Source organism: Bartonella sp. EBT8 (genome assembly GCF_055796165.1).
Map to the genome: position 1 here is coordinate 57,504 of NZ_JBTTDJ010000005.1, position 57,671 is coordinate 115,174.

The window sequence follows — 57,671 nt, forward strand, 5'->3', positions numbered from 1 at the left end:
TAGGAAATTTCAAGTCATGGAGTATGGAGAATGCAATACAAATTGATGCTGAGTTTTTTAGCATTGATGATCAGTAGTTTTCTTATAAAAGTTGAGGGTAAAACTGCTCCAAGAAAAAGACCATTGACCTCGGTAAATATAAATAAACATCTAGAAAGAACAGGAAATTTTTTATCGAAAGTGAAGGGGATAAAAGAAAAAGGAGAAAGTGCGAAAAGCATACAAAATGCACAGAGAACAAAAGGGGATGTGTTGCCTGAAGAAGAGGGAAGGAAAAGAGACAGTCTTTTTTTTAAGCTCCTAACAAATTCAACAATCAGTGATGCTACTTCTGTTTATATTACTGACCATGATTCTGAGGAAACTGGTAAAAAAATAAAGAGCTTCAACTATAAGGATGCAGGCTATTCCATTAATAACACGGTTCAGGATGGTGGGCGGCTCTATATTAATGAAGCGAGTGTTAGTAGAGATACGATGATTAAGAATGGTGGTATTGAGTTCGTCCAAAGTTTGAGTAATTCAGAATATACACTTATTAAAAAAGGGGGAAAACAAATTGTTACAAATGGTGCAAATGCTGAGGGGGCTAAAATCTATGGTGGTCAACAAGTTGTTATTGGTAAGGGGGCTTTTGAAGATAGTCTTAGAGAAAGCAGCGCTTATTACACTGAGATATATGGTGAAGGTGGTACGCTAGGATTACAGAATATATATGATGGTGGAATAGTTTTTGACACAAAAATTATGAAAGGAGGAGTACAGAATGTTGGTGCTACAAAAGGTGAGGATTCTACATCAAGTAGTGGTGCTTTTGCAATTTATACCGAAGTTTTTAAGGATGGCATACAGAACATCTTTGCAGAAGGAAATGCTAGTGAGGTTATGCTCTATGATAGAGCTACTCAACAAGTATACGGTAATGGATATGTAGATACTCTAACAATTAACCATCAAGCAAAATCATGGGTCTATTGGGGGGCAATATTACATAAAGATACCATAGTTAATGATTTTGGTAGTATCTACATTTTTGCTGGTAATAATAAAGACATTACGGAAGTAGAAAGAGTTATTTTAAATGGAGAGGATGCAAGATTATACATTATTGCTACTGAGGGCAACGGTAATAGATCAAAAATTAATATTGAGAATTTAAGTGGAAGTGGCAGAGTTATTTTTACCTCTATGGGAGGTGATAATGACTACTACTCTCAGCTTAATATTGATGATCTTTCAGGGAATTTACATTTTAATTTCAATGTTAACTTTGCCAATCATCTTAGTGATTATCTTCTTATTAAAAAAAATAGCTCAGGTCATCACACAATAAGTGTTGTTGATTCTGGGGTTGAAATTACAAATCCTTCTCACAAAAAGCTTAAATTAATTTCTGATCACAGCGGAAATGCTCATTTTTCTCTGACAAACAGCTTTGGTGAAAAAATCAGCACCATTGATGCCGGAACCTACACATATCGTTTGAAACACAGTAAAAAGAATGATACCGGCAAAATTTGGTATTTAGATGCGAATTACGCTCTTGATCGTACAAACACTCCTTTATTTTTAGATTTTAGCTTAAAATCAACTACTGCTCCATCCTTAGATGTTCTCACAGAGTTCAATATTGAGCAGAATATGGTTATTTCTATTGCGGATCCTAGCTTTGATAGTCGTAGTGAGGGAGTTAATGTTATTGACAGTCATAAAGCAAAAACTTCGATTAGTAACAAAGTCCGCGATGGTGGAATGCTTTATGTTTATAATAGCGGTCTTAATCTCTATACCACAATTGAAAGCGGCGGTATGGAGATTATTGAGACGCATGGTCTCTCACAAGAGAGCACCGTTTATAAAGAGGGGCAACAAAGAATTAAAAATGGAGGAAAAGCTGAAGAGAGTAAAATTTACGGTGGTACACAGTTTGTTTCAGGAGGGATTGATATCAATGGCGAGATGGTGAGGAGTAGCGCCTACAACACTATAATTTCTGGTCAAAATGAAGAGTTAGGATACCAAAACGTTTATGATGGCGGAATGGTTTTTGAAACAAAGATCATGGAAGGAGGAGTACAAAATCTTTACGTCGAAGATGATTTGAAAAATTATAGCAGTTTCGCATTCGATACCGAAGTTTTTTCTGGTGGAGAACAGAATGTTCTAGCGGGAGGTGAAGCTATTGGAGTTGTTTTACATGGGACAGCTGTCCAGAAAATAGAATTAGGTGGATATGTGAAAGATCTGATAATTAAGGATCAAGCAAAATCATGGTTACATCATGGTACAACATTAGAGGGAAGAACAATTGTTAATGATTCTGGACGAATTTATCTTTATGCTGGTGCTGATCAATCTCGTACGGAAGTAGAAGAAATTATTTTAAATGGAAAAGATACCCAATTATACTCCATTGCTTCTCATATTGATGGTGAGAGCTCTTTGATTGAAAATTTAAGTGGTAATGGCAGTGTTATTTTCACTTCTAATGTGTTTGATCCGCATTATTCTCGACTTGAGATCCATGATCTTTCAGGGAATTTACACTTTAGATTTAATACTAATTTTGCAAATCAATCCGGTGATTACCTTCTTATAAGAAAAGGGACAGGTCATCACAAAATAAGCGTTATTGATTCTGGTATTAAAATTACCCATTCTTCTCCAATCAATCAGGATTTAGTTTTTGAGCTTGATTTAATCCATGATCAAGGCGGAAAAGCGCATTTTACTCTGACAGATTTTTCTGGTGAAGAGATTAGCGCTATTGATAATGGGGTTTATATATATGCACTAAAGAAGAAAAATCATAACAATGGGAATGTTTGGTCTTTGTTTGCAGTTTATATTGATGATGTAGCACACAAGGGCAGATTTTCTCGACATTTAAGCCAAGATCAAAAGATTTCTTTTCTTTCAAAAAGTCCATCTCTGATAGATCAAGTGGGTTTCCATCATTCTTCTGAGGAACAACAGCAGGGTGTTGTTTCTGTAGATACTGCATCGCTAACTGATCAGATATTGTTACGCCCAAGTAATCGAGATCAACTTCCTTTGCAATTAATTCAGGAGATTCCAGTTTCTGATTTTTTAACCACTCCCTCTACGGATGCGGTGTTGTCAATGTCTGTGGCTCCTCAACTTGTCTTTCACAATGAGTTACAAACCGTGCGCTCTGGGCGAGAAATTCTAGAGAGAAATAAAAAGAATTCTGCTCTATGGGCATCTGCAATCAAGAGTAAAGAAAGCATTTCCGCAAACCATTTAGATTTTAAGCTGGAGCAGACAGGTGTAGTGCTCGGTATCACTGGTGTTAGTGATCTGACAAATGGAGATTTTTATCTTGGTGGTTTTGGCAGTTATGATCAGGCACATGTTGCTCATGCCCGAGGTGGTACCAGTAGCATAAAGACCTATGGCATTGGAGCTTATGCGACCTATTTTTCTCATAGTGGATGGTATTTAGACAGTGTTTTGAAATATAATCATTATGAAAATACTCTGAAAGCAGTTTCAACGAATGGTTTAGACATTGAAGGGAGTTATAAGCAATGGGCGGTTGGAGCATCCCTTGAAGGTGGATATCGTATGAAGATAGCAAAGAGCAGTTGGATGCAGCCTTATGCACAATTCACATGGTTGCAAGCTGCAGGTAAAGAAATAAAACTTACGAACAAGATGATAGGTGATATAAGCCCTTTCACGTCTTTACGCAGTGAGGTTGGTTTATCTTTAGGGTATGAGTTTGGTTCTGGTATAGAGAGCTCATCGTTGGCGTATATTACTGCTGCATGGTTGCGTGAGAATAAAGATGGTAACCACACGACGATTAATAAACAACATAAATTTAGCACCGATTTATCAGGAAATGCAGGTAAATTAGGAATAGGTTTGAGCAGCTTAGTGAGTGATAAACTAAAGCTTTATGCGGAAGCACATTATGTTAAAGGTAGCAAGGTGAAGCAGTCCCTTCAAGGGATCTTGGGTATGCGCTATAGTTTTTAAATGTGGTTGTTCTTTACTCTTTGATAAAAAATTCTGGAAAGACATTAAAAAGATAATGTGTAGGTATAGCCCCTTATTCTCTTGAGTAAACAAAGACATTTAATGGAATGTAAAAAGCATTTTTTATAATATTAAGAATACGTTAAAGATAATTCTTGCAATCTTAGGTTGAAAAAATATTTTGCAGAGCTAATTACGTTTGATGTCTACTCAGGCGTGAAGGGGAAGGATATAGCTATGCAATATAAGTGGAAACTAAGTTGTTGGATGCTCATGATTAGTAGCTGTTTTGGGCAAGCGGCAGCGGAGGGTGAGACGCATTTTTTTTGTCAGTCTTCAAGCTATGGTGAAAATGAAAAAGTACTCCATGTCCAATATAAGAAGGGTATGAGGACAAGAGCATGTATAAATATTAAAGCATCTAAAAATGATGTTATTTTAGAGAGGAGTGGTGGAACAGACTCTTTTGAAAAGCTTAGTGGTGTTAAAGGTACTGAAATATTAGGAAACAAAGTATGGGGAGGAGATGGCAATGATGAGAGTAATGCCGGGCAGTATGTGCAAGAAAATAATATTGTAGCGCGGAAAAATCCTGAACTTATTTTTATTAAGGATGGAGCAATTTTGGAACATTTTGTCCTTGATAATAATGGTAAAGCTTACATTTCGAATGATGGTCAGACAGATGATCCAGGGCACTCTATCAATAACACCGTTAGGGATGGTGCAGAGATTTATGTTTATGCAGGAGGTCTGAGTGAGAATAGCAAAATTGAATATGGTGGAATGGAAAGTATTTATGCTTCAAAAGGAAAACAAGGCATTTCAAAAAATGCTGTCGTTCAGAAAGGGGGAAAACAAAGTGTTGGGGATGGAGGAAAAGTAGAGGGGACAAAAATTTATGGTGGTAAGCAGCTTGTTTTCGGCGAGGGTGATGTTGAAGGACAAATGAAAGGCAGTAGTGCTTCTAATACTGTAATTTATGACCAAAATGAAGCACAGGGGTGGCAAGAAGTGTATGATGGGGGAACTGTTTGGAACACAGAAGTTATGCACGGGGGCGTACAAGAGATTGCAAAAAAAAATCAAAGTGCAAAAAATGGTGGTTCTGCATTTGATACTAAAGTTTTTGGGGGGGGTGAGCAGCATGTCTTAGCTGGAGGTAGAGCTATTAACGTGACTTTAAGTGAAACGGCTACTCAGGAAGTATATGCGGATGGATATGTAAAAAACTTAACAATTAATGATGCAGCAAAATCATGGGTGCATGCAGGAGCAACATTAGAAGGAAAAACGCTTGTAAATCATTCGGGACAGCTCCGTCTTTATGCTGGAAATGATCAACACCATACTATAGCAGAAGACATTGTTTTAAATGGACAAGATACAGAACTCTATGCCATTACCGAAGGGTTTGACGGAAAAAGTTCTCTCATTCAAAAGTTAAGTGGTAATGGGAGTGTTATTTTTGCGTTTACTGGTTCTGATCCATATTATTCTCAACTTCATGTTAATAATCTCTCAGGAAGTTTACATTTCGAGTTTAATACCACTATTGCTCATAATCGTGGCGATTATCTGTTCGTTGAAAAAGGGACAGGTAAGCACACAATCAGTGTTGCAGACTCTGGAGTTGAAATCACGGATCCTTTTTCAAATAAGCGTGATTTAATTACAGATCAGAGTGGTGGGGCCTCTTTTACTTTGACGGGTCTTACTGGTGAAGAAATTCATGCGATCGATGGTGGAACATATATGTATGGTTTAAAACAGAGAAAGGATGAAAACGGAAAAGTTTGGTTTTTATCTGCGGACCGTATCGCTGGACCAGATCCTTCCTTTCCTGATCCGAAAGATCCATTTGCGCCTATTTGGCAATCAACCACTCCTTCAGTTGATGCCGTACTTTCGACAGCAGTAGCTTCTGGTCTTATTTTTAACAATGAGATGGATATTGTACGTACTGGGAGAGGAATTCTGGACCAAAATAGGAAAAATACAAATCTATGGTCTTATGCGATAAAGAGCAGAGAACGTGTTGCAATAGATCATACACACTTTAAGCTTGAGCAAACAGGTATAGCGCTCGGTGCTGATCATTTAAACGAACTAACCCATGGAGATCTGTATGTTGGTGGTTTTGGTAGTTATGATAAAGCACGTGTGATTCATACACGAGGTGGTGATAGCGACGTAAACAGCTATAGCATTGGAACTTATGCAACTTACTTTGATAATCGCGGATGGTATATGGATGGTATTTTAAAATATAATTATTATCGGGATAATCTGAAAACCATTTCAACGAATGGTTTAGCCATTCAAAGCAACTATAATCAGTCAGCGATAGGTGGGGCATTTGAGGTTGGCTGTCATTTTCAACCAGCACAAAATACTTGGATGCAGCCTTATATAAAACTAACAGGTTTACAGGTTGAGGGTAAAAAAGTTAAGCTTACTAATGGAATGATAGGTGATATAAGCCCATTAACTTCATTCCGTAGTGAAGTCGGATTAACTGCAGGACATAAATTTATTTTTGACGCAGCAACTTCCTTAACAGCTTATATTACAGCAGCTTGGTTACGTGAGAATATAAATAATAATCATACAACAATTAATAATCAGCATAAATTTATCACAGACTTGTCTGGGAATGCAGGAAAATTAGGAATTGGCTTAAACAGTTTTGTCAATGATAAATTAACGCTTTATGCGGAAGCGCATTATCTAAAAGGGCATAAGATTAAGCAGTCACTTCAAGGTATTTTAGGGGCACGCTATAGTTTTTAAGATATATTTTTGCATATTTTATTAAACTTATAAATGTAATGATTAAGAAAGTTAAAAATCAATATTCATATTTATTCAGTTGAGGATCAAATATAGAGGATAAGATTATACTCTATTAAAATCTATTATTTCCTTCTCTATTGTTAAGAGGGTTGCAAATGGTACCTTATATTTAAGGTACAATTTGCTTTTTATAAATCTATATTTTCTTAGATTAAAATATTCATTTTACCGCATTTCAATTATAAGTTGTGTAAAATAAAAAAACGCACTAAAAAATTGTATTTAGACATAAATAAAACACATTATGATACAATCTACAACAGTCCACCTATGAAGTTGTGGAGTGTTTGTCTAATGATTGAGAGTGGAGAGTAGATTATGCGACATAAATGCAAATTAAGTTTTTCAGTATTGATGATCAGTAGTTGTCTTGTGCAAATTACAAGTGCATTTGAAAATAATGATGAGGAGCTACCTCATATGATGAAGGTGATAAGTGGGGAGACAATCTCGAAAGGCTCAACACAGATTACCTCTCTTTTCAGTACTAATCTTACAATTGGTGATGGCGGTGTCGAGATTGTTGATAATGGTGGAATTTCTACGTGGTCTACTGTTGATAAAGGTGGGATGCAAATAGTTACGCGTGGAGGGACTGCCGCAGAGATTAAAATCCTTGGTGGTAAACAGTTGGTTTTCGAAGAAAAGAGTTTTGATCCTAAAACTGTGGCGAAGAAAAGCAGCGCTTATAATGTTACAGTTTCTGGTAAAGATGGAGTTGTAGGACAACAAAACGTGTATGATGAGGCCTGGGTTTCGAATACAAAAGTGGGGAAAGATGGAGAACAAAATCTTTACAAGGGACAAAGAAAAGAGGGGGGAAAGGCAATGAGTACTGTGGTTTCTGAGAACGGTCGACAACATGTTTTAATGGGAGGAGAGGCCTTTGGCACTACCTTGCAAGATAAGGCTGTTCAAGTTGTTTATCCTGGTGGATTTTTGGATAGTCTAACGATTACGAATACTGCTAGTTCATGGTTACATGCTGGTGTAAAGGATATCGTTGGAGATGTAGAGGTTAATGATAGAGGACGCCTTTATTTACTGGCTGGTGATACCACTGATCATCTCACTAAACAAAAACTTTCTGTGGAGGGAAGAGTTGAAGAAATGTTATTTTTGGTGGGTGAGCGGAAACCTAACGAAAAACCTCAAATTTATATTGAGAATTTAACGGGAAATGGAACTGTCATTTTCACTTCTATCCAGTACGATCCACGTCATGTTTTACTCTATGTTGAAAATCTTTCAGGGAATTTACACTTTAAGTTCAATCTTAGTGATATAGGTGACGGTAGTGATTATTTGTTTATTGAGGGAGGTTACGGCAATCACAAAATAAGCGTTACCGATTCTGGGACTGAAATCACAGCTTCTCTCTTACGAAGCGGTAGTCTTGTTACGGGGATTAATTTGATTACCGATAGAAGTCAAAATGGAGGGGCTAATTTTGCTCTGGAAAACCAATCCGGTGAGGCAACTGAAGCTGTTGACATTGGAACTTATACGTATCGTTTGTATAAGACAGAGAGGAATGCCGATTCCAGTGGTGGTTCTACAATCTGGTATTTAGGCCTAGCGAATGGTAGATCAAGTTCCTCGGAGATTTCTTTTCCGCGTAAAAGTAGAAAACCGAAAGTTCCTATTTTTACGGATATGGGAACGAGTACATCTCAGAAGAAGAATAATGGAAGGCACAATAAGTTACCTCCCCAACCAAGACCTCCGCGGCATTTAAGAGATCAGCAGCAGCCTCCGGTATTATCTCTAGGAAATCAAACTCCTGAGGTGATACGTGCTGCAAACCATCATCCTTCTGAGGAACAACAGGAGGGTGTTGTTTCTGTAGATACTGCATCGCTAACTGATCAGATATTATTACGCCCAAGGAATCAAGATCAACTTGCTTCACCATTAAGTGAGGATCTATCAGTCTCTAATTTTTTAACCACTCCCTCTACGGATGCAGTGTTGTCACTGTCTGTGGCTCCTCATCTTGTTTTCCACAATGAGTTACAAACCGTGCGTTCTGGGCGAGGAATTCTAGAGAGAAATAAAAAGAATCCTGCTCTATGGGCATCTGCAATCAAGAGTAAAGAAAGCATTTCCGCAAACCATTTAGACTTTAAGCTGGAGCAGACAGGTGTAGTGCTCGGTATCACTGGTGTTAGTGATCTGACAAATGGAGATTTTTATCTTGGTGGTTTTGGCAGTTATGATCAAGCACGTGTTGCTCATGCTCGAGGTGGTACCAGTAGCATAAAGGCCTATGGCATTGGAGCTTATGCGACCTATTTTTCTCATAGTGGATGGTATTTAGACAGTGTTTTGAAATATAATCATTATGAAAATACTCTGAAAGCAGTTTCAACGAATGGTTTAGACATTGAAGGGAGTTATAAGCAATGGGCGGTTGGAGCATCCCTTGAAGGTGGATATCGTATGAAGATAGCAAAGAGCAGTTGGATGCAGCCTTATGCACAATTCACATGGTTGCAAGCTGCAGGTAAAGAAATAAAACTTACGAACAAGATGATAGGTGATATAAGCCCTTTCACGTCTTTACGCAGTGAGGTTGGTTTATCTTTAGGGTATGAGTTTGGTTCTGGTATAGAGAGTTCATCGCTGGCGTATATTACTGCTGCATGGTTGCGTGAGAATAGAGATGGTAATCACACGACAATTAATAAACAGCATAAATTTAGCACCGATTTATCAGGAGATGCGGGTAAATTAGGAATAGGTTTGAGCAGCTTAGTGAGTGATAAACTAAAGCTTTATGCAGAAGCGCATTATGTCAAAGGGCGCAAAGTTAAGCAGTCACTCCAAGGGACCTTGGGTATGCGCTATAGTTTTTAAATGTGGTTGTCCTTTGTTTTTAGTATATGAGGTCTTGAGGCAGTGAGTTATGTGATATTTAGGCAGCGCTTTGAGAAAAGTTGATCTTTTTGTAAAGACTATATATTCCTACTGGGTGTCGTTTTTCTTGTATTTTTCTTTTTGGTGAATGGTTCTTTTGAAGAAAAATATCTCAGTTTATACAAGGACTTCAATGAGAAGGGTTGTTCTGTTATAAGGAGATCAGGTGTCATAAATATTTCTGTTATTTACTAAGATTTGCACTGATTAGTGCGCCCATTTTTAAAATTTTCTGCGGATTTTTGTACAGTCTCTTGGCAAAAGATGTTCCGCTCGCTATAGAGTGATCCGATAATATTATAAATGTAATAAAGGTGGTTAAATGGCTATAGAGCGTACTTTTTCGATGATTAAACCAGATGCGACGCGTCGTAATTTGACGGGGGCAATTACTAAAATGCTTGAAGATGCGGGCCTGCGTGTCATTGCTTCTAAGCGGGTTTGGATGAGTCAGCGTGAAGCTGAAAAATTTTATGCAGTTCATAAAGAACGTCCATTTTTTGGTGAATTGGTTGAATTTATGTCTTCTGGTCCAACGGTTGTACAGGTTTTGGAAGGTGAAAATGCAATAGCTAAAAACCGCGAAGTGATGGGGGCAACAAATCCCATGGATGCACAGGAGGGAACAATTCGTAAAATACACGCTTTGTCGATTGGCGAAAACTCTGTTCATGGTTCAGATGGTGCTGAAACAGCAAAAACAGAAATTGCTTTTTGGTTTTCTGAAATAGAAATTGTTGGTTAATAAAAAGATGAGTGAAAAGAAAAAACCTCGAAACATCGTGTTTCAGGTTTTTTCTTATGGAGTTATAAATTTCTGAGAAAAACTGTATGAAGCTCATCTTCATGTGATGACGTGTTTTAAACCTGCGCGAAAATAGTCCCATCCTGTCCACAATGTGAGGAGAGCAGAAATCCATAGCATCATGATGCCAAAGTTTGTTATGTGCGGGATAATTTTATTACCAGCTGGTCCCGCCAACAGAAAAACGATAGCTATCATTTGTACAAAAGTTTTCCACTTTGCAAGACGAGAGACAGGAACACTGACTTTTAATTCAGCCAGATATTCACGTAATCCTGATACAAGAATTTCTCGGCAAAGAATGATGATAGCAGCCCATAGGGTCCATCCAGCAATTGTACTATCTGCGGCAAGCAAAAGCAAACAGGCAGAGACGAGGAGCTTATCTGCAATTGGATCTAACATGCGACCAATATTGGAGGTTTGTTCCCAAATACGAGCAAGGTAGCCATCAAGAAAGTCAGTAATTGATGCAATAATAAAAATGGAAGCAGCTGTCCAACGTGCGATATCACTTGATTGCAGTCGTCCCTCTATAAAAAAGCATGCAACAACCATTGGCACTGCGATAATTCGTGCATAAGTGAGAATATTTGGAAAAGAAAAAGTATGATTTTTCATAGAGCTATTTTCAATTCTTTATAAGATATAGTTTATTTTATAAACGTAACAAGGCAAGGATTACGAAACAAGTTTATTTTTCATTAAAATAGTTATGAATTTTTTGTGCAATGGTAATGGAAATTCCTGTAACTTTTGTCAAATCTTCAAGTGAAGCATCGGCAATAGCTTTAGCGCTTCCGAAATGATGAAGTAAAGCGCGCTTTCTTGTTGGGCCAATATTGGTGATTTCATCAAGCGGATTTTTGAATGTTGCTTTTTTCCGTTTTGCTTTGTGTGTTCCAATTGCAAAACGATGAGCCTCATCACGGAGGCGTTGCAAGAAATAAAGGATAGGATCCCGTGGAGAAAGTGTAAATGGTGCTTTGCCTTTTATAAAAAACCGTTCATGTCCTGCGTTACGATCAGGACCTTTAGCTATACCAACCACCGTGATAAAATCATCTAATTTTAATTCAGAAAGTATTGTATGCACACTATTTATTTGTCCTTCACCACCATCAATTAATATGACATCGGGCCACATAGGAAAAGAATCACTATTTTGCCTTTTTATATGTTTACGTTTATTAGGTAGATCATGTTCCTTGATAAGACGTAAAAATCTCCGTCTCATGACTTCTTTCATCATTCCAAAATCGTCACCGGGTGTAATATCGGTCGAGCGAATATTGAATTTGCGATATTGATTTTTAATAAAACCCATTTGGCCTGCGACAATCATCACACCTACTGCGTTCGTCCCCATAATATGGGAATTGTCGTAGACTTCTATACGAGACGGGGGATGAGGGAGTTGGAATATTTCAACAAGACCCTGAAGTAATTTTCTCTGTGTCGTTGTTTCAGCAAGCTTGCGTCCTAGGGCTTCATGCGCATTGATATAGGCGTGATTAACAAGGGTTTTGCGTTCACCTTGTTTAGGTAAAGAAAGAAGTATTTTTCGATTTGCTTTTAAACTGAATGCCTCTGTAAGGAGTGCCTTTTCTTCGATTGTTTCAGATAAAAGGATAAGTTTTGGAAGAGGTTTATCATCATAGAATTGGGCAAGAAAACTTGCTAAAATTTCAGTTCGAGAAAAAGAGGGATCTGCTTTAGGGAAATAAGCTCTGTTTCCCCAATTTTGTCCCATGCGGAAAAAGAATACTTGAATGCAGGTTTCTCCTTCTTTTTGCGCAATGGCAAAGACATCTGCTTCTTGTATCGTTTGCGGGTTAATCCCTTGATGACTTTGTATGTGCGAGAGAGCTGATAAGCGGTCACGATAGGCTGCTGCTCGTTCAAAATCAAGATTTTCTGCAGCTTGATGCATTGCTTGAGCCATATTGTTTTTAACGGATTGGCTTTTTCCTGAAAGAAAAGCTTTTGCTCCTTTCACCAATTCTCTATAATCACTCTCACTAATTTCATCTGTACAGGGTGCAGAACATCGCTTAATTTGATAAAGTAAACAGGGGCGTGTACGGTTTTCAAAAACTGCATCGGTACAGGTTCGTAATAAAAAGGCACGTTGTAAAACATTGATTGTTTGTGTTACAGCACCTGAAGAGGCAAAAGGACCAAAATAGTGGGCTTTCCTTGTTCGAGCACCACGATGTTTGTAAAGGGCAGGTGCGCGATGATCATCAGTGATAATGATATAAGGAAAACTTTTATCGTCACGCAAGAGCACATTAAAACGTGGATGTAATCTTTTTATGAGATTAGCTTCTAAAAGGAGCGCCTCTGTTTCTGTATGAGTTATAACAAATTCCATATGATATGTCGCATGAATCATGCGGGCAATACGGTTATTGTGCCCTTGTTCACGCGTATAGTTTGAAACACGTTTTTTTAGATTACGTGCTTTGCCAACATAGAGAACATCACCTTGTTCATCAATCATTCGATAAACGCCTGGCTTATGCGGGAGGTGTTTAACGAATTCTTGTATGAGTTTGGTACCTTTAAATTGATGTTTATCATTTCCTTTATTGACATTGTCCCATGATATGGGGGAGAGAAAAGGAAGTCTTTCTCTTTCATTGTTAGAACAAGTTGTGTTTTTTTTCAGGATCATTCAGTTCATCCGAAAGTATTGTTTGTTTTTCATATGAAATGTTCTTATCTATTATGGATATAATGATAGTCATTTTTCTTATGAACAACACATTATGATGTGAGATCATTCAATTTTGAATTTGTTTTACTTTTCATAAAAAACATAAGGGTGGTCTCTAAAAAAGTTTTCCGAGTTTTCTAACGTTGTATCTCGTGGATAAAAAGAGTAAATCTATGATGATGAAAGGCTATATTAAAATAGATTTTGTTTAAAAAGACAAATTTGTGCTGCTGACTATGATGTACATTAGGAGTATATTTCAAAAGATCAAGGAAATTGATATTTTAGTCTTGCAATATTTCTGAGCCGTTTTGTATTTTTGATTTTTGTGAAGAAGATTTTGATTTCAGTGCGACATAAAAAAATCTAACATAATGAATGCTCTTTTCGTATCCATTTATGCGTTATTTGTGCATTGTTATCTTGTCCAAAACGATCGAGAAGAAAGGGGCTTAATTTTTTCATTTCTTCTTCAAGAAGATAGGGAGGGTTAATAAGAATCATACCACTTCCATGCATCGTAGGTGGTCTTGAACTTTTTCGAATACGCATTTCAAGTTGTAGAATTTTAGGAATTCCTGTTTTATACAGTCCATGAAGGAAATTTTCAATTTCTTTGTCATATTTAACAGGATACCATAAAGCGTAGATTCCTCCAGGAAAACGACGATATGCTTTCATTAGTCCCTCAATAAGGCGAGAAAACTCACCAGGTTTCTCAAAGGGAGGATCAACAAGGATAAATCCACGTTTTTCCTTTGGTGGCAAATGCGCATTTAAAGAAAGCCAACCATCCAAATGTAGGACTTTTGTTTGATAATCACCAGCAAATTTTTTCGCTAAAATGTGATAATCTTCATCATGTAATTCAATTGCGGTCAGTCGATCTTGTTTACGCAATAATTGGCGAATAAGAACAGGAGAACCAGGATAGAATACTCTTTCTTTTTTTCCTTCATTGAGTGCATTAATAATATCATACCACGGACAAAGAAGTTCTTTTAAATCCTCTGGGATAGGAGCTGAAAAAAAACGTTGAACACCTTCGCGCCCTTCTCCTGTTTTTTGTGCTTCCAAAGAGGAGAGATCATAAATACCGATTCCAGCATGTGTATCGATAACACGAAAAGCTTTTTCTTTACGTTTGAGATATTCTACAATGCGGGTGACAATAATGTGTTTAAAAACATCAGCGAAATTGCCAGCATGATAAACATGTCGATAATTCATGAGTAAATTCTACCATATAGATGATCGTCTTTATTAACATAGAAAATGATTTTTATATCAACAAAAAGCCTGTTGTAGAGTTCAAAAAATATTTTGATCTAAATAAAGAAAATCAATGTTATGAATGAGTAGTTTTTTATTATACTTTTAGAGTAATGCAATTTTTATGAGCTATATTGATGTCTAAAATTAAGATCTTTTACTAAAATATGATCAAAGAGAAAAAATTTCAATTGAGTCATTTTTTATATTTACGAGATAATTTTTGTATTGTCATTCTCTTAAAAGGGAACCAGAGAGTGTATAAATGAACTGGATCATCAGTGGAGGCATTAAAAATTTTAAGATCACTTTTCACATTGATCAATAAATTTATCAATGATCTAAAGTTTTATACATTTTACATATCTGATGAAAATACTCTTAAACTGATAGAATTCTTCTTTAATAAAGCTACTGTGAAAATATGAGTAAAGGCAGTAAAACACATCTGCTGAGGTGTAGGAAGACTTCTAACATGAGCGTTTGAGAAATGATTTTATCAGTTAAAGTACAAGTTTTAAATTTATGCATGGAATGGTTAGGTTGTTATGTACGTATTAAAATATAATTTAAAAAAATTGATATGAAGTATATGAGCTGCTTTAATAAAATTAAGAAGGATTAAGTACAGTTCAGCCTAGAGGTATTATGATAGTATTAGAAATAAAGACTATGAGCTTTGGTATTTCTATTTTTCATTCTAAGAGATAAAGAAAAAGCCTTTTATCATTAAGCATAAGCCTTGAGCTTTTATTTTGTTTGCAGGCAATATAGGATTGGCATATGATATCAAGGTGCTTACCATATCTTTACGTGAGGTAAGTGGATGTTGTGGTATTTTTATTGATCAAGAAGGGGACAGGGTACAATATTTCCTTCTATCTTTAGTGCCTTATTGCTCAGCGGCTACAACATTAGGAAAAGTTTATATAAAGAGGTAAAAATAAGGGAGTTTGTGCTGCATGAATTATATTTCGACTTTATGATTGTGATATTATGGGAATGTGTGCTTATGCTCAGGACAAAGAAACAGATACAGTTTTAGGAGCTGAAACGGTTTAAAGGTTTTTGTATAGGGGCGTTTTGCCAGTGATGAAATATATTCTCGGACAAGCACTCACTGATATAAATTTTAAGTTAACAAGTTTGGATACACCGCTTGATATTTTTGAAAAATACGATTTTATATCTTTTAAAATTTTGGCTAATTTACCAGCTGCCATAATTGCGTATATCGTCTATAAAGCGATTTATGATAAGATGCTAGCAACGTTTTCTAAAAGAGTTATTGAGAATATTATTCGTAAGAAGATGTGTTTTCGTGGGCTTTTAATATCCCATGACGTAACTGAAAGTTCTTTCAGAGGACTATACCTTCAGTAAATTTTTTCAGTGGGTTGTAATACCATTCTTTAATTGTAACTGTAATTTGAAAGAGGTGTTTGCGATTGCGCAGATGATGCCATTTTTAAAAGGTAAAACATTGGAATGCGCATCTAATGTTTTCTGTAAAGTATTGAAACCCGATAGAGCAGACGAAAATTCTTTAAGAGAAGAGTTTTTAGATCTTTTAAATAAAAAAAAAGGCTGAAAAGTTAGTTTACAATAAAAAGCATATGATTGCCTTTAACCTGAAAAAAAATATGCAAGTAAGATATAATTATATTTGATTGCATTTCTTTAGAGTAAGCATGAACAAACGAATTCAAATTTAAAAGCAGTGAGAGAGAGTGATGGGTAATATTTTTTCACCAACGCATTTAATTGTAATTTTACTGATTATTCTTGTGCTATTCCGGCGCGGGAAGGTTTCTGAATTAATGGGCGATATTGCTAAAGGGATTAAAGCTTTTAAAAAGAATATGAAAGAAGAGGAGGATAGCATTGAGGATAAGCTTACAGTAGCTAAGTATTCCAAAATAATGGATGTTGAATCTCAAAAAACTGAGCCATTATCAGTAAAACCTGTAGTTGCACGCAGAAAGGCTTCTTCTTCCACTAAAAGAGACAAGGCGCCTGTTGCTAAAAAACGGCATGTCAAGTAACCAAGATACAATAATAAGTGTACATTTTTTTAATGAGGCAGTTGAGAGTAAGCGATGTTTGGGATTGATGGGCCAGAGTTTCTCGTGATCTTACTTGTTCTTATTGTTGTTGTTGGACCAAAAGATTTACCTAAAATGCTAAAGACCATAGCAAGGGTAATAATTTATGTACGTTCAACAGTGAATGAATTTCGTCACCAATTTGATGATGCAATAAAACAGGTCGAGCTTAATGATTTGCAAAAGACATTCTCTGATATCAATAATTTTAATCTGAGCAAGGAGTTAACAGAGACTTTTGATTCTATTCATGATGCAGTAGGGAGCCCCAGCGATAATTTTGGTATAAAGACAACACACCATAAATCAAAAAAAGACAAAGCAGTTTTGGGACGTGCACAGAGCAAAGCCAATGAAGATTTAACAGAGTCTGTTAATTTTCATAGCCCTGAAAGTGTTTCTATAACTTCTAAAAATGAAGAAGGTGTGTCATGAATGTAAAAAAAGATGAAATTGATGCTAATATGGCACCACTTTTAGAACATTTGATTGAACTGCGTCAGCGAATTATTGCTGCTCTAGTCGCATTTTTGATGGCTTTTATTATGTGTTTTCTTATCAAAGATTATATTTTAAATTTTTTAATATGGCCTTATCAATGGGCGATGAAAATATCGGGTGGTAATCCTGAGAGTATTCGTTTGCAATCAACACAAGTATGGGAAACTTTTTTAACGAAGATGAAACTTGCTGCTTTTGGGGCAGTTATCTTATCTTTTCCCTATACAGCATTTCAGTTTTATAGCTTTATTGCACCAGGACTTTATAAAAATGAGCGTATGGCTTTTTTGCCATTTCTCATTGGTGGACCGATTTTGTTTTGTATTGGGGGAGCATTTGTTTATGTTCTCTTGGCACCAATAATGCTTTGGTTTAGCCTTTCTCAGCAGATTCTTCCAGATGTTCATTTAAGGATAGAGTTTATAGTCCGTATTTCTGATTATTTGAACTTTATGACATCCTTTATCCTGATTTTTGGTTTGATTTTTCAATTACCTCTTATAGTCAGTCTTTTAACAAAAGTTGGTCTTTTATCGTCTCAGAGTCTGGTCTCTAAACGAAAATGGGCTATTCTCCTCTCTTTTATCATAGCGGCGATAGTAACCCCATCGGATTTTTTTACTATGTTTGCAGTAGCTTTACCAACGATAGCTCTTTATGAAATTTCAATTTTAATTGCTTACTGTATAGAAAAGAGAAAAAAATCCTCTTAAGAGAAGTTTATATTTTGTGTGATAGAAAACAAATCGAAACGATGCAAATGAGGAATTTTTATGCTTGATATTAAGTGGATTCGTGAATACCCAGAAAAATTAGATGAAGCGCTAGAAAGGCGAGGTCTTGAGCCACAAGCGGAAAGATTAATAAAACTTGATCTTGAACGTCGCTTACATGTTGCTAAAGTACAATCTGCGCAAGAGCGACGTAATGTTGCTTCAAAAGAAATAGGGCAGGCTTTAGCTGCACATGATCAGAAAATGGTTGAACATCTTAGAGCTGAAGTTGAAGAGATTAAAACCTTTCTTTCTTCTGCCACAGCGGAAGAAAAACGGTTGACGGAGAGTTTTGAGAAGGCTCTTTCAGCACTTCCTAACCTTCCATTGGATGATGTTCCAAAAGGTGCAGATGAAAGTGATAATGTTGTTATCCGACATTTTGGTATACCTCCAACATTTGATTTTTTACCAAAGGAGCATTTTGATCTTGGCCAAGATCTCAAACAGATGGACTTTGAGCGAGCAAGTCGTTTATCGGGGACGCGCTTTACTGTACTTTCAGGAGCATTAGCACGGCTTGAACGTGCACTTGGTCAATTTATGCTTGATGTGCATGTTGATGAGCATGGTTATACAGAGGTTTCTGTACCTCTTTTGGTTCGTGATGAGATTGTTTACGGAGCTGCTCAGTTGCCCAAATTTGCTGATGATCTTTTTCGAACGACAGACGGTCGATGGTTAATTTCTACAGCAGAAGTGCCGTTAACCAATTTGGTAAACAATGAAATTCTTGAGATATCAGATTTACCATTGCGCTTTTCTTCTTTGACTCCCTGTTTTCGTTCAGAAGCTGGAGCAGCAGGTCGTGACACACGTGGTATGTTGCGTCAGCACCAATTTTGGAAGGTAGAAATGGTATCTATAACGACCGAAGAGCAATCTTTAAGAGAACTGGAACGTATGACAGAGTGTGCAGAAGATGTGTTAAAACGTCTTGGTTTGCCTTTTCGCACGGTGGTTCTTTCTACGGGTGATATGGGATTTGCTGCACGTAAAACATATGACATTGAAGTTTGGCTTCCTGGTCAAGGGTGTTATCGTGAAATTTCCAGTTGTTCAGTTTGCGGAGATTTTCAAGGGCGACGCATGAATGCTCGTTATCGTAAAGAAGGAGATAAAGCATTACACTTCGTTCATAGTCTTAATGGTTCTGGTACGGCCATTGGGCGTTGTCTTATAGCTATTCTTGAAAATTATCAGCAAGCTGATGGATCAATTATTGTGCCAGATGTTTTACAACCCTATATGAAGGGTGAGCGTTATATTACTGCTTAATTTTACGAAAGGAGAAACCACTATGCGTTTATTGCTGAAAGAAAATAACATGCAAACGCTGGGGGTTGCCATTTTGAAAAAAATAAGTTGTCTGTATGATAAGGGTGCTACCCCATTGGAGATCGAATGATACTATGGGGCAAAAGGGTATTTTACGATTTCGTGAAGAATTAGCGAGTCTTGTGTTAAAAATGCGTAGCAAAGGGATTGATGATGTTCGCTTTTTTGCGGCATTTGAGAAGATTCCACGTCAGCAGTTTGTTGCTGCACCTTGGTTCAGTAGTGCTTATGAGAATAAAGTTATTCCAATTGAGTGTGGTGAGTATATTGAACGCTTGGAAGAGCAGCTTTTGATTCTTTCTGCGTTATCATTGAAAAAAAAGCATCGTGTCTTAGAAATTGGTACAGGATCTGGTTTTTGTACCGCTCTTATGGCGTGTCTAAGTGATCGTGTGATAACAGTTGATCGTTATAAAACACTTATTAATTTGGCGCGCCAAAAGTTTCAAACTTTGGGACTTGAAAATATTGTTGTAAGGCAAATTGATGGAAGCCGTACTGTTACAGGTTTAGAATCATTTGATCGTATTCTTATTTGGCCGTCACGTTCTGATGAACCAAAGGAATTTTTAGAACTGTTAGCTGAAAATGGGATTCTTATTCAAGCTATAGGGCCTGATGAAGGGGTGCAAAAAGTAACACGCTATACGAAAATTGGCAGTCGATTTGAGTGTTTAGAAATGTTTCAAGTGCGCTATCAACCCTTTATTAAAGGCATTGCAGAAATACTTTAATTTTTGAAATTTAAGATATTACGCAAATTCTTTTACCTTTTTATTATAGATAAATTCATTTTGATCTTATTATAAAGATATTTATGAATAAAATATTTCATTTTAACTCTTAGGTAATATTAAAAAGCTTTAATAGATTTAATTGAGTATTAACGGGTGAGCAAAACTATGTGTTTAAAAGTTTTGAATGATGTTTTTTGGCATAATTTTCAGAGAATAGCTTTTTTAGCAATGACGATGATTTTTGCGGGATGTAGTTCTGGTACGCAGCGTTTTTCTAATATTTTTTCTCACAATGCAGTATCCACACATTCCAATATGTCCACCACTATCCCGACAGACTCACAAATGCTATCGTATGGCGGTGTAATACAAAGCACGGAATTACCTCCTGTAGAGCCAAGCAATGAATCATGGACAGATGACAATATCGCGTATAATTCTCAACAACAAGGTGGGATGTCTTCTTCTGATAGTCAAATTATGGGGACACCACCACGAAATCTTGGAACGCTTTCCCGTTCACAACTCGATAACTCTCCTATTTTTCGGCGAGATTCTTATATTGTCCAGAGTGGAGATACACTGTTAAGCATTGCACGGCAAGTAGGGATTAGTGTTGAAGCATTAAAATTAGCAAATGGTATAAGCAGTAATTCCATTTATATTGGTCAAGTCCTTAAGATTCCAAATAAGCGTGTATCAAAAGCTTCGAATACCTATAATGATGATTGGGCTGCATCAAAAGCAGGTTCTTCACTCCAGTCTCAAGTTAGGTCTTCTATAAGACACGAGAAAGCTTTATCTATCGATAAAGTTCCTGCAATGCCTTTACCTTCTACAAAGAAGAATGAAACAAATATTGGGAAGAATTCTTCCAAGCCTATGAAGCAATTGAGACATGAGACTGTTTTTTCAGATACTATAACAAATACGGATAATGTTATTACTCCACAATCCACAGGAATTTCTAAGATGCGTTGGCCAGTGCGAGGGCGTTTATTAAGCCAATTTGGTCAAAAAAAAGGGACAGCAACGAATAGAGGGATCGACATTGCTGTACCTGAAGGTTCATCTGTAAAAGCAGCGGAAAATGGCGTCGTTATCTATGCGAGTGATGGGTTAAAAGAGCTCGGTAATGTTGTTATGATTCGACATGAACACAATATTATCACAATTTATGGATGCAACAGTAAGCTTATTGTTAACAAGGGACAAAGGATACAACGTGGTGATGAAATTGCTAAGTCTGGTATTTCAGGGAATGTTAAAACTCCACGTGTCTATTTTGAGGTGCGTAAAAATTCTGTACCTGTTGATCCTACTGAATATTTAGAGAATTGATAAAATTGTGTTTTGGAAATCTGCGGCTTATAGGGTTTTCTAAAAAAACGATTACTATGAATCAGTCTTGTAATATTTGTGCCAGAAATTTTATAGGTTTAAGAATGATGAATAATTGATTTCATTAAATGAGTAAAAAATCATTTTGCATCATTTATTTTTTTGATTATTAAGAATGTATATATTTAATGATATATAAAAATCTGTTCCTTAGAAGTTTTGTCCGTTGCTTTCTATTTTTTAAGGATTTATGGCCTGTCTATAAGGTTGTGATTACATTGGGGTTATTTCGCTTTGTATGTAAATCCTCTGGGGAAGCTTTTTTAGTTGAAAATCTGTTTTACTAGAGTGAGAAAACACCTGAAGTTTAATCTATAGGAGATGAAAATGTTTATTAATAACGCTTATGCTCAAGTTGCAGATGGTGTTTCCAATGGGCCCTCACTTGTTAGCTTTATTCCGTTTATTTTGATTATTGCAATTATGTACTTTTTTATGATTCGTCCACAGCGTGTGCAAATGAAAAAGCGACAGGAGATGCTTAATGCTATACGTCGTGGTGATACAATTATAACGGGTGGTGGTATTATCGGAAAGGTTACAAAAGTTTACGATGAAAGTGGTGAATTAGAGGTTGAAATTGGTGATGATATGCGTATTCGCGTTATCCGTTCAACATTATCTGATGTTCGCGTTAAAGGTAAACCAATTGCAGAAAAAAAATCAAAACCTTCTAATACAAAAACATTGAAGAAATCTAAGTCTATTATGAAGGAAAGAGTGAGTGTACCTAAAGAGGAAGAATCTGTATCAAAGGAAAATGATACTTAAACTATAATTGCAGTCTTTTACATTTGTTTAGAATGCATTTTTATAAAAGTCTGTTGGTTCTGTAGAAAAGGCAATCTCATTGGAAGGGTGGTCTTATAGTTGATAAATGAGCATAGTGTTTTATTTGTTTTTCATAGACTTACAAAATAGCTACTTCATTATGAAGCATTGCAGAAGATTGCTCTATCCTTTGAAGCGTGTCATTGTTTTTGGAATATAGGATTTTCCTATTTTTGAGTAAATTAGCTGAAATAATTTTTTTAAAGATGAATCTTTTTTAAATAAGCGCAACATTTAACCACGGATTATTACCAATTTTTCATGTATTTATTGCAGTGTTAAGACAGATCTTTTGTATAAAATATTTTATATCGATATTAGTATGTGAGTTCAGATAAAATAGATCAGTCTTCATTATAAGTCCTTTGCTGATTTGGAAAAAAAGAAGAATGAGATTGTGGTTATTTCAAAAATAAAGGATATTGCCCATGTTTCATGCAATTCAGATCCGTGAGGCGCATTTCCCAGGGCGTGTGCCTATTGATGCGTATGGAAATGGTGGATTTCGCTTTGCTGATATGTCACATAGAGGTTCTATTATTTGTGTACCATCAGGGATTTATGGTATTGATATGGTAGGGCCTGTTCCCACTCGACATGATATAGCTCATATTTTAGAAGAATCGTCCGAAATTGAAGTTTTGCTAATAGGTACTGGTGTTGAATTATTACGATTGCCTGAAGAGTTACGGGAGCTTTTATGGGAAAAGCGTATCTCAACAGATACAATGAGTACAGGTGCGGCGGTGCGTACATTTAATGTTTTGTTAGCTGAGGATCGTGCAGTTGCTGCGCTATTATTTGCGGTAGAATGATAGATTATCTAGGAAAATCAATATTTATTTTTAGTAGAGGAATTGTGTAGTTCTTGATTGTTCGATGGAGTTCTCTCTTATTCCTCATTTAGGGGAGTGTTTTTGCCCGCGAAAAGCTCTCAGAAGAAGCCAAGGCGGGTATGGAACAGGCCGGAGAAGATCTAGCCAATGGGATTGTCGATGGCTTTATGTCCTCCATCACACAATTGGCTGACTTTTTTAAATCCTTGCCCCATCGCATCAAAGGATGGATTGGCTCAATTGATTTATCCAACATGTTTCATTTGCCCAGTTGGCTTGGTGGCAAGACAGCTTTGCAGCCGATTGTACAATTTGCCGGTCGCCAGCAAACAAGCCCTGCGGCAACTGGGGCAAGGGACAAAAGTAAACAGAGTGCATCTGTTTATCACCATCAAAATGTCACGGTGCATGTGAATGGGGCGCGTGATCCTCTTGCCACAAGCCGTGCGGTAAGTCATGCCCTCCAACGGGCAAAAGCCAATGCCCTGCATGGTGGGACAGAATGAGGCAAGGAGAAGCAATGAGGGGAGGGAGCAGATGAAAGATCCTTTGATGATGTTGGGACCGCATCAATTTTATGTCGATTGGCTGAATTTCCAATCCTTTGAGGAAGAGTTCTCCGCCTCATGGGTTTCCATGGAGCGTTTTGGAAGGTCCCCCAGTTTGCAATTTACCGGTTATGGCAATGATCCTAAAACCATTCATGGGGTGTGGTTTCCAGAAGAGTTTGGTGATCGTATAGCCATCGACGCACTCACCATAACCATACGAGCAGCCAAACCAGTGCAGATGCTTCGTTGGGTCAATGATATGAGCTATAGTGCCATACTCCACGGTCCCGTGGTGCTCACCTCGATCACGAAAGACCACGATTATATCAGCCGCTCTGGTCAATCGCAGCGCATCCGCTATTCCATCAGCTTGCTACCCTTTTTTGATGGGGGAAAACCACAAGGATACACCCAAGAGGGACAACAGCTATGAAGCTACCAGCAAAGCACGTTGTTATAGAGTTAGAGGATATGAGCCTCGATCTGATTTGCTTTCACCATGCCATGGCGGTATTAGGAGATCGTCGACAGGCTGGATCCTTAAAGGGCTATTTAGAAGCCACCTTGAGAGCCAATCCGGGGATTGCCCAATATGGTGCTGTTTTGCCACGGGGGTTAACTGTTATTCTCCCTGAATTTGTCTTTGTTCAGTCTCAAAGCAGAGTGAAGCGGTTATGGGATTAAGCCGAACCTATCCTTTTATCGTGGTTAAGGTTGGAGACAAACCCGTCCATGAGGTTTTTTACCAGCGGCTTATCAGCGCCACCATTACCGATCATGCCGGCAATGAAGCCGATCGCTTTGAAGCGGAGTTTGATGATAGGGGTAATGATTTACAGGTTCCACAAAAGAACAGCACCCTGCAGGTGATGTTTGGTTATCAGGACAGCATCAGTGCCTTTATGGGGCGTTTTGTTGTTGAATCGGTTGTAAGTATAGGGGGCAGTGATGGAGAGGTTTTACGCCTTTGCGGCAAAAGCGCTTCGATGCGTGGGGAACTCAAAGAACAGGCAAGTGAGCATTTTGACAACAAAACCATTGGCGAGATTGTCGAAACTTTAGCCAAACGCCATGGTTATCAAGCCAAAGTTGATAAAGGATTCACTCGCAAAACTTTGCCTTATGTGGTGCGCACCGATCAGTCTACAATTGATTTTTTAACCCGCCTTGCGGAGCGTATGCAGGCACGTTTTTTAATCAAGGACAATAAGTTTTTATTTTTAAGTGGCAACAATTTACCAGCAATCAATCTTGCTAAGCAGGATTGTTCCAGTTGGGAATTTACCCTCGAGCCACGCACCCAATATGGCATCATTGAAGCAACTTACTTTGAACGCTCACAAGGAAAACAGCTGTTTGTCACACATTGCACAAACCTTACAGGTCCCACACGGCGTTTGCGTGGTTGTTACACTTGCAAAGAGGAAGCTTTGGCTGCTGCCGCATCAGAATCAGACCGGCTGTGTCGTGGCATGGGCAGTGGTTCTTTGGTTCTAGAGGGGCGTCCAGAAATCATGGCTGATCAACCTCTCATTTTGCAAGGGTTTCGGGAACAAATCAATGGACCATGGAAAGCCGCAACGGTGACCCACCGCTATGAGAAACAAAGCGGTTACACCACAGAAATTACCCTAGAGGCACCGGAGAAGGGAAAAGAGTCATGGGAAAAGTCAACCTCGTAGAATGCAGTGCGCTAGACAATCAAAGGGACAACATGCTCTCTTCTGTTCGAGAGATCCCACACAATCTTGAAGCAGAACAAGCCTTGCTTGGCGCCATTCTCATGAACAATGACGCCCTTGATCGTGTTTCAGACTTTCTTAAAGCAGAGCATTTTTTTGAACACTTGCATCAAAGGATCTTTGAGATCGCTTCACACATGATCCACAAGGGAAAACTTGCCAATCCCATTACCATGAAATCCTTTTTCCCAGCAGAAGAAAAGATTGGTGAGATCACGGTCTTTCATTACGTTGTGCGTTTAGCCAAGGAAGCGATCACCATCATTAATGCGCAAGATTATGGGCGGGTACTTTATGATCTTTTCCTTCGACGCTGTTTAATTACTCTTGGGCATCAAGTTGTTCATACAGCTTTTGATGCTCCTGTAGAGTTGAAGCCCTCACAACAGATTGAAAGGATTGAACAGCAGTTGTTTGAATTGGCAGAAGAGGGAAAATATGGCGGTGGGTTTGAAAATTTTAAAGGAGCCATCACAAAGGCGCTGACCATGGCAAGTGCTGCTAAAAAGCGTTCCTCAAGGCTTTCAGGAATAGCAACCCATATAAAAACCCTTGATGAGAAAATGGGAGGGTTACAAAAATCTGATCTCATTATCCTTGCTGGTCGCCCAGGTATGGGGAAAACTTCGCTTGCGACCAACATTGCCTTTAACATTGCCAATGCTTACAAGACTGATGACCAGACACAGGAACAAAACAATGAGGGAGGCATTGTTGGATTCTTTTCGTTGGAAATGTCTTCAGAACAATTAGCAACCCGTATCATTTCTGAGCAAACCGAGGTTTCTTCTTCTGATATCCGCCGTGGAAACCTCTCTGAACAGCAATTTACTAAAATCATTCATATGACGCGTTCCTTGCAAAAGTCCCCGCTTTATATCGACCAAACGGGAGGTCTTTCTGTTGCCCAATTAGCAGCACGTGCAAGGCGCCTCAAACGGCAACATGGTTTAGATGTTTTGATGATTGATTATCTCCAGCTTATGACGGGTCATACAAAGCGTTCCTCAGACAATCGCGTGCAAGAAATGACAGCCATTACCATGGCTCTTAAGGCATTGGCGAAAGAACTGAATATTCCTATCATTGCTCTTTCACAGCTTTCACGCCAAGTTGAAAATCGCATCGATAAACGTCCACAACTCTCTGATTTGCGTGAATCCGGTTCAATTGAACAAGATGCGGATATTGTTTTGTTTGTCTATCGTGAAGAATATTACTTGAAAAATGAACAGCCAAAGGAAGGCAGCGTTGAAGCTGTCAAATGGCAAGAGAAAATGGATCAGGTGAGGGGGCAAGCGGAAGTGATTATTGCCAAACAACGCCATGGTCCCACAGGAACTGTCCCTCTTGCTTTCCAATCTGATTTTACACGTTTTAGTGATCTATAAAAAAGAGGCTAAAAGGAGCAATAAATGGCCTTTGAAAGGTCTTTGAAGACCCTTTGAGAGCCCTTTGAAAAAATGAAAATCCTTTGAAAATGAGGTCATTTTTACAAAATATGATACAAATGATACAAAATTTACGGGTATTTGCATGCATATTTTAGAGATTTTAGGTGTCAAATAATGGGATTGTTGGAAAAGATGAATCGCCTCAAATTGCGATTCTGATCCAATAAAAACAAGACTCATGAAAGCGACTCTAAACACCTCTTAAAGCTTCTCTGAGAACCGCCAAAAAGACCTTTAAAAAAAATGAATTGCTGCAAAACCTAGTGGCAAGCTACATCTATAACCTATTGATTCTATTTAAGATGGCGGAGGGGGTGGGATTCGAACCCACGGTACAGTCTCCTGCACGCCGGTTTTCAAGACCGGTGCCTTAAACCGCTCGGCCACCCCTCCAAACTTGAGTATGCTTTTTTACAAAGTTATTGCAAAAGGTCAATCATTTAAATGAGTTTCTAAACATTTTTAATAAAAGTTTTTGAATTCCAAACAAAGTAATCTCTAGACTACGGTTTTTTGAGAGTTACCTTTAAATCAGTAATTTTTCTCCTTTTCTATTCTGATGTTCACTCTCTCTCATATATGATCGTAAAAAATTATTATGAGAAAGCAAGATAAATTCATACAATTTCTATTTCAGTTCATGTAATAACATAAAAAACGATACCCTCATAATATAAGCAGAGTGCATCTTTTGATGCAGTGTTATGAGAATCAAAGCTGAATACTATAGCGATAATGCTCAGATATTATAGATATTCATATGATTTAAGAAAATCATAATGTTGTATGCTTTATTTATTTTAAAAATATATTTTTATTTTGTATATTAAATTTACAGATGAATAATTATCCTTATTTATAAAAAACATTAAGAAAATATATTATCAAAGCATTTCCCTTGTAGGTATGCTAAGTATTTGAAAAATATGTTAATATAGAATAAGAAGCTTACATTTATATGCAGATACAAAAGTGTTGTAAGGATTATTTTGAGCTCACATGTTGCAAAATAAAATTCTTTGTTTTCTTCAACAGAAAGGCAAATGGTAAACACCAAATCGAATTCTAATATAGACTCTCTTTTTGTTGACTACTTTTCGTAAGAAAAATATAAAACATTCTTAATTAGCTATTTCGCTTTAAAAAAATTAATAATTCAATCTTTTCAAAAGTGGATTTTAGTAAAATCATAGAGAATTTAGAAGATTCTATTCCCTTGCTTTTATTTGTATGTCCCTCACATTAAAAAAACATACTGATAATCAATAAGTTACATGAATTTTAAAAGCATATGGTGGGCGATGAGAGACTCGAACTCCCGACATCCTCGGTGTAAACGAGGCGCTCTACCAGCTGAGCTAATCGCCCGATGTAGTGATCAGCAATTGAATAGGCACTCTTTAAGGAAAAATTTTTGTAAACGCAAGAATAAAGATAATGTTTAATAATTTTTTTTAAAAAATGCATATCCATGCTTGACATAAACGAATGAACCCCTTACACGACCGCTTATACCAATATAATATTGGTTTGAAGAAAGTGCGCGGGTGTAGCTCAGTTGGTTAGAGTGCTGGCCTGTCACGCCGGAGGTCGCGGGTTCGAGCCCCGTCACTCGCGCCATTTTCATAATTTTTATGATATTTCGTTTTTTGAGTATAAACACTTATAATAAGGTATCTAGTCTTTAGAGCGTTACCTTTAGTCTGTTTCTTGAAATGCTGTTTTCCTTCTTTTTGCATGCTTTATAAGAATAGGGCTTGCGTCTTTCTTTGCTCTGCGTTACCTATGCCGCTAAGAAAAGCATCGTTCAACGTGTCCTTGAAGCAGTATGAGCGGAATTAACAGAATACTAGTATAATTTATCTGTTAGATTTAATAGTGTGGGATGACTGTATTGATTTAGGTCATTTCATTAAAGTGGAAGAGGATTATGACTCATTTATTGGGCTCTTATTTACCGATTTTGATTTTTATCATTGTTTCAGCCGTTATTGCTGGAGTTCTTTTAATTATGCCTTATATCGTAGCTTATCGTTCTCCTGATCCTGAGAAATTATCAGCTTATGAATGTGGGTTTAATTCATTTGATGATGCACGCATGAAGTTTGATATTCGTTTTTATTTAGTATCAATTTTGTTTATTATTTTTGATCTTGAAGTTGCTTTTCTTTTTCCTTGGGCAGTTTCATTTGCTTCGATAGGTATGTTTGGCTTTTGGTCGATGATTATGTTTTTAGCACTTTTAACCATCGGGTTTATATATGAATGGAAAAAAGGAGCTCTTGAATGGGATTAAGATCTAACAATTCAACAATTGCTGCTCCAAAACCCAAAGGGATTATTGATCCAAATACGGGGAAATTAATAGGCTCTGACGATAGTTTTTTTCGTGATATTAATGCTGAGTTATCAGATAAGGGTTTTTTAGTTACCTCTGCCGATGCTTTGATTACTTGGGCGCGTACTGGCTCTTTAATGTGGATGAGTTTTGGTTTGGCTTGCTGTGCTATCGAAATGATGCAATGTTCTATGCCTCACTATGATAATGAGCGTTTTGGATATGCTCCACGCGCTTCCCCCCGCCAATCGGATGTAATGGTGGTAGCGGGTACTCTAACAAATAAGATGGCTCCTGCTTTAAGAAAAGTGTATGATCAAATGCCTGAGCCACGTTATGTGATTTCTATGGGATCATGTGCAAACGGTGGTGGGTATTATCATTATTCTTATTCAGTTGTACGTGGGTGTGATCGTATTGTGCCTGTAGATATTTATGTTCCAGGGTGTCCTCCTACGGCAGAAGCATTACTATATGGTATATTGTTGTTGCAGAAAAAAATCCGTCGTACTGGTTCTATAGAGAGATAGGAGGATGTAATGGTAGATGAATCATTAGTTGAACTTTCTATCTATTTGAAAGATAAATTAGAAGATAAAATTGAGGAAACTATTTTTGTGTTTGGCGAATTGACGATCATATCACATCTCAATGCAATTACGGATGTTTTAATTTTTGTTCGTGATGATTCTCGTTGCCAGTTTATTAATCTTACAGATATTAGCGGTGTTGATTATCCATCTCGTGATAAACGTTTTGATGTCTCTTACCAACTCTTATCTCCTCGTAAGAATCTACGTTTGCGTGTAAAAGTACGTACTGATGAGAATACTCCTATTGCTTCCGCTTGCTCAATTTATCCTGGAGCAGAATGGTATGAGCGTGAAGCATATGATATGTATGGGATTTTATTTTCAGGTCATCCAGATTTAAGACGGATTTTAACTGATTATGGGTTTGAAGGGCATCCTTTACGTAAAGACTTTCCTGTGACAGGATTTGTTGAATGTCGTTATGATAATGAAGCAAAAAGGGTGATTTATGAGCCTGTTGTTTTGCGACAAGAAATGCGTAATTTTGATTTTCTTTCTCCTTGGGAAGGGGAGCAGTATGTTATGCCATGTGATGAAAAAGCAGATGGTGAAAAATGATATTGGATCTGATAAGGTTTAGAATTAGCGTAGTAGGATTCTAAAGTAATTAAATCTTTTTAGTATGATAAGATTTTTATTAATGTTTGATATGGAGTTTTCTTTAACAAGGGGTTTATTGTGGCTGAGGTCAATGTTCGGAATTTTAACATCAATTTTGGACCGCAGCATCCTGCAGCGCATGGGGTTTTGCGCATGGTTCTGGAATTAGACGGTGAAGTTGTAGAACGTGTAGATCCCCATATTGGATTATTGCATCGCGGTACCGAAAAATTAATGGAGACCAAGACTTATCTTCAAGCTGGTCCTTATTTAGATCGTTTAGATTATGTTGCTCCTATGAATCAGGAGCATGCTTTTGTGCTTGCTGTTGAGAAATTGTTGGGTGTTGAGGTTCCTAAACGAGGGCAGTTAATACGTGTTTTGTTTTCTGAAATTGGGCGCATTCTTAACCATTTACTTAATGTAACAACACAGGCAATGGATGTTGGTGCCTTGACGCCACCGCTTTGGGGATTTGAGCAACGTGAAAGATTGATGATTTTTTATGAACGTGCGTGTGGAGCACGTCTTCATGCAAATTATTTTCGCCCTGGGGGTGTGCATCAGGATTTACCGGAATCTTTAATTGAGGATATTGGTAATTTTATTGACCCGTTTCTTATTGCTCTTGGAAAACTTGATGCGCTTGTAACGCCAAATCGGATTTTTAAACAGCGTAATGTAGATATTGGTGTAGTGAGTATTGATGAAGCTTGGGTACGTGGTTTTTCTGGAGTCATGATTCGTGGAGCTGGTGTACCATGGGATTTGCGTAAGAGCCAGCCTTATGAATGTTATAGCGAAATGGAATTTGATGTTCCTGTTGGAAAAAACAGTGATTGTTATGATCGTTATCTAATTCGTATGGAAGAGATGCGTCAATCAGCGAAAATTATGCGCCAATGCGTAAATCGTTTACTGAGTACCGAAAAAAATGGACCAGTTTCAAGCTTAGATCACAAAATTGTGCCCCCAAAGCGGTGCGAAATGAAAAGTTCAATGGAAGCATTGATTCATCATTTTAAACTTTATACGGAAGGTTTTCATACGCCTCCTGGAGAGGTATATGTCGCTGTAGAAGCTCCGAAGGGTGAGTTTGGGGTTTATCTCGTTTCCGATGGAAGCAATAAACCTTATCGTGTTAAGTTGCGTGCGCCTGGCTTTGCTCACCTTCAAGCTATGGATTTTTTAACCAGAGGTCATATGTTGGCTGATGCTACAGCTATTTTAGGTTCGATTGATATTGTTTTTGGGGAGGTTGATCGCTAATGTCTGTCCGTCGTCTTGCAGATGATATCTACCAACCCGCAGAGTTTTCATTTACAACAGAAAATCAAATATGGGTAAAAAAAACTATAGAAAAATACCCTGTAGGGCGTGAGCAGTCTGCTGTCATTCCGTTATTAATGCGTGCTCAAGAGCAAGATGGGTGGGTGACGCGCGCTGCGATTGAGCATATCGCCCAGCTTCTTTCTATGGCTTATATTCGTGTTCTGGAAGTAGCGACTTTCTATACTCAATTTCAGCTTCAGCCAGTTGGAAAAAAAGCACATATTCAAGTCTGTGGTACGACTCCTTGTATGTTACGTGGATCTGGTGAATTGATTAAAGTTTGTCAGAAAAAAATTCATCCTGAACCTTTTGTTACCAATCAAGATGGAACATTATCATGGGAAGAAGTTGAGTGTCTTGGCGCTTGTGTTAATGCTCCCATGGTTATGATTTTTAAAGATACTTATGAAGATCTTACAGCTGAACGTCTTGAAGAAATTATTGATGCATTTAAAGCGGATAAAGGTTCTGAAATAGCTGTTGGTCCACAAAATAGTCGTAAATCATCGGAACCGATTAATGGTTTAACTTCTCTTATTGATGAAGAAAAAAAGAACTCTTTTAAGTCTTCAAAGAAAAAAGATAAGGAGGGAATAGGGGTGTAGTAAGTATTTTTCTTGCGAAGATATTTCATTATTTTATCCATTGTGGCAATATTTAACTAAAAGTAAGAAATCGTAAGCAGATATTTAAAATTGCATTTGAGGAAAAGCTAATAATGCTATGGAAAAGAGAAAAAAGGATGGGATATGCTGGCTGATAAAGACCGCATTTTCACCAATATTTATGGTTTGAAGGATAAATCATTAAAAGCTGCAATGTCGCGTGGGCATTGGGATGATACAAAGGCGATTATCGAAAAAGGTCGTGATTGGATCATTGATGAGGTGAAGGCGTCAGGTTTGCGTGGGCGTGGAGGTGCTGGTTTTCCTACTGGTATGAAGTGGTCTTTTATGCCAAAACAAAATGATGGCCGTCCCCATTATTTGGTTGTGAATGCTGATGAATCAGAACCTGGTACATGTAAAGACCGCGATATTTTGCGACATGATCCCCATACTCTGATTGAAGGATGTGCAATTGCTACTTTTGCTATGGGAGCAAATGTTGCTTTTATCTATATTCGTGGTGAATATATTCGTGAGCGTGAAGCCCTTCAAGCAGCCGTTGATGAGTGTTATGATGCGGGCTTACTTGGCAAAAAAACAAAATATGGACATGCTTGTGATATTATTATTCATCATGGTGCAGGTGCTTATATTTGTGGCGAAGAAACAGCTCTTCTTGAAAGCCTTGAGGGGAAAAAAGGGCAGCCTCGTCTTAAGCCGCCATTTCCTGCAAATATGGGGATTTATGGCTGTCCAACAACAGTAAATAATGTGGAATCTATAGCTGTTGTTCCAACGATTTTGCGTCGAGGGGCTTCATGGTTTTCATCGATTGGACGTGCCAATAATGTTGGAACGAAATTATTTATGGTTTCAGGACATGTGAATGCGCCTTGCACATTTGAAGAAGCTCTTGGTGTTTCTTTTCGTGAATTAATTGAAAAACATACAGGTGGTATTCGTGGCGGATGGAATAATCTTTTAGCCGTTATTCCAGGAGGGGCTTCTTGCCCAGTCGTTCGTGGTGAGGATATGGTTGATGCGATTATGGATTTTGATGGGATACGAGATGTCGGATCTTCTTTTGGTACTGGTGGTGTGATTGTGATGGATAAATCAACCGATATTATTAAAGCAATTTGGCGTATAGCAGCTTTTTTTAAGCATGAAAGTTGTGGTCAGTGTACACCGTGTCGTGAAGGTACGGGGTGGATGATGCGTCTTTTAGGGCGTATGGTTGAGGGAAGAGCACAAAAACGTGAGATTGATCTTTTATTTGAGGTATCTAAACAGGTTGAAGGGCACACCATTTGCGCGCTGGGAGATGCCGCAGCATGGCCTATACAGGGGTTGATACGTAATTTTCGTCCAGAAATTGAGCGTAGAATTGATGATTATACGCGAAATGTAGTTCAAAGAAAAAATATTGCTTTAGAAGCAGTTGGATAGAGGATTTTGTTGTAAGAAAACCGGAATAAAAATTTTAAGTGGATTATCCGCAGTCTGGATGAGTGATGATAAATATCAAAGTTGATGGTAAAGAAATTGAAGTCCCTGATTACTACACATTGCTTCAAGCAGCTGAAGCTGCGGGTGCTGAAGTGCCACGCTTCTGTTTTCATGAATCTTTATCAATTGCTGGAAATTGTCGCATGTGTTTGGTTGAGGTTAAGGGAGGGCCTCCAAAACCTCAGGCTTCTTGTGCCATGGGGGTTCGCGATTTACGATTAGGGCCAAATGGTGAAGCGCCAGAAATTTTTACCAATACAGAAATGGTAAAAAAAGCACGTGAAGGTGTCATGGAGTTTCTTCTTATCAATCATCCTTTGGATTGTCCTGTCTGTGATCAAGGAGGAGAATGCGATCTTCAAGATCAAGCAATGCTCTATGGGCGTGATTGCTCTCGATATACAGAAAACAAGCGTGCAGTAGAAGATAAGTATATTGGGCCACTCGTAAAAACTGTTATGACAAGGTGTATTCATTGTACACGTTGTGTTCGTTTTACGACAGAAGTTGCAGGTATTTCCGAGCTTGGGTTGATAGGTCGTGGTGAAGATGCTGAAGTTACTACATATCTTGAAAAAGCAATGACATCTGAGTTGCAGGGAAATGTTATTGATCTCTGTCCAGTAGGGGCTTTAACTTCAAAACCTTATGCATTTCACGCACGTCCATGGGAATTGGCTAAAACGGAATCAATTGATGTTATGGATGCCCTTGGTAGCGCTATTCGCATTGATAGCCGTGGTCGTGAAGTTATGCGCATTATGCCGCGTACAAATGAAGATGTAAATGAGGAATGGATTTCTGATAAGACGCGCTTTATTTGGGATGGATTGCGGACTCAGAGACTTGATAAGCCCTATGTGCGGAAAGATGGAAAGTTTCATCCTGTAAGTTGGACAGAAGCTTTTGCAGAAATTAAAATGGTGATTTCTAAAACTTTGCCAGAAAAAATTGGAGCGATTGCTGGAGATCTTGCGTCTGTTGAGGAAATGTATGCGCTTAAAAAATTGCTTGTTTCATTGGATTCTCAGGTTTTTGATTGTCGTCAAAGAGGAATGGCTTTATCTCCTGAATTAGGGCGTTCGAGTTACATTTTTAATCCAACAATTGCCGGAATTGAACAAGCTGATGCACTGCTTATTGTGGGATCTAATCCACGTCATGAGGCCGCTGTTTTAAATGCACGTATTTTAAAGCGCCAACGGATGGGACATTTTCCCATCGGATTAATTGGAGAAAAAGTCGATTTACGTTATCCTTATTCTTATCTTGGCTCTGGTACTGATGCGTTGAGTGCACTTGTTGGTGGAAAAGATTCTTTTTTAGATATCTTAAAAGAAGCGAAGAAACCACTTATTCTTATCGGGGAGGGTGCTTTTTCAGGTCAAGAAGGCTTGTCTGTTTTAAAAAATCTTGCAAAATTAGCTGATAATATCGGAGCTCTTAGTGAGGAATGGAATGGATTTGGTGTTCTTCACACTGCAGCGTCAACTGTTGGCGGATTAGATATTGGTTTTACTTCTAAACTTGGAGTTGCAAATATTATTAAAACTTGTGAGGTTTTATTTTTGCTTGGTGCTGATGAAGTAGAATTAGCCAATACAAAAGCTTTTACAATTTATATTGGTAGCCATGGCGATAATGGTGCACATGCTGCGGATGTTATTTTGCCAGCATCGGCTTATACTGAAAAATCAGGGCTCTATGTAAATACAGAAGGGCGTGTTCAAATGACAAATCGGGCTTGTTTTGCTCCAGGTGAAGCAAAAGAGGATTGGGCTATTTTACGTGCTTTATCGGATATTTTAGGACGAAAACTTCCTTTTGATTCGCTTTCTCAATTAAGACAGAGCTTATTTAATGACTATCCACATCTTTGTGCTATTGATGATATAGCGCCTTCTGATATAGATGATCTTAAAAAGCTTGGTTCACAAATGATTGCTTTGGAGCGGCAAGCATTTACTTCTATGGTTAAAGACTTTTATTTGACAAATCCGATAGCACGTGCTTCTGCAGTTATGGCTGAATGTTCAGCTCTTGCAAAGAATCATGTTATACAAACTGTAGAGTAAGGGCAGAGGAAAAGGAATAATAATGTATGATTTCTTTATGACTTGGCTATTGCCATTACTTATTATAATTGGAAAAACACTTCTCCTTTTGGTTGTTCTCTTGGTCTTGGTTGCTTATCTTCTTTACGCAGATAGAAAGATTTGGGCAGCGGTACAATTGCGGCGTGGTCCGAATGTTGTTGGTCCATGGGGATTGTTGCAGTCTTTTGCGGATTTAATTAAATTTGTTGTTAAAGAGCCTATTATTCCTTCTGGTGCTAATAAAGGTGTTTTTCTTTTAGCACCTTTTGTTTCTGCTACGCTTGCTTTATCAACGTGGGCTGTTATACCAGTTAATGAAGGCTGGGAAGTTGCAAAGATTAATGTTGGGTTGCTTTATATCTTAGCTATTTCATCTCTTGAAGTTTATGGCGTTATTATGGGAGGATGGGCTTCAAATTCAAAATATCCTTTCTTAGGGGCTCTTCGTTCGGCAGCGCAGATGGTATCTTATGAGGTTTCTATTGGATTTGTGCTCGTTACTGTTATTTTAATAAGTGGTTCACTAGATCTTACAACAATTGTCTCTAAACAAAGCCACGGACTTGGTACGACTCTTGGTCTTCCTTTTAACAGTTTTCTTGATTGGAATTGGCTCGTCCTTTTCCCAATGTTTATTATATTTTTTATTTCTGCACTTGCAGAGACAAATCGTCCTCCCTTTGACTTAGTAGAAGCAGAATCTGAACTTGTTGCGGGGCATATGGTTGAATATTCTTCAACGCCTTACATGCTTTTTTTTCTTGGTGAGTATGTTGCTATTGTATTAATGTGTGCCTTAACAACTATTTTATTTTTAGGTGGTTGGTTGCCACCGTTGGATGTTTGGTGGCTTAATTGGGTTCCTGGTGTTGTTTGGTTTGTTTTAAAAGTTTGCTTTGTATTTTTTTGGTTTGCTATGGTTAAAGCGTTTGTTCCACGTTATCGCTATGATCAGCTCATGCGGCTTGGTTGGAAAGTATTTCTGCCACTCTCATTGGCAATGGTTGTGATAACCGCTGCTTTTTTAAAATATACTGCTTTCGTTTAAGAGGAGATTTCGCGATGTCAGGTTTTATTCAAGCAGCAAAGTCACTCCTTTTATTGGAATTTGTAAGTGCTTTTTTCTTAGCAATGCGTCAATTTTTTTCGCCAAAGCCTACGATTAATTATCCTTATGAGAAGGGATTTGTTTCTCAACGTTTCCGTGGCGAACATGCACTACGTCGCTACCCAAATGGTGAAGAGCGATGTATAGCGTGTAAATTATGTGAAGCGATTTGTCCTGCACAAGCCATTACAATTGAAGCAGGACCACGACGCAATGATGGTACACGTAGAACTATCCGTTATGATATAGATATGGTTAAGTGTATTTATTGCGGATTTTGTCAAGAGGCTTGTCCCGTTGAAGCTATTGTAGAAGGACCAAATTTTGAGTTTGCAACAGAAACACGTGAAGAACTTTATTATGATAAAGAAAAGCTTTTAATGAATGGAGATCGTTGGGAGCGAGAAATTGCTCGCAATATATTGATGGACGCACCTTATCGTTAAGTGTATCCTCGCATGAGGTATCGGATAATCTTTCCGATGAATTTTAATCTGGTATGAAATTTTATACCAATTGTTTATTAATTGAGGAGAAGCCTATGCTAACGGATCTAGCGGCGGCATTTTTCTATCTGTTTGCTTTTATTATGCTTGCAAGTGCAGTTGTTGTTATTACAGCTCGCAACCCTGTGCATTCGGTGTTATTTTTAATATTAGCATTTTTTAATGCTGCGGCTTTATTTTTGCTTGCAGGAGCAGAATTTTTGGGGCTTATTCTGCTCGTTGTTTATGTTGGTGCTGTAGCAGTTTTATTTTTATTTGTGGTTATGATGCTTGATGTTGATTTTGCAGAGTTAAAAAATGGTGCACTTCGCTATGCTCCTATTGGAGCTCTTGTTGGGAGCATTGTTGCTTTAGAATTAATATTTGTTTTTGTTCGTGGTAGATTTTTTCCAGTTCTTATACCACATATTACGCAACCCATGCCAGATTTAATGCAGCGATCAAATACACAAGCATTAGGCGATATTCTTTATACGGATTATGTTTTCTATTTTCAGATTGCTGGAATAATTTTATTGATTGCAATGATTGGTGCAATTGTTTTAACACTTCGTCATAAGTCAGGTGTAAAGCGACAATCTATTGCGGTGCAAGTTTCTCGGACCGTGGAAAGTGCAATTGAAATCAAACAAGTTGAATCAGGTAAAGGCATTTAAGGGGGGAGATATGCACATTGACATTACGCATTATCTTATTGTTTCTGCATTGCTATTTACAATTGGTATTGCTGGAATTTTTCTCAATAGAAAGAATGTGATTATCATTTTGATGTCTATTGAGCTTATATTGCTTTCAGTCAATCTTAATTTTATAGCATTTTCAGCATTTCTTCATGATCTTGTTGGTCAGATATTCGCTTTATTTATCTTAACGGTCGCGGCTGCTGAAGCCGCAATTGGTTTAGCGATTCTTGTCGTCTTTTTCCGCAATCGTGGTTCTATTGCGGTTGAAGATGTTAATGTAATGAAAGGCTAACCAGTAATGTATTATACGATCGTCTTTCTTCCGCTTTTTGGCTTTTTAATTGCTTCTATAGGTGGAAAAACTATCGGAGATCGCGCGAGTGAATTGGTGACATGTAGCTTTATGGTGATTGTTGCCATATTATCGTGGATGGCTTTTTTGAATGTTGCACTTGGTCATGTTCCAGTCGTTGATGTATTGGTATTACATTGGCTTGCTGTTGGTGATTTAACTTTTGATTGGGCTTTACATATCGATACATTAACAGCTGTCATGCTTGTTGTTGTGAATAGTGTTTCAGCATTAGTGCATATTTATTCAATTGGTTATATGCATCATGATCCTTCAAGATCCCGTTTTTTTTCTTATCTTTCTCTATTTACATTTATGATGCTTATGTTGGTGACATCTAATAACTTGATTCAAATGTTTTTTGGATGGGAAGGTGTGGGACTTGCTTCTTACTTACTCATTGGTTTTTGGTTTCAGCGAGATTCAGCCAATAAAGCTGCGATGAAAGCTTTTATTGTTAATCGTGTTGGAGACTTTGGTTTTCTCTTAGGAATCTTTAGCATTTTTGTTTTATTCCAAACAGTTGATTTTGCCTCTATTTTTGCAAAAGCTGCAGATAAGAGCTTCGTACAAAATCTAACATTTTTAGGTTGGCAGATTAATGGGCAAACGGCAATTACTGTCACATGTCTTTTATTGTTTATTGGTGCGATGGGAAAATCAGCCCAATTTCTTTTACATACATGGCTTCCTGATGCAATGGAGGGACCAACTCCTGTGTCAGCGCTTATTCATGCGGCAACAATGGTAACGGCTGGCGTTTTTATGGTTGCGCGTATGTCGCCAATTTTTGAACTTTCTTCCATTGCTTTGACAGTAATTATTATTGTTGGAGCAACGACTGCATTTTTTGCTGCAACTGTAGGACTGGTACAAAATGATATTAAGCGCGTAATTGCCTATTCTACGTGTTCACAGCTTGGCTATATGTTTGTTGCATTAGGTGTTGGAGCTTATGGAGCAGCTGTTTTTCATCTTTTTACGCATGCTTTTTTTAAAGCTTTATTATTTCTTGGGGCGGGCTCTGTAATTCATGCTGTGTCTGATGAACAAGATATGCGAAAAATGGGCGGGTTACGCAAGCATATAAAGGCAACTTATTGGATGATGATGATAGGAACAGTTGCATTGACAGGTGTCGGAATTCCAGGAACACTCTTTGGGACTGCAGGTTTTTTTTCCAAGGATGCAATTATAGAATCTGCTTTTGCATCACATAATATTGCTTCAGGATATGCTTTCTCTCTTCTTGTTTTTGCTGCTTTCTTAACCAGTTTTTATTCATGGCGCCTTATATTTATGACATTTCACGGTAAACCACGAGCAACAGTTGATGTTATGCATCATGTTCATGAATCCCCTCCGGTTATGTTAATTCCACTGTTTATTTTATCTATTGGAGCAATATTTGCGGGTGCCTTTTTCCAACCTTACTTTTTTGGTGATTTGTATGATGTTTTTTGGAAGGGAGCGCTTTTTACAAACGATCACAACCATATCCTTCATGATTCTCATAACGTATTTAATTGGGTCAAATGGTCGCCCTTTATAGCGATGATTTTTGGATTTATATTAGCCTGTTTCTTTTATATTTCTTTTCCTTCTCTTCCTAAAAAATTGGCTGGGATTATGCCAGGAATTTATCATTTTCTTTATCAAAAATGGTATTTTGATCAACTCTATAACTTTTTGTTTGTTCGTTCTGCTTTCAGAATTAGTTTCTTTTTTTGGAAAGTGGGGGACGGTAAGATTATTGATGGTCTAGGTCCGAATGGTATTGCAGCGCGTGTCGTTGATATTACAAACAGAGTTGTTCGGATGCAGACAGGCTATCTTTATCACTATGCATTTGCGATGCTTATAGGCATTGCATTGCTGATCACATGGATGATGATCGGGGGCGTAAACTGATGACCGATTGGCCTATTCTTTCTACGGTTACATTTTTGCCGCTTATTGGTGTGCTGCTAATTTTGTTTATCAAAGACGATAGCGAAGTAGCACGGCATAATATACGCAATGTAGCATTTTTTACGACTGTGTTTGTTTTTATTATTTCCTTAATTGTTTGGGCAGGTTTTGATCATACAGATGCTCATTTTCAAATGGTGGAGAAAATCGATTGGTTAGGAGGGGGGATTAGCTATCATATGGGAGTTGATGGTATCTCTGTCCTCTTTGTAGTTCTCTCGGCTTTTCTTTTGCCTTTCTGTATTTTAGCGAGTTGGGAAAATATTAAAGATAGCTTAAAAGCCTATATGATTGCTTTTCTTCTTCTTGAAGTTGCAATTATTGGAGTTTTTTGTGCTCTTGATGCAATATTGTTTTATGTTTTTTTTGAAGGCAGCCTTATTCCAATGTTTATTATTATAGGGGTTTGGGGAGGCGCACGTCGTGTTTACGCAAGTATAAAGTTTTTTCTTTACACTTTACTTGGTTCAGTGTTGATGCTGGTTGCTCTTATGGCTATGTATTGGGAAGCTGGCACACTTGATATACCAACTTTATTAGCTTACCAATTTCCTGCGCATATGCAAATTTGGTTATGGCTTGCATTTTTTGCTTCTTTTGCAGTTAAAATGCCAATGTGGCCTGTTCATACATGGTTGCCTGATGCTCACGTAGAAGCACCTACAGCTGGCTCGGTTATTTTAGCTGGTGTTTTACTCAAATTAGGTGGGTATGGTTTTCTTCGTTTTTCTTTACCAATGTTTCCTATTGCTTCGGCTACTTTTGCTCCTTTGGTTTTGACGTTATCGCTTATCGCTATTATTTACACATCACTGGTTGCACTTGTTCAAAATGACATAAAAAAACTTATTGCTTATTCCTCAATAGCGCATATGGGATATGTAACGATGGGTATTTTTGCTGCCAACGCACAGGGTATCCAAGGTGCTATTTATCAGATGCTTTCGCATGGAATTGTTTCAGCTGCTTTATTTCTTTGTGTCGGGGTTATTTACGATCGTCTCCATACACGTGAAATTTCAGCTTTTGGTGGTCTCGTTAACAACATGCCCAAATATGCTGTTGTTTTCTTAATTTTTACTATGGCAAATGTCGGTTTGCCTGGGAGCTCAGGATTTTTAGGTGAATTTTTAACTTTAATAGGTGTTTTTCAAGTCAATAAATTGATTGTTGTTTTTGCGACAACTGGTGTTATTTTATCCGCTGCCTATGCACTTTACCTTTATCGGCGTGTGGTTTTTGGTTCGTTGGATAAAGAGAATTTAAAAGTCCTTATTGATCTTTCTACAAGAGAAAAATTTATCCTTTATCCGATGGTTGTTCTTACAATATTTTTTGGTATCTATCCAACGCCTATTCTTAAAGCAACGGCGTTTTCCGTAGAAGCCCTCATCAATAAACTGCATTAGATAAGGGAAGAATGTTCATGCAAACTGAAATAATAGCGCAATTAGTCTTAATTCTTCCAGAGATTTTAATAGCATTGGGAGGGATAGTCTTTCTTTTGATTGGTGTCTACTCCAATACGCGTTCCTTTTTAACGGTGACAGGGCTTTCCATTGCTCTTCTTGTTGCTGCCATTGTTATTATTATCGTTTTTCCGAAAAGTGGTTTATTTCAGACCAATGCACTCATTATTGACTCTTTTGGTCGTTATATGAAAATTTTGACGCTCATTGGCGCACTTTTTGCTCTTATTATGTCTGTTGCTTTTACGAGTTCTCAAAAGTTTGATGTATTTGAATTTCCGATACTCGTTCTTTTAGCAACTCTTGGTATGATGCTGATGATTTCAGCTGGTAATATGCTCTCACTGTATATGGGGTTAGAATTACAATCCTTAGCTTTGTATATCCTAGCTGCGATCAATCGTGATAATGTGAAATCTTCTGAAGCCGGTATCAAATATTTTGTTTTAGGAGCATTGTCTTCAGGATTGCTTCTGTATGGTATTTCTTTGCTTTATGGTTTTACTGGTCAAATTGGCTTTCATGAAATTGCTATTGCTTTAAAAGGTAAAAATTTACAATTAGGGGTTATTTTTGGAATTGTTTTTATTTTAGCTGGTTTGGCTTTCAAGATTTCTGCCGTTCCATTTCATATGTGGACACCTGATGTTTATGAAGGAGCACCAACACCTATTACAGCATTTTTTGCTGGGGCTCCTAAAGTTGCTGCGATGGCACTCATTATTCGTGTTATTGTTACAACCTTTATGCCATTAGGGAGTTCTGATGGCTCTATGCCTGCGTGGCAACAAATTTTGGTGTTTATGGCGATTGCATCGATGATACTTGGCGCATTTGCTGCAATTGGACAGAGCAATATTAAGCGTTTAATGGCTTATTCATCAATCGGTCATATGGGATATGCGCTTGTTGGTTTAGCTGCTGGAGATATACTTGGGATAAAAAGTGTTATTCTCTATATGACTATTTATTTGGGCATGACACTTGGTTCTTTTGCTTTTATTCTTGGAATGCGATCCAGTAGCGGAAATGTTGAAAATATTTATGATCTTTCAGGGTTGATAAAGACTAATCCATTTATGGCTGTTGTGATGACCATACAGCTTTTTTCCTTAGCAAGTATACCGCCTATGGCTGGTTTTTTTGGGAAATGGTATACATTTTCTGCTGCTGTTCATGCTGGACTTACTCCCCTTGCTATTGTTGGGATGATAGCGTCTGTTGTGGGGGCTTTTTACTATTTGCGCGTTATTAAAATTATGTGGTTTGATGAAGCAAAGGCGCGTTTTATTATGTTGTCCAATGAGCTTCAATTTTGTCTCGGTCTTTCTGCACTTTTTATTTTGTTTTATATGCTTTTGGGAGCTTGGTTTGCTGATTTAGCAGAAACAGCAGCAGCTGCATTGTTTTAATGAATATGGTTTACATTTTATCGGATTTTGTAAAAAAACAAGGATACACTGTTGAAGCATACGAACGTATTGATTCAACAAATCTTATTGCAAAAGAAAAAGCACAAGCTGGTCATCCAGGTTATCTTTGGGTTGTCGCACAAGAACAATTACAAGGAAGAGCGAGAAGAGGCAGGACATGGTTTAGTCCGAAAGGGAACCTTTATTCTAGCCTTTTGTTAATGGATGATATTGTTCATCAAACTGCTGCTCAGCTTGGTTTTGTTGCAGGCGTTAGTGTGGTAGAAGCAGTAAAACAATTTATAAAGGATGAAAAGCAATCAAACAATATCGTTAGTTTAAAATGGCCAAATGATATTTTGCTAGGAGGAGCGAAAAGCTCTGGAGTTTTGCTTGAGATTTTTAAAATGCCATCACAACAGTGTGCATTGGTTATCGGTATTGGAATAAATGTAAAACATCATTATGAAGATGCGCCATATCCTACTTCAAGTTTAAATAATATTGGTTTGTATATTGAACCAGAACAGTTATTTACAGTTTTGGCTGAGTGTTTTTCTAAAAATTATCTTCTTTGGAAACAACCAGAAGGAGCTGATATAATTCGTAAAAAATGGCTTTTATATTCTGCTCATCTTGGGCAGCATATAAAAGTATTCAATGATAAAAAAGTCATCGAAGGTATTTTTGATGGTCTTGATAGTGATTTTAATTGCCTTGTAAAACAAAAAAATGGTCAACAAGCCATTATAACAGCTGGAGATGTCCATTTTGGTTTGGCAGCTTCTCTTAATGCAGGTTGTTATTAGTTGATAATCTATTTTCACTATCAGATTATCTTGATAATTTAGGAGATGTTTATGGTTGCAGCCAACGAGAGTGAATTTGTTTTTTTGCCTTTAGGAGGGGTAGGTGAAATAGGGATGAATCTCGCTGCTTATGGGTTTGGTCCCGAAAATCTTCGTGAATGGCTTCTTGTTGATATGGGAGTGAGCTTTGCTGGTCCTGAATTACCAGGAGCAGATCTTATTTTACCTGATATTCGTTTTCTAGAAAGTGAAAAACATAATGTGCGTGGTCTTATTTTAACCCATGCTCATGAAGATCATTATGGTGCTGTCCTCGATTTATGGCCAAAGCTTAAAGTCCCGCTTTACTGCACTCCTTTCACAGCAGGATTATTGGAGAGTAAAAAGCAATCAGATTTTGGGTCTCATAAAATTGCATTCAATATTTTTCAATCTGGTGATTGCTTTCAGATTGGTTCCTTTGCAATTGAAGCTATTGCCGTTAATCATTCAATTCCAGAATCTGTATCTTTAGCTATTACAACGTCTTTGGGCACTATTATCCACACTGGCGATTGGAAAATTGATCATACACCTTCTCTTGGAGCTATAACAGATGAAAAGCGATTTCGCATTTTAGGCAATAAAGGTGTTTTAGCATTGCTTTGTGATTCCACGAATGCATGTCGAGATGGTATAACACCATCAGAACAACAAGTTCAGACAAGTCTTTCTGAAATTCTTTCGAAAGCTGAGGGGCGAGTTGCAATAGTTACTTTTTCTTCGAATGTTGGGCGGATACGTTCAATTGCTCTGGCAGCTGAATCTGTCGGACGCCAAGTTCTTGTTGTTGGACGCTCGCTAAAGCGGAGTATTATGGTTGCGCAAGAACTTGGTTATATGAATGGTTTAGCCCCATTTGTTACGGAAGATGATTATGGTCATATCCCACGAAACAAGATTGTTTTAATTGTGACAGGTAGTCAAGGAGAATCGTGTGCTGCCTTAGCAAAATTGTCACGCAATGGAATGAGAAATATTGCACTTTCTACTGGTGATACTGTTATTTATTCGTCACGAAGTATACCAGGAAATGAAAAAGCTATTATTGAGATACAAAATCGTTTCATTGATATGGGCGTAAAAGTTATTACAAATGAGGAGGCTCTTGTTCATGTTTCAGGTCATCCTCGTCGTTTAGAACTTATGCAGATGTATGATTGGACAAAACCAAAGATACTTGTTCCTGTACACGGAGAAGCAATACATCTTACTGCTCAGGCAACTTTAGCGCGTCAAGCAGGTATTGAAATTGTTACAGATATTAGAAATGGCAGTATATTACGTCTTGCACCAGAGCCTGTAGAAGTCATTGATCAAGTTCCTGTTGGTCGCATCTATAAGGATGGTTGCCTTATTGGAGATGAGGATGAATTAGGAATCCGTGAACGTCGCAAATTAAGTTACGCTGGTTACGTTGCTGTTTCCCTTCATATGAATAGTAAGCATGAATTATTGAGCGATATTGGTTTAACCACATTCGGACTACCTGAAAGTAATGGAAAAGGGGAGAATTTGAAAGATATTCTCTTAAATGTTGTGGAAAATACATTTTACAACATTCCACGGATCAAACGAAAAAATAATGAACTTATTCGAGAAGCAACGCGGCGTGCAGTAAGGGCAGCTGTCAATGAAGCTTGGCAAAAAAAGCCTATTTGTACAGTTTTTTTACATCAGTCAAAATGAAGTATTTTAGTTTTATGTTATTTTCTTTTTAATGAAAAAAAGAGAAAACTAAATTATAAGATTATTTTATCGTAAAAAATAAGCTCGATAAGGACTAGAGCACATAAATTTTTAAAAATATGATCGTTATGTTTGCAAGCCTTCAGAAGGTAGCTATAGAGGAAGTATCTACTTTAAATTGTTTCAATATGATAGATCTGATTAGGAGTTAATTATTTCAATGCGTCTTTCTCAATATTTTCTTCCACTTTTAAAAGAGAATCCTAAGGAAGCAGAGATTGTTTCTCATCGATTGATGTTGCGTGCAGGGATGATTCGCCAACAAACATCAGGGATTTATTCTTGGCTCCCATTGGGTAAAAGAGTGCTTGATAAAGTTTGTAAGATTATTCGTGAAGAGCAAGAACGTGCTGGTGCTATAGAAATATTAATGCCTACAATTCAATCTGCTGATCTTTGGCGTGAAAGTGGCCGTTATGATGATTATGGTTTGGAGATGCTTCGCATTAAAGATCGTCAAAAACGTGATTTGCTTTATGGTCCGACAAACGAAGAGTTGGTAACAGATATTTTTCGTTCTTACATTCGTTCTTATAAAGATCTTCCACTTAATTTATACCATATTCAATGGAAATTTCGTGATGAAATCCGTCCACGTTTTGGTGTGATGCGCTCACGAGAGTTTTTAATGAAAGATGCCTATTCTTTTGATCTTGATTATGAAGGTTCTCAAACATCTTATAATCGTATGTTTATTGCTTATTTACGCACTTTTGCTCGTCTTGGCTTAAGGGCAATTCCTATGCGTGCTGATACAGGTCCAATTGGTGGTGAACTCAGTCATGAATTTATTATTTTGGCTGAAACAGGAGAGAGTGCCATCTTCTGTGATAAACAATTTCTTGAGCTTACTGTTCCAGACAGTTCAATTGATTTTAATGATACAATAATTTTAGCTGATATTGTTAAACAGTGGACGTCTTTTTATGCAGCGACAGAAGAAATGCATAATGAAGAAGAGTGGGCTAAAATTTCTGATCAGAGTCGTCTTTCAGCGCGTGGTATTGAAGTGGGGCATATTTTCTACTTTGGCACGAAATATTCTGCTCCAATGGGAGCAAAAGTTATGGGACAAGATGGAAAAGAGCATGTTGTCTCTATGGGATCTTATGGCATTGGACCTTCGCGTCTTGTTGCAGCAGCTATTGAAGCTTCTCATGATGAAAATGGTATTATTTGGCCAAGCTCTATGGCGCCATTTGACTTTGGGATCATTAATATGAAACCAGAGGATGAGAAATGTACACATACGTGTGAAACTCTCTATCGGGGATTAAGACTTGCTGGATTTGACCCATTATTGGATGATAGAGATGAGCGTCCCGGAACTAAATTTGCAACAATGGATTTAATTGGCTTACCAACACAAATAATTGTTGGACCTAAAAGCATCGCGCAAAATAAAGTTGAAATTAAAGATCGAAAAACAGGTGTCAAAGAATCTCTAATGGTTGAAGATGTACTCAAAAAGTTTTCTGTAGTTTTATAGGCAATAGTATGAAGAGGTTGAGCAGTAAAGGGTTTTCGTCTTATGAGTGGATGATCGCCTTTCGTTATATGATTCCCAATAAAAAACATGTCGTTGCATCAGTTATTTCAATCATTTCTCTTATTGGAATTATGTTAGGGGTGTTTGCTCTGGTTGTTGTTATGGCGGTAATGAATGGCTTTCGCACAGAGCTTCTCAATCGTATTCTTGGTATGAATGGACACCTTATTGTTCAAGCAGTTCATTCAGGTTTTTCTGATTATAAAACTCTCATTTCTTCTCTAGAATCTGTAAATGGTGTAAAGTTTTCTTTACCTGTTATTGAGGGGCAAGCACTTGTTCAGGGTGAACTGGAAGGAGGCTCTGGTGCGTTAGTTCGTGGTATGCGTAAACAGGATTTAGAGAAGCTTAAAACAGTATCTCAAAATATTAAGTTAGGTTCACTTGCTCAATTTGATAAAGAAGAAGGTGTTGCAATTGGAATTGGTTTGGCTACAAAATTAGGGCTTACAGTTGGGCATTATCTTCGTGTCATTACTCCAGATGGTGATGCAACTCCTTTTGGGGTTACTCCACGTGTTAAGGCTTATAAAGTAAGCGCTATTTTTGAAGTTGGTATGTCTGAATATGATTCAATATTTGTTTTTATGCCTCTTCATGAAGCACAAATGTTTTTTAATTTAGGAGATAAGATTCAGTCTTTAGAATTATTTCTAAATGATCCCGATGCTGTTGATCGAATAAAACCAATTATAAAGAAAGCAGTTGATCAACAAATCTATTTAATTGATTGGCGTGAGCGCAATCAGGCTTTTTTTTCAGCTTTACAAATTGAACGGAATGTTATGTTTTTCATTCTTTCTCTTATTGTTCTTGTTGCTGCTTTGAATATTATTTCAGGTTTGATTATGCTTGTAAAAGATAAAAGCCATGATATTGCAATTTTACGCACGATGGGTGCACAACAAAGTGCGGTTATGCGTATCTTTATTGTCACTGGTATGATGATTGGATTTATTGGAACAATATTGGGCTTAATTTTTGGTGTTATAGCAAGCGCAAATATCAATCATATTCAAGATTTTGTATCTTGGTTATTTAATGTCGATGTTTTTAATCCTCAACTTTACTTTTTAACAAAATTGCCTTCACAAATTGATTGGCGACAAACAGTCCTAGTTGCTGTTATGGCATTATTTTTGTCATTTCTCGCTGCACTCATCCCAGCATGGCGAGCTGCTAAGCTAGATCCTGTACAAGCTTTAAGGTATGAATAATGACAGCTATTTTAGAGCTTGTAGAGATTGAGCAACATTTCTTTGAGAGCAATAAGCCTCTTATTATTTTAGATAAAGCAAATTTTATCCTTAATCGTGGGGAACTCGTTGCACTTGTTGCACCATCTGGGGCTGGAAAATCAACACTTCTTCATATTGCTGGGTTATTGGAAAAACCAACCGCTGGTGATGTGATGTTAAGGGGAATTTCTTGTGCGAAGCGTTCTGATAGTGAGCGAACAGCTATTAGACGACATGATATCGGTTTTGTCTATCAATTTCATCACCTGCTTCCAGAATTCACAGCTTTAGAAAACGTTATGATACCGCAAATGATAGCAGGATTTAAAAAATCCATAGCAGAAGATCGTGCATTTAAATTGTTAAAATATCTGCGTATTTCTCATCGCGCCAGCCATCGCCCATCGGAACTATCAGGTGGGGAACAGCAACGTGTTGCTATTGCACGTGCAGTAGCAAATGGTCCTTCGGTTCTTTTGGCTGATGAGCCTACAGGGAATCTTGATCCTGTAACTTCAGCTTATGTCTTTCAAGCTTTATCCGCTCTTGTTCGTCAATCTGGTCTTTCTGCTCTTATTGCAACACACAATTACGCTTTGGCTAAACAAATGCATCGTCGAATTACGCTTAAAGAAAAAAAGATTATTGAACTTCCTTAAAGGTAAGATGCAAAATTTATTCCAAAGACTGAACAGAACCTATGTATATACTTTTTATTTCATTCAAGGAGGCCTTTTATGACAGTTTTTGTCGTTGATAAAAATCAACTGGATGCACGTCGTCGCCGGTTGGTTTTTCGTGCATGGCACCGTGGTATTCGTGAAATGGATCTTATTTTTGGACACTATGTGGATGCACATATTGCTAAGATGTGTGATAAAATGGTTTCTGAACTTGAATATATTATGGGTTTTGATGATCGAGATTTATTGATGTGGGTTACAGGAGAAATTTCTCCTCCTTCTGAAATAGATGGCCCGCTTTTTCGCGACATTATAAACTATCATGTTTGCATAAATTTAAATTGATCCCGATGTCCATATTTAAAAAAATTATCATCCCCCAACATATTTCTGCTCATGTGATCTTTGAAGGAATTACTGATGGATTTGAAGCCTTTGCACTGACTAAATTGCGTTCAGCAATTGCACAGGATAAACCGCTTGTCTATGTTGTCCGTGATGGAACAAAGATTGCTCATTTGCAGCAAGTTTTGAATTTTATTGAACCAAATTTACCTGTATTTCAATTCCCAGCGTGGGATTGTCTACCTTATGATCGTGTATCACCTAGTATTGCTATTACAGCACGCCGATTATCCACTTTGACTCATATAGCAAATTTACGTCACAGTCCATGCACTGCGATTATATTAACAACAGCAAATGCGATTATGCAAAAATTACCTCCACGTGAAATGATTGAAAATCAAATGATTCACGTACGTGTTGGACAGCGCATTAACATGAGGCATTTAATTCAATCTCTAGAATGCAATGGTTTTGAGCGCGTGACAGTTGTTCGAGATGTTGGTGAATTTGCTGTAAGAGGAGGAATTCTTGATATTTTTTCTCCCATTGATGTTGAGCCTTTGCGGCTTGATTTTTTTGGTGATACCTTAGAAACCATCCGCGTATTTGATACAGAAACACAAAGAACAACACGTCAAAAGACTGAGTTTTTGTTACATTCGATGAGTGAAGTTGTTCTGACACCTGAATGCCTAAGCCGATTTAAAAGCAATTATATTCGCACATTCGGTGTATCTCAAAAAAACAATATGCTTTATGAAGCTCTTTCTCAAGGGCGACGCTTTGCTGGTATGGAACATTGGTTGCCATTTTTTTATGAGAATCTTGACACTTTTTTTGACTATTGTAGCAATTTTCCTATTATTTTTGAACATCTCATAGAAGAAGTCCTGATTGAGCGTTATCGCCTTATTGAAGATTATTATGATGCACGTAAGGAGCGTGAAAATGATAAAGAAAGCTCTACTTCCTATCATCCTATAAATCCTAGTCTTCTCTATTTAACGCCAGAGAATGTTTTAGAGTGTGCGCAAAAATGTGGACAGCGTGTTGATTTTACACCTTTTAATGTTCCACAAGCTTTAGGAAAAACGCTTATTCATACAAATATTAAACAGGGATATGATTTTGTAAAAGAGCGTAATGCGCAAGAAAAAAATGTTTTCTCAAGTGTCGTTTCTCATATTGCTTCATTGCGCGCTGCTGGCAAAAAGGTACTTTTAGCATGTTGGAGTGAAGGATCTTTGAATCGTTTATTACAGGTGCTTGAAGAGCATGGATTGCAAAAAATAGATGTTGTGAAATCATTACAAACTGTCAGAGCAACCCCCCGTGATCATATAACAGCAGCTGTTATAATGATAGAGCACGGCTTTGAAGGAGAAGATTTTGCTCTCATAACAGAGCAAGATATCCTTGGTGATCGACTCATAAGATCACCAAAACGGCGTAAAAATAATACAAATTTTATTTCTGAAATTGCAGCTTTAAATTCTGGCGATATCGTTGTGCATATTGATCATGGTATTGGACAATTTATTGGTCTTAAAACCATTAAAACAACAGGAATTTTACGGGATTGTCTTGAAATTAAATACGCTGGAGGTGATCGGCTCTTTTTACCTATTGAAAATATCGAACTTCTTTCACGTTATGGATCGGAGGGAACGGATGTCACGTTAGATAAATTAGGTGGGGTTGGTTGGCAAGCGCGAAAAACACGACTGAAAAAACATTTATTAGAAATGGCTGGTCAGTTGATTCATATAGCTGCAGAGCGTGCTCTGCGTTCGGCGCCTGCTTTAGTTCCACCAATTGGGCCATTTGATGAATTCGTTGCATGTTTTCCTTATGAAGAAACAGAAGATCAGATGGATGCGATTGATGCTGTTCTAGAAGATTTAGCTTCAGGAAAACCAATGGATCGCTTGATATGTGGTGATGTTGGTTTTGGAAAAACAGAAGTTGCTATTCGAAGTGCCTTTGTTGCAGCATTAAATGGTTATCAAGTTGCTGTTGTTGTGCCGACAACTTTGCTTTCACGACAACATTACAAAACTTTTATTTCACGTTTTCAAGGATTACCTGTTAAAATTGGCCATGCCTCAAGACTTGTGAAAACCAAAGAACTTGCACAAGTCAAAAAAGGGATCTCAGATGGTACGATCGACATTGTCATTGGAACGCATGCATTATTAAGTGATGCAGTTAATTTTTTGCGGTTAGGACTTCTTATCATTGATGAAGAGCAACATTTTGGCGTAAAACATAAAGAGCGTTTAAAAGAACTTAAAAGTGATATTCATGTCCTCACACTTTCAGCAACCCCCATACCACGAACCTTAGGGTTAGCATTATCAGGGGTACGGGAACTTTCTTTGATAACGACGCCACCTATTGATAGAATGGCTGTTCGTACCTTTATTGCACCGTTTGATTCACTTGTTATACGCGAAACATTACTTCGAGAATATTATCGTGGTGGACAAAGTTTTTATGTGTGTCCTCGTATTTCTGATCTTGGCTTTGTAGAAGAGTATCTCAAAACGCATGTTCCAGAAATCAAATTCGTTGTTGCTCATGGTCAAATGCCTGCTGGACAGCTTGATGATATTATGAATGCATTTTATGATGGACAATATGATGTCCTGCTGTCAACAACCATTATTGAATCCGGTCTTGATATTCCAACAGCTAATACATTAATCGTTCATCGTGCCGAGATGTTTGGTCTTGCTGCTCTCTACCAACTGCGTGGTAGGGTAGGGCGTTCAAAACAGCGTGCTTACGCACTCTTTACGTATCCTTCTGGTAAAGTTTTAACAGCTGCGGCTGATCGTCGCCTTAAAGTCTTACAATCTCTTGATACCTTAGGGGCTGGTTTTCAATTAGCAAGTCATGATATGGATATTCGCGGATCGGGTAATTTCTTAGGTGAAGAGCAATCAGGGCATATTAAAGAAGTTGGATTTGAGCTCTATCAAAAAATGCTTGAAGAAGCTGTCACTGAATTGAAAGATGGCGAGCATAATGAAGACAAGCAATGGTCTCCTCAAATTTCACTTGGTACAACTGTTATAATACCAGAAAGTTTTGTACCTGATTTATCACTCCGTATGGGACTTTATCGTCGTTTGACAGAATTTGATGATTTAGAACAAATTGATGAATTTGCAGCTGAGTTAATAGATCGCTTTGGTCCTTTACCTCTTGAAGTTCAGCACCTCCTTAAAGTTTTTTATATAAAAACATTGTGTCGAAAAGCGCATGTAGAAAAATTAGATACTGGACCAAAGGGGGTGGTTATACAATTTCGTAATAATTATTTTGCAAATAGTGTTGCCCTTGTCCAATGGATTGCCAAACAAGGAACGATGGCAAAGATTCGACCAGATCAAAGTATCGCTCTTATTCGTGATTGGTCCACAGTGGATGAAAGGCTCGTTGGAGCAGCGGATACTATGACACAACTTGTAGAAATGGTCGAGAAACATTCTGTTTAGAATTTCTTTTTATAATTCAAAGTGATGACTTACTTGTTAAAGTATTTTATAGAATATTCGGTTATTGAACTTTTATAAAATAAACTTTAAGTTCATAATAAAAATACTCTTTGAAATTTCCATATATAATACATATTGATAGAATCGAAGAAATAACTTAATTAGCACAGCCATAATGAGGGATTCCAACATAGAGCGGAATGGCTTTTTATAAACCTTCTCAAGAGGACAAGAAAAAGTAGCATAATATGATTTTTTCATCACACAAATTGCTAACTATAGCTTTTTTATTATTAACTTTAATATGTGGTTTTAAAAACGCGCATGCTGAGTTTAGTTTAACAGAGTTATCTCTTTCTGGTTTAACTCTTGATGAAAAGTACGAGCGTATGAAAGAAAGATTGCGAGTTGTTGAAAAGAGAATAAAGTTTATTGAAAAAACATTTGCTGATTTGACGCTTTCACAAATCCGCGTTTCTAATACAGAACATGATAGACTTATACAGGAACAAAGAGATCTCATTGACGAGAGACTTAAACTTAGTTTGAAATTAGGTGATTTAGCTAAAGAAAAACGCGATTTAGTATACAGAGCACATAGGGCAAGAGAGTATAAAGCAGGTGAGTATGAAAGGAAGCTAGTTAAAGCCAAACAATACTTGAAATCTCAAAGTTCTTATGAATTGGGATTTGGTGATGGAGAGGAATATCTTAATGAGGAAGAGATAAATAAGAATGAGATAGTAGAGCTTTATCCATATTTTATTCTTATTTGTAAAATTAATGAAAATCTTTTGTACACAGACATAGGAGATTTGTTACGTAAAGATTTTGGTTGGAAAAAAGAAGATTTTAACTGGGCAAAAGATGCGATTAGATTAATAGATCAAGAGCTCATCAAGGGCATTAAAGAAACTATGACCGTGGATTTTGATGTCTTTGAAAAAGAAATGATGAATGGTGTAAGAGACATGATAACACATAATTCCTCAAATGTAAGAAGTGTTCCTTTATTGTGTAAAACTACCAGGAAACTGCATGATATAATGCTTCCCTATAAAAGAAAGAGTATTATAAACCGCATAGGCTCTCATATTGAAGAGTGGTTCCAGCAAAGGTAGTTCATCTATTCACGTCCCGACGTTGAAGATGATACCCATAGGGCAATTATATGTAGGATTCTAATATATGACCAATACGCTACTCATTGTTCAGGTAAGTGATAAGAGTAGTTACCCAAAATAAGACTTCTATCCAAACTCGAACTGTTGCAATCAAATCAATATCTGAATGGACATAAAATATCGCTATTATCATCGCATCTACAGCAAGATTAGCGACTCCAGAGAAATTAAATTTCCCTTTCAAATTTCAAGAAGTTGAACTCAAACGATTTATTGGTTCGTTTCCTAGAGAGGGCAGAGCGGGCTTTATTAGCAAGAATCAAACAGTATAAAGACGTGCAAGAGTGTATTGATGTATATAATTTTTTATGTTCCAATAAAAAAATTAAGTATTAAAGAAAAAATCTCAAATCAGAAATTAAAGGTGGTCTAAAAGGTGGACCCAAAAAGGTGGACGGGCAATGCCTGAAAAGGTGGACGAGAGGGGGTGTTAAGTGAGGGCGATTTATAGGTTATCAGCATCATTCGTAAAGACGTCTCCACATGGTAAATATTGTGATGGGGCAGGGCTATGGTTAAATGTTCGAAAAGACAATACGCGCTCTTGGTTTTTTCGCTATACGCACCACAATAAGCGCCGTGAAATGGGGCTTGGTCCTGTTACAAAACTTTCTTTAAAAGAAGCCCGCGAGCTTGCTAGGCATTATAGTGATATTCTTAAAGAAGGTAATGATCCTATTGTTTTTAGAGAGCAGACTATTTTAAAACAGCAAAGCAATATCTTTCAAGAAGTTGCGCAAGCGGCTTTTGAAAGCAAAAAAGCAGAGCTGAAAAATGAAGGGAAAAATGGTCGTTGGTTTTCTCCACTAGAGTTGCATGTTATTCCACATATAGGCAAATTATCTATAGAAAAATTGACAGCCAATATCATTCGCAATGTTCTGGCTCCCCTTTGGCATGAAAAAGCAGATACAGCACGAAAAGCACTGAATCGCATCAATATTTGCTTGAAATATGCTGCTGCTCTTGGCTTGGATGTTGACCTACAGGCTTGTATGAAAGCACGAGCTCTTTTAGGAAAATCACGTGCGACATCGACGAATATTCCTGCTATGCCTTGGCAAGAACTTCCAACTTTTTATCAAAACTTAGAGGATAAGATCCTTTCAAATTTAGCACTAAAATTACTGATTTTGACAGGTTCTCGATCATATCCATTGCGCTATTTGCGTCTTGAGCAGATTGATAAAAATATATGGACCATACCCAAAGAAAATATGAAAGGTATTGTAGGAAAAGTTTTAGACTTTCGTGTGCCACTGAGTAATGAAGCTATGAAAGTCATTGAAAAAACTCTGCCTTTTGAAAAAAAGGGCTTTCTATTTGCAGGGCTTAAAGGCAAACCAATTTCTGATGCAACGCTTTCTAAATTCATGAAAGACAAAGGCTTTGATTATAGACCTCATGGTTTTAGATCGAGTCTTCGTGACTGGATAGCGGAGACAACATCAACACCATTTGAAATTGCAGAATCTGTTCTTGCGCATTCAGTTGGTAATTCAGTGACCAAAGCTTACATGCGAACAGACTTCTTAGAGCAACGGCGTGTTCTTTTGGAGCAATGGGCATCTTTTATATCAGGAACATCTTTACCAAATATTCCAAACAGTTAAGCCTAAAATATAATTGCTTTCACTTATTGTAATGGCAACCCTAGAGCTTCAAAGAATCGTTGATGTCTTTTCTCGGCATCAGCAATGAGTTTATCATATGAAATAACCTCTATATAAGACTTGTATTCGTCGTGATATCCAAAATATCCCATATGATCACCTGTCTTTGTTAAATTCCAACGTTTACAACATTTTTTATTTTTTCAGTTAGATCACAGATGACATAACAGTAACCAGGAACTTCTCCATCCAAATTTATTGGGCGCCCCTCTGTGGTCTGTACTTGACCTTCGCGAATTTTTTCTAGATAAGTAACGACTTGTTCAATAGGATCATCTCTGTTACCAGTTTTTGCATCATTTCTCATTGGACGCTTGATTTCTACTATGGTAAGAGATGCCAAAGTAGAAGATATTGAATCCCCTTTTTTTTCTGATACTAAGAGAGCCTTATCATATACTTCGGGAGCTTTATCATATACTTCCAAACCGCATATATCAGGTCTGTCCTTATCTTTAGAACCTGTAAAAGGGATTTTACTTAATGAAAGATCAGAAGCTAAATAATCATGAAATGCTAGTTTTTCATCGATCAGCCATAAGTTGCAATTATTCATAGAGACAGAATCAGAATCGCACTTCATAGGTACTATGAGTTGATGAATAACATTTTCTTTAACGTATCTTTTTTTATCATCTGTAGAAAGAGACTTTAAAGATTCTTTAAAAAGTTCTATAATAACTTTTCTGTGGCACAAATAGTCCGCTAAATCAGACTTTTTAAGATCACTCACAGTATTTACATATTCACCAATTCTTGCAAGATATTGCTCTTTATCTTCTCCTTTTTGAATTTCTAAAACATTATGACTTTCTTTTAAAATCTTGTTTTCTAATTTAGCAAAACATTCATGCAAATGCAGTTCCAAGCCTTTATCGTCTTTTGTAGAAGAAATCATATAATCATTGTCAGTTAAATGTTTTAGGAGTGGGCGATAGCGTGGTACTTTATGTGTGAACTTCTCAACTCTCTCTTTACTGTCTCGAACGTTGTTCTCTAATTCTTTAGCTAAGTATTTTTGAATTCTATCAACTATAGCGTTCCGTATCATGTTAAATGATATCTCTATTTCCTCAAATAACCCTTCAGTATTTTCTTCAATGTCAAAGCTTATTCTTTCAGAACGTACTCTTTCATCTAAAAAAGGAGAGCTTACATAGCAAGAGTATATAAATTCACCCATATCATCTTGTAGTTTTGAAGGCATGCCAAGAATCTTCTTAGATATTGCTTCTTCTTTGATAACTCTATTGGCTGCACAAAAAGATAAAGTTTGTTTAGTTACAGATAAGTTTCGAAATTTAATATGCATAATAGAAAAATTGTGATCTTCTATTTTTATTTCTTCATTAACAATCGCTCCAAGCTTGCACTCCTCATATAGTTTATTCAACGATATTTTTTCAGAGCCATCTTCAATAGTTATGGAAGGGCAACTACCAGTTCTTGCAAAATACCAGAGAAAATGTTC

The 57,671-nt window shown here is 37.4% G+C and carries 45 protein-coding genes and 3 tRNA genes (1 of these 48 only partly in view); 42 read left to right on the forward strand and 6 right to left on the reverse strand.

Translation table 11 applies throughout. The features are described 5' to 3' along the window. Nucleotides 1-30 precede the first annotated feature (30 nt). The 4 genes from bafA (AC0QT4_RS04990) (at nucleotide 31) to ndk (ending at nucleotide 10,525) form a co-directional block, all read left to right on the forward strand. Nucleotides 31-4,005 carry a BafA family autotransporter gene (bafA, locus tag AC0QT4_RS04990; RefSeq protein ID WP_473200618.1) on the forward strand — a complete coding sequence of 1,325 codons (3,975 nt, stop codon included), beginning with the start codon at nucleotides 31-33 and terminating at the stop codon, nucleotides 4,003-4,005. 237 nt (nucleotides 4,006-4,242) lie between these two features. Further along, entirely contained in the window at nucleotides 4,243-6,798 is a 2,556-nt protein-coding gene (gene bafA / locus AC0QT4_RS04995; RefSeq protein WP_473200619.1) for a BafA family autotransporter, read from the forward strand. Between the two features lie 381 nt (nucleotides 6,799-7,179). Then, on the forward strand, nucleotides 7,180-9,720 hold the full coding sequence (gene bafA, locus AC0QT4_RS05000; protein WP_473200620.1) for a BafA family autotransporter: 2,541 nt from the start codon (nucleotides 7,180-7,182) through the stop codon (nucleotides 9,718-9,720). A 382-nt stretch (nucleotides 9,721-10,102) separates the two neighbouring features. Continuing rightward, nucleotides 10,103-10,525, forward strand: coding sequence for a nucleoside-diphosphate kinase (gene ndk / locus AC0QT4_RS05005; protein WP_473200621.1), 423 nt, complete (start codon nucleotides 10,103-10,105; stop codon nucleotides 10,523-10,525). Nucleotides 10,526-10,624: 99 nt separating this feature from the next. On the opposite strand, the gene pgsA is transcribed toward ndk, so the two are convergent. The 3 genes from pgsA to AC0QT4_RS05020 all read right to left on the reverse strand — a co-directional run bounded on the left by pgsA (nucleotide 10,625) and on the right by AC0QT4_RS05020 (nucleotide 14,537). Continuing rightward, nucleotides 10,625-11,206, reverse strand: coding sequence for a CDP-diacylglycerol--glycerol-3-phosphate 3-phosphatidyltransferase (gene pgsA / locus AC0QT4_RS05010; RefSeq protein WP_473200622.1), 582 nt, complete (start codon nucleotides 11,204-11,206; stop codon nucleotides 10,625-10,627). Between the two features lie 73 nt (nucleotides 11,207-11,279). Next, on the reverse strand, nucleotides 11,280-13,265 hold the full coding sequence (uvrC, locus tag AC0QT4_RS05015) for an excinuclease ABC subunit UvrC (RefSeq protein WP_473200623.1): 1,986 nt from the start codon (nucleotides 13,263-13,265) through the stop codon (nucleotides 11,280-11,282). A 408-nt stretch (nucleotides 13,266-13,673) separates the two neighbouring features. After that, nucleotides 13,674-14,537: a 23S rRNA (adenine(2030)-N(6))-methyltransferase RlmJ gene (locus tag AC0QT4_RS05020; protein WP_473200624.1), complete on the reverse strand. Its 864-nt coding sequence runs from the start codon at nucleotides 14,535-14,537 to the stop codon at nucleotides 13,674-13,676. Between the two features lie 1,131 nt (nucleotides 14,538-15,668). On the opposite strand from AC0QT4_RS05020, the gene AC0QT4_RS05025 reads away from it, so the two are divergent. From AC0QT4_RS05025 to AC0QT4_RS05090, 14 genes are all read left to right on the forward strand, one after another. Beyond that, nucleotides 15,669-15,962, forward strand: a complete 294-nt coding sequence (locus tag AC0QT4_RS05025) for a hypothetical protein (protein WP_473200625.1) — start codon at nucleotides 15,669-15,671, stop codon at nucleotides 15,960-15,962. 350 nt (nucleotides 15,963-16,312) lie between these two features. Then, the gene (gene tatA, locus AC0QT4_RS05030; protein WP_473200626.1) at nucleotides 16,313-16,624 is read left to right on the forward strand and encodes a twin-arginine translocase TatA/TatE family subunit; all 312 of its coding nucleotides are present in this window, start codon (nucleotides 16,313-16,315) and stop codon (nucleotides 16,622-16,624) included. 54 nt (nucleotides 16,625-16,678) lie between these two features. Then, entirely contained in the window at nucleotides 16,679-17,119 is a 441-nt protein-coding gene (gene tatB / locus AC0QT4_RS05035; protein WP_473200627.1) for a Sec-independent protein translocase protein TatB, read from the forward strand. Further along, nucleotides 17,116-17,898: a twin-arginine translocase subunit TatC gene (gene tatC, locus AC0QT4_RS05040; RefSeq protein ID WP_473200628.1), complete on the forward strand. Its 783-nt coding sequence runs from the start codon at nucleotides 17,116-17,118 to the stop codon at nucleotides 17,896-17,898. The genes tatB and tatC overlap by 4 nt, the downstream gene beginning before the upstream one ends. Before the next feature lie 60 nt (nucleotides 17,899-17,958). Beyond that, entirely contained in the window at nucleotides 17,959-19,236 is a 1,278-nt protein-coding gene (gene serS, locus AC0QT4_RS05045; RefSeq protein WP_473200629.1) for a serine--tRNA ligase, read from the forward strand. 134 nt (nucleotides 19,237-19,370) lie between these two features. Further along, complete coding sequence (locus AC0QT4_RS05050) at nucleotides 19,371-20,030, forward strand: protein-L-isoaspartate(D-aspartate) O-methyltransferase (RefSeq protein ID WP_473200630.1); 660 nt, start codon at nucleotides 19,371-19,373, stop codon at nucleotides 20,028-20,030. 168 nt (nucleotides 20,031-20,198) lie between these two features. Continuing rightward, nucleotides 20,199-21,374, forward strand: a complete 1,176-nt coding sequence (locus tag AC0QT4_RS05055; RefSeq protein ID WP_473200631.1) for a peptidoglycan DD-metalloendopeptidase family protein — start codon at nucleotides 20,199-20,201, stop codon at nucleotides 21,372-21,374. 387 nt (nucleotides 21,375-21,761) lie between these two features. Beyond that, nucleotides 21,762-22,205 (forward strand): preprotein translocase subunit YajC, encoded by a 444-nt coding sequence (gene yajC, locus AC0QT4_RS05060; protein ID WP_473200632.1) that lies wholly within the window; start codon nucleotides 21,762-21,764, stop codon nucleotides 22,203-22,205. A 488-nt stretch (nucleotides 22,206-22,693) separates the two neighbouring features. Then, the gene (locus AC0QT4_RS05065) at nucleotides 22,694-23,080 is read left to right on the forward strand and encodes an Mth938-like domain-containing protein (RefSeq protein WP_473200633.1); all 387 of its coding nucleotides are present in this window, start codon (nucleotides 22,694-22,696) and stop codon (nucleotides 23,078-23,080) included. A gap of 140 nt (nucleotides 23,081-23,220) precedes the next feature. Beyond that, nucleotides 23,221-23,607 carry a hypothetical protein gene (locus tag AC0QT4_RS05070; RefSeq protein ID WP_473200634.1) on the forward strand — a complete coding sequence of 129 codons (387 nt, stop codon included), beginning with the start codon at nucleotides 23,221-23,223 and terminating at the stop codon, nucleotides 23,605-23,607. Nucleotides 23,608-23,638: 31 nt separating this feature from the next. Continuing rightward, nucleotides 23,639-24,085 (forward strand): phage tail protein, encoded by a 447-nt coding sequence (locus AC0QT4_RS05075; protein ID WP_473200667.1) that lies wholly within the window; start codon nucleotides 23,639-23,641, stop codon nucleotides 24,083-24,085. Beyond that, entirely contained in the window at nucleotides 24,082-24,336 is a 255-nt protein-coding gene (locus tag AC0QT4_RS05080) for a tail protein X (protein WP_473200635.1), read from the forward strand. Before AC0QT4_RS05075 ends, AC0QT4_RS05080 begins: the two co-directional genes overlap by 4 nt. Next, nucleotides 24,327-25,334 (forward strand): phage late control D family protein, encoded by a 1,008-nt coding sequence (locus AC0QT4_RS05085; RefSeq protein WP_473200636.1) that lies wholly within the window; start codon nucleotides 24,327-24,329, stop codon nucleotides 25,332-25,334. Before AC0QT4_RS05080 ends, AC0QT4_RS05085 begins: the two co-directional genes overlap by 10 nt. After that, complete coding sequence (locus tag AC0QT4_RS05090) at nucleotides 25,313-26,785, forward strand: replicative DNA helicase (RefSeq protein ID WP_473200637.1); 1,473 nt, start codon at nucleotides 25,313-25,315, stop codon at nucleotides 26,783-26,785. Before AC0QT4_RS05085 ends, AC0QT4_RS05090 begins: the two co-directional genes overlap by 22 nt. A 366-nt stretch (nucleotides 26,786-27,151) precedes the next feature. On the opposite strand, the gene AC0QT4_RS05095 is transcribed toward AC0QT4_RS05090, so the two are convergent. Continuing rightward, nucleotides 27,152-27,241, reverse strand: a tRNA-Ser gene (locus AC0QT4_RS05095). Between the two features lie 899 nt (nucleotides 27,242-28,140). Continuing rightward, nucleotides 28,141-28,216 (reverse strand) — tRNA-Val (locus AC0QT4_RS05100). A 175-nt stretch (nucleotides 28,217-28,391) separates the two neighbouring features. Here AC0QT4_RS05100 and AC0QT4_RS05105 point away from each other — a divergent pair. From AC0QT4_RS05105 to AC0QT4_RS05220, 24 genes are all read left to right on the forward strand, one after another. Continuing rightward, nucleotides 28,392-28,468, forward strand: a tRNA-Asp gene (locus AC0QT4_RS05105). 310 nt (nucleotides 28,469-28,778) lie between these two features. Continuing rightward, a complete protein-coding gene (locus AC0QT4_RS05110) occupies nucleotides 28,779-29,144 on the forward strand; it encodes an NADH-quinone oxidoreductase subunit A (protein WP_473200638.1) in 366 nt (121 codons plus the stop codon). Further along, nucleotides 29,135-29,716: a NuoB/complex I 20 kDa subunit family protein gene (locus AC0QT4_RS05115; RefSeq protein WP_473200639.1), complete on the forward strand. Its 582-nt coding sequence runs from the start codon at nucleotides 29,135-29,137 to the stop codon at nucleotides 29,714-29,716. The genes AC0QT4_RS05110 and AC0QT4_RS05115 overlap by 10 nt, the downstream gene beginning before the upstream one ends. A gap of 9 nt (nucleotides 29,717-29,725) precedes the next feature. Beyond that, a complete protein-coding gene (locus AC0QT4_RS05120; RefSeq protein WP_473200640.1) occupies nucleotides 29,726-30,337 on the forward strand; it encodes an NADH-quinone oxidoreductase subunit C in 612 nt (203 codons plus the stop codon). A 120-nt stretch (nucleotides 30,338-30,457) separates the two neighbouring features. Beyond that, on the forward strand, nucleotides 30,458-31,648 hold the full coding sequence (locus tag AC0QT4_RS05125; protein WP_473200641.1) for an NADH-quinone oxidoreductase subunit D: 1,191 nt from the start codon (nucleotides 30,458-30,460) through the stop codon (nucleotides 31,646-31,648). Then, the gene (gene nuoE / locus AC0QT4_RS05130) at nucleotides 31,648-32,316 is read left to right on the forward strand and encodes an NADH-quinone oxidoreductase subunit NuoE (protein WP_473200642.1); all 669 of its coding nucleotides are present in this window, start codon (nucleotides 31,648-31,650) and stop codon (nucleotides 32,314-32,316) included. Before AC0QT4_RS05125 ends, nuoE begins: the two co-directional genes overlap by 1 nt. Nucleotides 32,317-32,460: 144 nt before the next feature. Then, nucleotides 32,461-33,768, forward strand: a complete 1,308-nt coding sequence (gene nuoF / locus AC0QT4_RS05135; RefSeq protein ID WP_473200643.1) for an NADH-quinone oxidoreductase subunit NuoF — start codon at nucleotides 32,461-32,463, stop codon at nucleotides 33,766-33,768. A 65-nt stretch (nucleotides 33,769-33,833) separates the two neighbouring features. After that, a complete protein-coding gene (gene nuoG / locus AC0QT4_RS05140; protein WP_473200644.1) occupies nucleotides 33,834-35,903 on the forward strand; it encodes an NADH-quinone oxidoreductase subunit NuoG in 2,070 nt (689 codons plus the stop codon). 22 nt (nucleotides 35,904-35,925) lie between these two features. Continuing rightward, nucleotides 35,926-36,972, forward strand: a complete 1,047-nt coding sequence (gene nuoH / locus AC0QT4_RS05145) for an NADH-quinone oxidoreductase subunit NuoH (protein ID WP_473200645.1) — start codon at nucleotides 35,926-35,928, stop codon at nucleotides 36,970-36,972. Nucleotides 36,973-36,986: 14 nt separating this feature from the next. Then, nucleotides 36,987-37,478: an NADH-quinone oxidoreductase subunit NuoI gene (gene nuoI, locus AC0QT4_RS05150; RefSeq protein WP_473200646.1), complete on the forward strand. Its 492-nt coding sequence runs from the start codon at nucleotides 36,987-36,989 to the stop codon at nucleotides 37,476-37,478. A 95-nt stretch (nucleotides 37,479-37,573) separates the two neighbouring features. Then, complete coding sequence (locus AC0QT4_RS05155; RefSeq protein WP_473200647.1) at nucleotides 37,574-38,194, forward strand: NADH-quinone oxidoreductase subunit J; 621 nt, start codon at nucleotides 37,574-37,576, stop codon at nucleotides 38,192-38,194. A 10-nt stretch (nucleotides 38,195-38,204) separates the two neighbouring features. Continuing rightward, nucleotides 38,205-38,513 carry an NADH-quinone oxidoreductase subunit NuoK gene (nuoK, locus tag AC0QT4_RS05160; RefSeq protein WP_473200648.1) on the forward strand — a complete coding sequence of 103 codons (309 nt, stop codon included), beginning with the start codon at nucleotides 38,205-38,207 and terminating at the stop codon, nucleotides 38,511-38,513. A 6-nt stretch (nucleotides 38,514-38,519) separates the two neighbouring features. Further along, on the forward strand, nucleotides 38,520-40,484 hold the full coding sequence (gene nuoL / locus AC0QT4_RS05165) for an NADH-quinone oxidoreductase subunit L (RefSeq protein ID WP_473200649.1): 1,965 nt from the start codon (nucleotides 38,520-38,522) through the stop codon (nucleotides 40,482-40,484). Beyond that, on the forward strand, nucleotides 40,484-41,953 hold the full coding sequence (locus tag AC0QT4_RS05170; RefSeq protein WP_473200668.1) for an NADH-quinone oxidoreductase subunit M: 1,470 nt from the start codon (nucleotides 40,484-40,486) through the stop codon (nucleotides 41,951-41,953). The genes nuoL and AC0QT4_RS05170 overlap by 1 nt, the downstream gene beginning before the upstream one ends. A 17-nt stretch (nucleotides 41,954-41,970) precedes the next feature. Next, nucleotides 41,971-43,425 carry an NADH-quinone oxidoreductase subunit NuoN gene (gene nuoN, locus AC0QT4_RS05175; protein WP_473200650.1) on the forward strand — a complete coding sequence of 485 codons (1,455 nt, stop codon included), beginning with the start codon at nucleotides 41,971-41,973 and terminating at the stop codon, nucleotides 43,423-43,425. Next, nucleotides 43,425-44,234, forward strand: coding sequence for a biotin--[acetyl-CoA-carboxylase] ligase (locus tag AC0QT4_RS05180; protein WP_473200651.1), 810 nt, complete (start codon nucleotides 43,425-43,427; stop codon nucleotides 44,232-44,234). The genes nuoN and AC0QT4_RS05180 overlap by 1 nt, the downstream gene beginning before the upstream one ends. A 51-nt stretch (nucleotides 44,235-44,285) precedes the next feature. Continuing rightward, nucleotides 44,286-45,962, forward strand: a complete 1,677-nt coding sequence (locus tag AC0QT4_RS05185) for a ribonuclease J (RefSeq protein ID WP_473200652.1) — start codon at nucleotides 44,286-44,288, stop codon at nucleotides 45,960-45,962. 220 nt (nucleotides 45,963-46,182) lie between these two features. Further along, nucleotides 46,183-47,511 (forward strand): proline--tRNA ligase, encoded by a 1,329-nt coding sequence (gene proS, locus AC0QT4_RS05190; RefSeq protein ID WP_473200653.1) that lies wholly within the window; start codon nucleotides 46,183-46,185, stop codon nucleotides 47,509-47,511. 8 nt (nucleotides 47,512-47,519) lie between these two features. After that, a complete protein-coding gene (locus AC0QT4_RS05195; RefSeq protein WP_473200654.1) occupies nucleotides 47,520-48,788 on the forward strand; it encodes a lipoprotein-releasing ABC transporter permease subunit in 1,269 nt (422 codons plus the stop codon). Then, entirely contained in the window at nucleotides 48,788-49,468 is a 681-nt protein-coding gene (locus AC0QT4_RS05200; RefSeq protein WP_473200655.1) for an ABC transporter ATP-binding protein, read from the forward strand. Before AC0QT4_RS05195 ends, AC0QT4_RS05200 begins: the two co-directional genes overlap by 1 nt. 78 nt (nucleotides 49,469-49,546) lie before the next feature. After that, entirely contained in the window at nucleotides 49,547-49,837 is a 291-nt protein-coding gene (locus tag AC0QT4_RS05205) for an FAD assembly factor SdhE (RefSeq protein ID WP_473200656.1), read from the forward strand. Between the two features lie 5 nt (nucleotides 49,838-49,842). Further along, entirely contained in the window at nucleotides 49,843-53,343 is a 3,501-nt protein-coding gene (gene mfd / locus AC0QT4_RS05210) for a transcription-repair coupling factor (protein ID WP_473200657.1), read from the forward strand. 248 nt (nucleotides 53,344-53,591) lie between these two features. After that, nucleotides 53,592-54,464, forward strand: coding sequence for a hypothetical protein (locus AC0QT4_RS05215; RefSeq protein WP_473200658.1), 873 nt, complete (start codon nucleotides 53,592-53,594; stop codon nucleotides 54,462-54,464). A 497-nt stretch (nucleotides 54,465-54,961) separates the two neighbouring features. Further along, nucleotides 54,962-56,140 carry a tyrosine-type recombinase/integrase gene (locus AC0QT4_RS05220; RefSeq protein ID WP_473200659.1) on the forward strand — a complete coding sequence of 393 codons (1,179 nt, stop codon included), beginning with the start codon at nucleotides 54,962-54,964 and terminating at the stop codon, nucleotides 56,138-56,140. Nucleotides 56,141-56,309: 169 nt separating this feature from the next. Here AC0QT4_RS05220 and AC0QT4_RS05225 read toward each other — a convergent pair whose 3' ends face one another. Then, nucleotides 56,310-57,671: the 3' portion of a hypothetical protein gene (locus AC0QT4_RS05225; RefSeq protein ID WP_473200660.1), read on the reverse strand. Its footprint extends 555 nt past the window's final position; only the last 1,362 of its 1,917 coding nucleotides appear in the window; its start codon lies off the right edge, out of view — the gene reads right to left on this strand; it ends in the stop codon at nucleotides 56,310-56,312.

Coding starts and splice junctions, on each gene's coding strand:
- bafA (WP_473200618.1), top strand. CDS start 31: ATGCAATACAAATTGATGCTGAGTTTTTTAGCATTGATGATCAGTAGT.
- bafA (WP_473200619.1), top strand. CDS start 4,243: ATGCAATATAAGTGGAAACTAAGTTGTTGGATGCTCATGATTAGTAGC.
- bafA (WP_473200620.1), top strand. CDS start 7,180: ATGCGACATAAATGCAAATTAAGTTTTTCAGTATTGATGATCAGTAGT.
- ndk (WP_473200621.1), top strand. CDS start 10,103: ATGGCTATAGAGCGTACTTTTTCGATGATTAAACCAGATGCGACGCGT.
- pgsA (WP_473200622.1), bottom strand. CDS start 11,206: ATGAAAAATCATACTTTTTCTTTTCCAAATATTCTCACTTATGCACGA.
- uvrC (WP_473200623.1), bottom strand. CDS start 13,265: ATGATCCTGAAAAAAAACACAACTTGTTCTAACAATGAAAGAGAAAGA.
- AC0QT4_RS05020 (WP_473200624.1), bottom strand. CDS start 14,537: ATGAATTATCGACATGTTTATCATGCTGGCAATTTCGCTGATGTTTTT.
- tatA (WP_473200626.1), top strand. CDS start 16,313: ATGGGTAATATTTTTTCACCAACGCATTTAATTGTAATTTTACTGATT.
- tatB (WP_473200627.1), top strand. CDS start 16,679: ATGTTTGGGATTGATGGGCCAGAGTTTCTCGTGATCTTACTTGTTCTT.
- tatC (WP_473200628.1), top strand. CDS start 17,116: ATGAATGTAAAAAAAGATGAAATTGATGCTAATATGGCACCACTTTTA.
- serS (WP_473200629.1), top strand. CDS start 17,959: ATGCTTGATATTAAGTGGATTCGTGAATACCCAGAAAAATTAGATGAA.
- AC0QT4_RS05050 (WP_473200630.1), top strand. CDS start 19,371: ATGGGGCAAAAGGGTATTTTACGATTTCGTGAAGAATTAGCGAGTCTT.
- AC0QT4_RS05055 (WP_473200631.1), top strand. CDS start 20,199: ATGTGTTTAAAAGTTTTGAATGATGTTTTTTGGCATAATTTTCAGAGA.
- yajC (WP_473200632.1), top strand. CDS start 21,762: ATGTTTATTAATAACGCTTATGCTCAAGTTGCAGATGGTGTTTCCAAT.
- AC0QT4_RS05065 (WP_473200633.1), top strand. CDS start 22,694: ATGTTTCATGCAATTCAGATCCGTGAGGCGCATTTCCCAGGGCGTGTG.
- AC0QT4_RS05070 (WP_473200634.1), top strand. CDS start 23,221: ATGGAACAGGCCGGAGAAGATCTAGCCAATGGGATTGTCGATGGCTTT.
- AC0QT4_RS05075 (WP_473200667.1), top strand. CDS start 23,639: ATGAAAGATCCTTTGATGATGTTGGGACCGCATCAATTTTATGTCGAT.
- AC0QT4_RS05080 (WP_473200635.1), top strand. CDS start 24,082: ATGAAGCTACCAGCAAAGCACGTTGTTATAGAGTTAGAGGATATGAGC.
- AC0QT4_RS05085 (WP_473200636.1), top strand. CDS start 24,327: ATGGGATTAAGCCGAACCTATCCTTTTATCGTGGTTAAGGTTGGAGAC.
- AC0QT4_RS05090 (WP_473200637.1), top strand. CDS start 25,313: ATGGGAAAAGTCAACCTCGTAGAATGCAGTGCGCTAGACAATCAAAGG.
- AC0QT4_RS05110 (WP_473200638.1), top strand. CDS start 28,779: ATGACTCATTTATTGGGCTCTTATTTACCGATTTTGATTTTTATCATT.
- AC0QT4_RS05115 (WP_473200639.1), top strand. CDS start 29,135: ATGGGATTAAGATCTAACAATTCAACAATTGCTGCTCCAAAACCCAAA.
- AC0QT4_RS05120 (WP_473200640.1), top strand. CDS start 29,726: ATGGTAGATGAATCATTAGTTGAACTTTCTATCTATTTGAAAGATAAA.
- nuoE (WP_473200642.1), top strand. CDS start 31,648: ATGTCTGTCCGTCGTCTTGCAGATGATATCTACCAACCCGCAGAGTTT.
- nuoF (WP_473200643.1), top strand. CDS start 32,461: ATGCTGGCTGATAAAGACCGCATTTTCACCAATATTTATGGTTTGAAG.
- nuoG (WP_473200644.1), top strand. CDS start 33,834: ATGATAAATATCAAAGTTGATGGTAAAGAAATTGAAGTCCCTGATTAC.
- nuoH (WP_473200645.1), top strand. CDS start 35,926: ATGTATGATTTCTTTATGACTTGGCTATTGCCATTACTTATTATAATT.
- nuoI (WP_473200646.1), top strand. CDS start 36,987: ATGTCAGGTTTTATTCAAGCAGCAAAGTCACTCCTTTTATTGGAATTT.
- AC0QT4_RS05155 (WP_473200647.1), top strand. CDS start 37,574: ATGCTAACGGATCTAGCGGCGGCATTTTTCTATCTGTTTGCTTTTATT.
- nuoK (WP_473200648.1), top strand. CDS start 38,205: ATGCACATTGACATTACGCATTATCTTATTGTTTCTGCATTGCTATTT.
- nuoL (WP_473200649.1), top strand. CDS start 38,520: ATGTATTATACGATCGTCTTTCTTCCGCTTTTTGGCTTTTTAATTGCT.
- AC0QT4_RS05170 (WP_473200668.1), top strand. CDS start 40,484: ATGACCGATTGGCCTATTCTTTCTACGGTTACATTTTTGCCGCTTATT.
- nuoN (WP_473200650.1), top strand. CDS start 41,971: ATGCAAACTGAAATAATAGCGCAATTAGTCTTAATTCTTCCAGAGATT.
- AC0QT4_RS05180 (WP_473200651.1), top strand. CDS start 43,425: ATGAATATGGTTTACATTTTATCGGATTTTGTAAAAAAACAAGGATAC.
- AC0QT4_RS05185 (WP_473200652.1), top strand. CDS start 44,286: ATGGTTGCAGCCAACGAGAGTGAATTTGTTTTTTTGCCTTTAGGAGGG.
- proS (WP_473200653.1), top strand. CDS start 46,183: ATGCGTCTTTCTCAATATTTTCTTCCACTTTTAAAAGAGAATCCTAAG.
- AC0QT4_RS05195 (WP_473200654.1), top strand. CDS start 47,520: ATGAAGAGGTTGAGCAGTAAAGGGTTTTCGTCTTATGAGTGGATGATC.
- AC0QT4_RS05200 (WP_473200655.1), top strand. CDS start 48,788: ATGACAGCTATTTTAGAGCTTGTAGAGATTGAGCAACATTTCTTTGAG.
- AC0QT4_RS05205 (WP_473200656.1), top strand. CDS start 49,547: ATGACAGTTTTTGTCGTTGATAAAAATCAACTGGATGCACGTCGTCGC.
- mfd (WP_473200657.1), top strand. CDS start 49,843: ATGTCCATATTTAAAAAAATTATCATCCCCCAACATATTTCTGCTCAT.
- AC0QT4_RS05215 (WP_473200658.1), top strand. CDS start 53,592: ATGATTTTTTCATCACACAAATTGCTAACTATAGCTTTTTTATTATTA.